Source organism: Amycolatopsis sp. NPDC058278 (assembly GCF_042881395.1).
Classification (GTDB): Bacteria; Actinomycetota; Actinomycetes; order Mycobacteriales; family Pseudonocardiaceae; genus Amycolatopsis.
Genome location: NZ_JBHVXZ010000083.1, coordinates 1 through 44,988, shown reverse-complemented (window position 1 = coordinate 44,988; position 44,988 = coordinate 1). Strand labels below are relative to the sequence as shown.

The following is a 44,988-nucleotide window of genomic DNA, read 5'->3' as shown; positions in this document are numbered from 1 at the left end:
ACGGCGACTTCGGCGAACACGGCGCCGTAGCCGTACATCGAGAACCGGTCGTGCTCCGGCGGGGCCCAGGACCCGATGGCTTCGAGGTGGTCGCGGTTGTTGCGGGCCAGCAGCTGCCGGTAGGTCTCCCCGCGCGTGGGGTCGTTCTTGAGGTGTAGCCGTCCTTTGCGGACGATGACGTCGTCGGGATCGACGCCGTGCAGAGGAGAACGCGGGTCGTTGACGGTGAGGGTGATCGCTTGGCGGCGAGTAGAGGACGCCGTCGGCCGGGTGGTCGGCGGCGTAGCGCGCGTGCCCGGTCACCTTGAGGCGTCCGTCCACCCGGGACTGCGGGGTGCCGACGGCGATGCGGGGCTGTGTCATCGGGTGCCTCCCACGACGCGCAGCTGGCGTTCGACCGTGCGCTTGAGCAGTTCGACCTTGAACCCGTTGTGCAGCGGCCGGGTGCCGTCCGCCGCTCGCTGCGCGGCCTCGGCCCACAGCGAGTCCGACGGCCGCTTGCCGAGCAGGTGCTGTTCGACGGCGGGAAGTTTCCACGGGACGGTGCCGCTGGTCGATGAACGCCTGCTGCAGCGGGTGCAACGGCCCGTCTTCGTGAGGCGCCAGCCCTTCGATGGTGGTCACCCGGTCCTTGATGGCGGTGACGCCGTCGTCGCCGCGTTCGGTGACGATGTCGGTCGCGCCGAACCGGGTGGCGAGCTTTTGCCGGGATTCGTGGCGGCTCATGGCGATGATGCGCTCGGCGCCGAGTCCTTGGCCGCGATGACGCCGCAGAGCCCGAACTGGCCGGGCTTGACCGACGTGACTTCGCTGCCGACCTCTTCGACGACGCCGACGTACTCGTGGCCCATCGGGTGCGGGTCGCCGATCGGTTCGACGCCGCGGTAGGGCCACAGGTCCGAGCCGCACACGCAGGTGACGACGGTGCGGATGATCGCGTCGGTCGGCTGCTGGATCTTCGGGTCGTCGAGCTGCTCGAAGCGTACGTCGCCGGGAGCGTGGATGACGGCTCCGCGCATGGTGGCTCCTTTGCGGTGGCGGTCGCGGGCCGGTCGGCTCGCGAATACCAGACAAGCGCCTTTTCGGGCGCGCAGCGAGTCACTGGCGAGGGGTGTACCGGCGGTACACCCCACCGTGGGGTGGTGGCGCTACTGACTGTCCACAGGGGAGTGCTCGGCTTCTCGCGTCGCCGCCCAGGAGGACAGCAACCGCAGCGCCTCATCCGACGGCGAGCCGGGTTCGGCGGTGTAGATGGTGAGGGTCAGCCCCGGCTCGGCGGCCAGCTCGAGGCCTTCGTAGGCGAGGGTGAGCGTGCCGACGACCGGGTGGTGGAAGGTCTTCGATCCGCTGCCGTGGTGGCGGACGTTGTGGGCGCCCCATCGCGTGCGGAATTCCTCGCTGCGGGTCGACAGTTCCCCGACCAGGTCGTGCAGCCCCTTGTCGTGCGGATTGCGGCCGGCTTCGATGTGCAGGATTTCGACGCAGACGTCGGCGAAGAAGCCCCAGTCCGGGTAGAACCGGCGGGAAGCGGGGTCGAGGAACTGGAACCGGGCGATGTTCGGCGGCTGCTGCGGGCTCGCGTAGACCTCGGAGTAGAACGCTCGTGCGAGCCGGTTCGCGGCCAGCAGGTCCATCCGTCCGTTGCGGACGAACGCGGGTCCGTCGGTCACCGCGTCGAGGACCCACTGCAGGCTGCGGCGTGGGGTCCACTGCTTGCTGTTCGGCCGGCGTCGCAGGATCGCGCTCGTGCCATCGGCGGTGCGGGCCAGCGCGAGCAGGTGGGCCCGCTCGGCATCATCGAGGTGCAGCGCCCGCGCGACCGCGTCGAGCACGGACGGCGAGACACCGGCGAGGTTCCCGCGTTCGAGCTTGGCGTAGTACTCGACGCTGACATCGGCCAGCATGGCGACCTCGCTGCGCCGCAGGCCCGGCACCCGCCGCTTGCTCCCCGCGGGAAGCCCGGCTTGCTCGGGGGTGATCTTGGCCCGCCGCGAGGAGAGGAACTCGCGGATTTCCTGGCGATTGTCCACTCCGTCACCCTAAGTCGGCTCAGCCGGGCGAAGGGTGCTCTGCCAGTACACCTTTCGGGAGAACCTCGCCGTCACGTCGGCTGCGGCCGCAACGCTGAGCCGATGCCTTCACGAAGCAGTTTCCACGGTCAGTGCTTCCGTTGCCGTGCCGGCCAAGCCGGCCAGTTCCAGGATCCGCAGCGGAGCGGAACCGGCGACCGCCCGAACCGTGAGCACCGCACCGCGCCGCCGGGTCAGCGCCGCGGTGTCCAGGAGCAGGGCGACGCCGCAACTGCTCAAGTACCGCAGCCCGGTGAGGTCCACGACCACCTCCCGGGATGCCGCGGCTCCGACGTGGTGCAGCACCGCCGGGCACACTTCGTCGATCGTCGCCAGGTCCAGGTCGCCGGTCACCTTCAGGATCAGCACGTCCGGGACCGTGTCGTGGACGGTCACGTTCGCCGAGGCCATGACCTCGGACACCGGCACGACGGCCTCGGGCGGGGTGCCCGGTTCGGCGCCCATCCGGAACCGGACCGTGGTGCCGAGGTCATCGTGGTCGATCGCGATCTCTTCGGACAACGCCGTGATGATGGCGATGCCGCGGCCGCGGTGGCTGTTTTCGGCCGGTTCGGGCCGCCACGTCCCGTCGTCGCGCACCTCGACGTCGAGACGGCCGTCCGCGGTCCGCGTCACCGAGTACGTGACCGCATTCGCCGAAGCGTGCTCGACGGAGTTCGCCACGGCTTCGCCGAGGGCGAGGCTCAGGTCCTGGTGCAGTTCGGCGGGCAGCCCGGTCTCCGCCGACCACCGCGCGGCGTCGGTGCGCAGCCGCTGCAGTGCCGTCGGTTCGGCGGTCGCGCGCCGGTGCAGCGGCGGTGGCAGCAGCCGGATGGCGAGCAGGGCGACGTCGTCTTCCTGCCCGTCGTCGAGCAGGGTCCCGGTGATCGCTGCGACCATCTGCTCCGGCGCCGCGGCGGCGAGCCCCGCCGCTGTCGCGCACAGGCGCTGCAGCCCCTCGTCGATCCGCTCGTCGCGCCGCTCGACCAGGCCGTCGGTGTAGAGCAGCACCGAAGTGCCCGGGCTGAGCGTCGTCGTCTGCTCCGCGTATCGCGACCGGTCCGGGCCGCCGAGCACGCTGCCGCCGCCGGGGAGCAACCGGGCGCCGGCGGCCTCGACGACGGTGGGTGGCGGGTGCCCGGCCACGGCCCAGCGCAGCTCGCCGGTCTCCCAGTCGAGCGTGAGACACGCGCAGGTCGTGCCGGGGGCTCCGTCGGTGCGCGCGGCGAACGCGTCCAGGCGTTCCAGGGCCGCCGCCGGGCCGTGCCCGTCGAGCAGGCTGCCGGCCAGCGCGCTGCGCAGCTGGCCCATCACCGCCGCTGCCTGCGGGCCCTTGCCCACGACGTCACCGACCGACAGGGCGACGGTGGTCTCCCCGACCGCGACCAGCTCGTACCAGTCTCCGCCCGTCTGCGCGTGGACCGCGGCGGGGAGGTAGCGCGCCGCGGCGGCCACCCGTGGCAGCGCCGGCAGCTCGCGGGGCAGCAGACTCCGCTGCAGGGTCTCGGCGATCTCGTGTTCCCGCCGCAGCAGCAGCTCCCGCTCCGCCTCGCGGCGGCGCCGCTCGGTGACGTCCCGGCCGATCGCCTGCATCCCGGACGGGGTGACCTGGATGCTCAGCTCCAAGGCCACCTGGGCACCGTCGGCCCGGCGGACGTGGTGCACTTCGCCGCTTTCCAGCGCCGTACCGGGCTCGGCGAGCAGCTGCCGCCACCGGCGGCTCCCGTCGTCATCGAGCAGGTCGGCGATCGGCGTGCCGATCAGCTGGTCGCGGTGGTAGCCGAGCAGGGCGCAGGCCGCGGGGTTGACCTCGGCGAACCGCAGGGCGCGGTCGAGGACCCAGATGGCGTCGGTGGCGCGTTCCACCAGCGACCGGTGGCGCTGCTCGCTGTCGCGCAGCGCCCGGCCGGTGTGCGTCCGCTGAATGGACTCCCAGCAGCGGGCGACGATGAGTTCGACGAGGTCGACTTCGGCGTCCGTCCAGGGCCGGACCGTGGCCTGGTGCACCGCCATGGCGGCGACGAACCGGCCGCCGCGCAGCAGCGGGACGCAGATGACGGCCCGGATCCCGGTCACCCGGTAGGCGTGCAGATCCGCCGGTTCGAGGCGCTCGTCGTGGAAGCAGTCACCGACGACCCACGACTCGCCGGCCCGCATGGCCCGCACGCAGCCGTCCCCGAACTCCGACATCGCGAAGCGCCCGGGCAGCGGCGGCAGGCCGGTGTGGTGATCGCCGCTCATCAGGAAGTGGTCCTGGTCCTCTTCCGCCTCGGCGTAGGCACAACGATCGGCGCCGAGGTGTTCCCCCAGACGGCGGGCGGCGTATTCCATGACCTGCTCGGCGTCGTCCAGTTCCTGCAGCCCGCGCTCGAACCCGGCGAGGAACCGCTGCCGTTCCGCCTCCGAGCGCCGCCCCGCGGCGTCCAGCCACACGCCGCGGACGACGCCGTCGGAGCCCACGCGCGCGTGCTCTTCGAGCCACACCACGCGCCCGTCGTCGGCCAGCGCGCGGTAGGCGATCTCGTAGTCGCCCTCCTGCCGCCAGGCTTTGCCGCGCGCCTGCCGGAAGTGGGCGAGGTCTTCGGGGTGCACGACCGACGGCGCGAACGCCGGATCACCCAGCCAGGTGGCAGGCGACCGTCCCAGCAGCGTCCGGGCACCGGCGGAGACGAACGAATAGGCACCGCTGCGGGCGTCGGCTTCCCAGACGGTGACCGGCAGACCGTCGAGGACATCGCGCTGACCCGGCTGCGCGGACGGCTGGTGGTGTTGCGTTTCCCTGCCCACGACGACTCCACGACCGTACAGCGATGAAGCGACCCCGACAGTGGCCGCGGGCACAGACGGTAACACCCACGGACCGGTATTGCAGGCTTCTCGAGCCGGAACCGTGTCGACAGGCACCGGCAGCCGCTCACCGGCCTCGGCGAGTGCTCTGCCGGCGTGGCGTCAGCGGCGGGTCCGCAGGTCCGGCGCGCAGGCCGTAACAACACGGACAGCGCTCGCGACTGAGCCGGTAACGCGGTGGAGTCGGATGCCGTGTTCGTTCGAAGGTGGTTGCCGATGGGCTCGTCCCCGTTCGTTCCGGCATTGACCAATCCCTTCGCTGCGCCTTTGGTCGTGGCCGCGCTCGGGATCCTGCTGGTGGCCTGGTCGCAGTCGTCTGCCGCCGGGATCGCCGGCACAGCGGTGATCTCGCTGGCCGGACTCGTGGCAGCGATGCTCCGACGTGCCGGGCAGCAGATCGACGCGATCCTGGGGGAAGAGCTGACCACGCCTCGTACCCGCCGACGCCGTTCCCGCGGCTGACTGCCTTCGATTTGCCGCGTCAGCTGCGCGTAGCCCGGCGGCCGGCCCCGGCTACAGGTAGGTGCGCAGGTGGCCCAACTGCCGCTCGAGGTGCGACCTGGCCACGTCGTGCCCGCCGAAGGGTGAGACGAGCAGTTCCTTCGGTGCGTTGATCTCGTGGAAGGCCGCGTACACGGTCGAGGGCGGGCAGATCTCGTCCATCAGGCCGACGCTCAGCAGGCATCGCGCCGTGATCCTGCGCGCCAGCAACGCGCAGTCGACGTACCTCAACGTGTCGAGCGCGGCCGGCACCAGGTCCACGTGCTGGGCCAGGAACCCGGCGATCTCGGTGTACGGCGGCTGGCCGGACAGCGTGATCGCGCGCTGGAAGTCGCAGAGGAACGGCACGTCGGCCTGGCAGATCTTGACGGCGTTGCCGCTCAGCGCGGCCGCCGCGAGGGCCAGCCCGCCACCTTGGCTGCCGCCCCGCACCGCGATCCGGCCGGCGGCCACGCCATCGAGCTCTCCGGCTACCTCGACCGCACGCACGGCGTCCGTGATCAGCCTGGTGACGTAGTACGTCCGCGGATCGGCGATGCCGCGGGTCATGACTCCCGGAGCTTCCGGGCCGCCCGAGTCCCCGCCGGGGTCTCCGGTGGCGCCGATCGTCCAGCGTCCGCCCTGGCCACGGACGTCCATCACGAGGACCGCGAACCCCGCCGCGGGCAATGCGGTGTGATCGATCGGCAGACCGCGGCCGCCGCCGTAGCCGACGAAGGTGACGACCGTGGGCAGTTCGAGGCCGGCCGAGGCGGGCGGGCGGAGGTACCACCCGCGGATCCGATCACCGCCGGCTCCGGAGAACTCGAGGTCGAAGGCGAGCAGCGGACCGTAGATCCCGGGTTCGTGCCGGGTGAGCCGGATCGGTTTCGCCAGTGCACGCGACTCGGCCAGCCGGGTCGCCCACCAGGTGTCCAATTCGGGCGGTTCGGGGGTGGTGATCCGATAATCCGCCAACTCGGCCGGAGACAGGTCGAACTGGGGCACTACGCCTCCCGGTTACCGAGGTACCGGCCGCAGATTAGCAATGCGGAAGCTTGACGCGCGGCTACGCGGCCGTCAGTGGCGGTGTCCGCCGACCGGGTGCCCCAACGTGATCACGGGCCGCTGGTGGGGTGGCCGGCGTCGGCTCGGCGGACGGGCGGGAGGGTGACCGTTGCCACCGGCTCGGTGGTCGTGGACACCTCCGGCGCCGGCCGGAAACGTGATCGCCCCGGGCACGAGGGCCTTGCGGAGCCGGGAACCGGTCCGCCGAGGCGTGGCCGGAACGTCCACGGTGGATGGGCGCGAGCCGAGGGTCCGCGCTCGGGCGCCCGTTTCCTTCAGCAGCTGCTCGACCGTGACTCTGTGACGGAGCAACGAGATCGAACGCGTTCGAGGGATTGCCGTCGAGCCGGGTGACGTCAGGCAATGTCGGCTGAGGACTGACGGGGGCGACGGTCCGCGGAGATCGCCACCGAATGTGTCATTGGGGGCGGAATTGCTGTTTGTCGGGTATGTCCGATAGTGGTGGACAAGCTCCGAATGAGAGCTCCTTCTGCGGGGCGCGATGCCGCAGTGGCAACATTCGGGTGTTTGTTGCGCCGAATGGGCTACCAATCGGGAACTTTGTGGCGACAGTGCGCAGTCAATCCGGTTAGGATGTAACCGTCCGCTGGATCCGCCGGGTAGGCAGGCGCAACGATGCGTCGCCTGTCCTCAGGGCGTCTGGGGAGCGGGCGGCTTGATGCCACAGTGCGGTGGTGGTCTGGGGTTCTTTTCTAACCGTGGGGGTTATGTGAAGTTCGAAATCATGGGGTCTTTGCGGATAGGCGATGAACAAGGTTCCTACTCCGTATTGACCGCCAGAAAAATGGAAATACTCCTGGCCACGCTGCTGATCAAGGCTGAAGAAGTCGTCTCGATCGACCAGCTGATCGAAGAGATCTGGGGCAGCAATCCACCGCGCTGTGCGGGAGCGGCACTGCATGTGTACGTCTCTCAGCTTCGCAAGTTCTTGAAACGTCCCGGCCGTGATGACAGCCCGATCGTTACACGCGCGCCAGGCTACACGTTCCGGCTTGGTTCGGACGAGCTCGACCTGCACGAATTCCAGCGACTGCTGGGCCACGGCCGGGCACTCGCCAGGGCCGGGAAGTTCGAAGAAGCCGTCACCAGTCTCGAGGGCGCGCTGGCCCTCTGGCGTGGTCCGGTACTGGGGGACCTCCGGGACGGCCCGATGATCAACGGGTTCGCCTGCTGGCTGGGGGAGATCCGGCTCGAGTGCGTCGAACTGCTCGTGTCCTCCAACCTGATGCTCGACCGGCACGAGGAGCTGATCGGCTGGCTCTATTCGCTGATCGCGGAACACCCCCTGCACGAAAAGTTCTACCAGCAGCTCATGCTGGCGCTGTACCGCTCGAGCCGCCGGGCGGACGCATTGAAGGTGTACCAGACCGCGCGGGAACAGTTGATGACCGAGCTCGGGCTCGAGCCGTGCGGTCCATTGCGGGAACTGCAAAAGTGCATCCTCGCCGCCGATGACGCGGAGATCGATCACCACGCCGCCCGCCGCGGCTGGCGGGTCCCGGTCGTCCGCGATTGAGTCGCGTCCGATGTCTGCCGGGACCCGGCAGGTAGGCATCGGCGCTCCGCACAAGGCTCGCTTTAGCCGTGCTTTGGCCGGCCTGCCCAGGCTGGTCACAGCACAGGATGAGGTGAGCAGCCATGGTGGGGCAGGAAGTCCACATTCGATCCGTCGGCACCGCGCTTCCCGGTTCCCCGGTGGACAATGCGGCGCTGACCAAGGCGTTCCGGCTGACGCCGGTGTTCGAGCAGTGGATCGACGCGTTCGTCGGCACCAGAACCCGTTATCTGGCACTGGATCTCGTCACCGGCGAGCAGCGGTACTCGCTCGCCGACCTCGGTGAGACGGCCGCCCGGCACGCGCTCGAGACGGCCGGGGTGGCCGCCGGTGAGGTCGATCTGGTCGTCATGGGGACTTCGATGCCGGATGCCCTGCTGCCCACCACGGTCAACGTCATCGCCGAGCGCGCCGGCATCACCGGCGTGCCCGGTTACCAGCTGCAGTCCGGATGTTCCGGTGCGATGCAGGCACTCGACCTGGCCCACCAGTTCCTCCTGGCCGGCCGGCATCGGACCGCGCTCGTACTCGGTGGCGACGTGTGCGCCAAGCACATCGACCTTTCCCTCGACTACAGCGGCCTCCCGCCCGAGGAAATGGTCAACATGGTGCTCTTCGGCGATGGCGCGGGTGCCGCCGTGCTCACCCGGGAGCCCGGGCCCGGTTCCGTCCTGCTGCACCGGGCCTTCGTCGAGCTCAGCGGTCTCGGTCAGCCGCCGGGACAGCGTCTCGAGTGGTACGGCCTTGGTGACCGCGACAGCGGAACGCCCGCCGTGCGCGAGGACTTCAAGGCGATCGCGGACCTCGTACCGGAGCTCTCCGTGGACATTCTCGCGCGGCTGCTGAAGGAACAGGACTGGCAGCCGGCGGACCTCGACTTCCTGCTGCCGCCCCAGCTTTCCGTCCGGATGACGGAGAAGATCATGGCCCGGCTGGACGTGCCCGGTGTCCGGGAGGTCAGCTGCGTGGCCGAGACCGGCAACACCGGCAACGCCCTGCCGTTCTTCCAGCTGGAGCGCGCCCTGCCGGAGATGGCGCCCGGCGATCGCGCGGTTGCTGTCGCCGTCGAGTCCAGCCGCTGGATCAAAGCCGGTCTCGTGCTGGAGAAGGCATGACAGCGGGGCCGGCGATCGGCGGCGCGACACTCTGGGACCTGTACCGGGACGGCCTGCTCGAACGCGACTACCCGGCGGTGCGCGGACTGCTGACCGACCTGACCGACGCGGACTTCGCCCGGGCGGGCCAGCTGCTGTCCCGGCTCGACGCCGAGGAGATCCTGCGGGCCCATCCCGGCCAGCTGCAGCTGAAGGTGGGCATCACCGGGCATGGCACGCTCGCCGGGCTCGTCCCGCCGCTGACCGGTGAACTCGCCCGGCACGGCATCCTGGCGCGTCCGTTCGTCGGCGATTTCGACGGCTACCGGACCGACCTGTCGGAAAAGGACAGTGAGCTGCACCGGGCCGGGCCGGACCTGTGCGCGTTCGTGCTCGACCCGATGATGGTCCTCGACGAGCTGCCGGTGCCCTGGACCGCGGCGGACGCCGAGCGCGTGCTCACGGCCAAGGTCGCACTGGCCGGGCAGCTGGCCGCGCGGTTCGGCGAGCACAGCCGCGCCACCCTGGTGCTCAACACGATTCCGCTGCCCGCCGGTGTCGCCGCGCAACTGGTCGACCACCGCTCCCGGGCGCGCCTCGGCGCCGTATGGCGGGAGGCCAACGCGCGGTTGCTGCGGCTGGGTGAAAACCTGCCCGGCGTGCTGACCGTCGACCTCGATCCGCTGATCGCGGAAGGCATCGCCGTCGAGGACGCACGGATGAGCCGGTACGCCAAGGCATACCTCTCCGCCGAACTGCTGGCGCGGTACGCGCGGGAACTCGGCCACATCGGCGCCCAGCAGGCAGGCCAGGGCAAGAAATGCCTCGTGCTCGATCTCGACGAGACGTTGTGGGGCGGCGTGCTGGGCGAGACCGGGGCGTCCGGTGTGGAGATCGGCGAGGGCTACCGCGGTGAAGCGTTCGCCGCCTTCCAGAAGGTGGTCAAGCAGATCGGCGCCCAGGGTGTGCTGCTGGCCGTGGTCAGCAAGAACGACGCCGAACCGGTCCGGAAGGTGCTGCGCGAGCACCCGCGGATGGTCCTGCGTGAGGACGACTTCGTGCGGATAATCGCGAACTGGCAGCCCAAGCACGACAACCTGCGCGGGCTCGCCGAGGCGCTCAACCTCGGGGTGGACTCTTTCGTGTTCGTCGACGACAGTCCGTTCGAGTGCGGCCTGGTGCGCCACGAACTCCCCGGCGTGGCGGTGGTCCGCCTCGACGAGGAGCCCGCCCGTCATCCCGGGAAGCTGCTGCGGGATGGCTGGTTCGGCGTCCCCGAGCTGACCGGTGCGGACCTCACCCGGCCTGTCCAGTACCGCGAAGAGCTGGCACGCAAGGACTTCCTGCACGAGTTCTCCTCGCTCGAGGACTACCTCGCCGAACTCGGCATCGAAGTCCGGCTGACCCGGGCACGGGCGGACCAGGTGCCGCGGCTCTCGCAGATCACGTTGCGCACCAACCAGTTCAACCTGACCACCCGGCGGCTCCAGCCGCCGGAGCTGCGTGCGTTGCTCGACGATCCGGCGTCGCTGGTCCTGGCCATCGAAGCCCGCGACCGGTTCGGGGACAACGGCGTCGTCGGCGCGGTCTTCTACCGCCGCGAAGGCGACGAAGCCCACATCGACAACTTCCTGCTCAGCTGCCGGGTTTTCGGCAGGGGCATCGAGCAGTCCTGCCTGTCCGCCTTGGTCCGGTACGCGAAGGGCACCGGCGTGCGGGCCGTTTACGGCACCTATCGCGCCACCGCGAAGAACGGCAAGGTCAAGGACTTCTACCCGCGGTACGGCTTCGCGGCGGTCTCCGAGGACGACGCCGGTGCGGTGTTCCGCCACGACTTGGCGGAGATCGTCGCCGTGCCCGGGCACGTGAGTCTCTACGCGACGTTCGGAGGAGAAGACCGCTCATGAACAGCCTCGACGAGTTCGTCACCCTGGTCCGCGACGAGATCGGCCTGGCGCTGACCGCCGGCGACGTCACCGTGGAGTTCGACCGCCTGCCCGGCTGGGACTCGGTGCTGCTGCTGCGGCTGGTCACCCTGCTGGAGCGGGAAACCGGCCGCGGGATCTCGTTCCCGGACGTGCTCGAAGCGCCCAACCTCGCGCGCATCTACGACCTGGCGGTGGCCGCGTGACGCACACCACGCCGATCGCCCGGCAGCGGCGGCACACGCTCTACTTCCTCGACTACGCGAAGTCGTTCGCACCGGTCTTCCTCGACACCGAGGTGGACATGACCGCGGTCCGCGACCACCGCCACTCCGGCGTGCGCCATTCCTGGGTGAGCTACGTCCTTTATGCCGCGGGGCGGGTGCTGCGCGAGCATCCCGAGGCCAACGCCGCCGTCAGCGGCCGCCGGTGGCCGAAGCTCACCCGGCACGACAGCGTGCACGCGAAGCTGACCCTCGATCGGCGGCTGGACGAGCAGCGGGTCGTGCTGTCGGCGGTGCTGCCCGACGTGCACACCGCGTCGCTGGCCGACATCCAGCAACGGCTGGAGCACTATCGTGACGCCGATCCCGGACAGGGCCCGGAATTCGCCCGCGTCCGGGCCCTGCACCGGCTGCCGGCGCCGATCGGCGCGCTGGCCTTCCGGCTCGCGACGCGCTCGCCGCGTGGCCGGGCGAAGACGATGGGCACGGTCGCGGTCACCTCGCTCGGGCACCGGGCGGTCGACGGGTTCCACTCGGTGGGCGGGACGACGGTCACGCTCGGCGTCGGCCGGGTGCTGGACCGGCCGGTGGTGCGGGAGGGCAAGGTGACCGTCGCGCCGGTGATGCGGCTGAGCCTCGCCTTCGACCACCGCGTGATCGACGGCGCCGAGGCGGCGGACGTGCTCACCGAGCTCAAGGCCGCCTTGGAGGAGTTCAAGTCCGGTGAAGCGGTGGCCGGATGAACGACCTCGGCGAGCTCAAGCAGTTCGCGGTCGCGCACGCGCGGGCCCAGCGGCTCGGCGACCACGCGCGGCTGCTGTCCCGGATGCACACCGATGACGGTGACGCGGCGGGCTCGTGGGTGGCCGAGTGGTCGCGCGCCGGCGCCGAACTGGAGAAGGCGGGCCGTCTGCTCGACGCGGCAGGCCACTACAACATGGCGCGGTTCCCGTTCGTGGACGGCCCGGCGCGGCAGGCCGCGCTCGAACGGTGCGTGTCCTGCTTCGGTCGCTGGGCCGGGGAGCACGGCATCGAGCAGCTCGAGCTGGAGCTCGGCGGCGGCCGGGTGCGCTGCTGGACGTCGGGACTTTCCCCCACCGCCCGGCAGCCGTTGCTCCTGGTCTGCGGCGGCATCGTCAGCATCAAGGAGCAGTGGGCGCCCGCGCTGCCCATGCTGCGCCGGCTGGGCGTGGCAGGGGTGGCCGTCGAGATGCCCGGGGTCGGTGAGAACACCCTGGGCTACCACGAAGACAGCTGGCGAATGCTGCCGGACCTGCTGGACGCGCTCGCCGGGCAAGCGGACGTCGAGCAGGCGTACGCGCTGGCGCTGAGCTTCAGCGGCCACCTCGCACTGAGGGCGGCGGTGTCGGACCGGCGGATCCGCGGGGTGGTCACCGTCGGCGCGCCCGTGACGGAGTTCTTCTCCGACTCGTCGTGGCAGGCGCGGCTGCCCCGCCTCACCGTCGACACGCTGGCGCACTTGGCAGGCGCCAAGACGGCCGAGCTGTCGCGGGTACTGGCACCCATGGCGCTGACCCGCGCACAGCTGGCGTCGCTGGACATCCCGGTCGCCTACACGGCCAGCGAGCGTGACGAGATCATCCCGGCCGGTGAGGTCCGGCTGCTCCGGGAAACGGTGCGAAACCTGGACGTGGTGACGCACGACGACGTGCACGGCTCGCCTCGGCACGTCGCGGAAACCCGGCTTTGGGGCGCGCTTTCCGTGCTGCGGATGCGGGGGAGCGGTGGACCGCGGTACCTGCTGCTCGCCGCGGCGCTGCGGCTGATGCGGGCGCGAGCCCGGTTCGCGTCTTCGACGAGAAGGAGTCCTTCGTGAGCCGTGTGATCGTTGTCGGCGCCGGGCCGACCGGCCTGATGCTCGCCTGTGAGCTGCGGGTGGCCGGGGTGGAGACCGTGCTGCTGGAACGCCTGCCCGAGCCGACCGGCCAGTCGCGGGCGCTGGCCCTGCACGCGCGCTCGGCCGAGGTGCTCGACCAGCGCGGGCTGCTCGGCCCGTTCCTCGCCGACGGCGTCACCTGGCCGCGGGTGCACTACGCCGGGTTGCTGCTCGACATGGACGTGGTCGACGGCCGCCACCGGTATTCGCTGCACATCCACCAGTCGCGGGTCGAGCGGCTGCTGGAGGAGGCCGCGCTCAAGCTGGGTGCGGACATTCGCCGCGGCCACGCGGTGACCGGGCTGACGCAGGACGACGACGGCGTGACGGCCCTGGTCAGCGGACCGGACGGGGACTACCGCCTGCCCGGTGCGTTTCTCGCCGGCTGCGACGGCGGCGGCAGCGCGATCCGCAAGCTCGCCGGGATCGGCTTCCCCGGCACGGACTCGGCGCTGTGGGGGATCGTCGGTGACGTCGAGGAGTTCGACGACGAGATCAACCTCCGCGAGCCGATCGTGTCCGAGCGCGGCATGCTCGGTGTCTCACCCCTGGGCGACGGGTTGTTCCGCGTGATGTGCGTCGAGCACGGGGTCACGCCGGGGGAGCAGCCGGTCACCGTGGCCGAGCTGCGGGCCGCCGTCGAACGGGTCACCGGCCGGGCGCCGGCGTTCGGCGAGCCGCGCTGGCTGTCGCGGTTCGGCGACGCCACCCGGCAGGCCGAGCGCTACCGCGCGGGCCGGGTGTTCCTGGCGGGGGACGCGGCGCACATCCACTTCCCCCTCGGCGCCCAGGGCATGAACCTCGGCCTGCAGGACGCGGTCAACCTCGGCTGGAAGCTCGCCGCGGCCGTGGCGGGCTGGGCCCCGCCCGGCCTGCTCGACAGCTACCACGACGAGCGTCACCCGGTCGGGCACCAGGTGTGCGAGAGCGCCCGCGCACAGATCGCGCTGACGTTCCCGGCGGACCGGGTCTCCCCGTTGCGTGCGCTGATGGGCGACCTGCTCGGGTTCGCCGACGTCCGGCGGTTCCTGGCCGGGCTCGTGTCCGGGGTGGACATCCGCTACTCGCCGGGCACGACCGGTTCCCTCACCGGTGCCCGGATCCCGGATGTGCCGCTGTCCACCGCGGAGGGTGAGTCGAGCACGCTGCGGACGCTGCACCAGGCCCGTGGCGTGCTGCTGGACCTTTCGGGCGGTGCCGGGCCGGCGTCCGCGGCGCCGTGGGCCGGCCGGGTGGACGTCGTCACGGCCGCGCCGGCGGCGGAACTTCCGTACGCCGCGTTGCTGATCCGGCCGGACGGGCACGTGGCCTGGACCGACCGCGACGGCACCGAGCTCGTCCCGGCGCTGCGGCGCTGGTTCGGCGAACCGGCGGGAGTGGCGGTATGACGGAGGTGGCCGCGCGCGAGTCGACCGGGCTGCGGCGCTGGACGGTCGTCGGCGTGCTTTCGATGTGCGTCCTCGTCCCGTTCATGGACGTGACCATGGTCAGCATCGACCTGCCGAAGATCGCCGCCGCGCTGCACGCGAGCCCCGGGCAGCTGCAGTGGATCGTGATCTCCTACATCGTCGCCTGCGCGTCCGGCATGCTCCTGGTGCCCGCCCTCGGCGGCCGCTGGGGACAGCGCCGGACCCTCGTGACCGGGCTCGTCGTGTTCGGCGCGGCTTCGCTGGCCGCGGCGTACGCCACCGATGTGGGGTGGCTGCTGCTCTGGCGGGTGGTGATGGGCGCCGGCGCCTCGGTGGTGCTCCCCATGCGGGTTTCGATCACCACCGGGCTGTTCCCGCCCGAACAGCGGAGACGTGCCTTCGGCATCGGCACCGCCGTGGTCGCTTCGGCGACCCCGCTCGGGCCGATCCTCGGCGGCGCGCTGCTCGAGCACTCCTGGTGGGGTTCGGTGTTCCTGATCAACACCGGCCTGGTCGTGCTGGCCTGCCCGCTTCTCCTCGTCCTGGTGCCGGAGGCTCGCGCCGAACAGCCGCACCGGGCCGACGTCGCGGGCGTCGCGCTGGCCGGTGCCGCCGTGCTGGCCATCTCCGCCGGGCTGATCGACGCCGCCGGCGGTGGCCGGGCGTGGGCGGCGGCGTGGCTCGCGCTGGCGGCCGTGCTGGTGATCGCCTTCGGCGTGCGCCAGCGCCGGGCCGAGCACCCGCTCATCGAGCTCTCGGTACTGCGGGTGCCCCGGTTCGTGTGGTCGCAGCTGGTGATCGTGCTGGCGAACCTGGCGTGGACGGGCGCGATGTTCGTGGTGCCGATGTACCTGGAAACCAGGCTCGGCGTCGACCCGCTGGGAGTGGGGCTGCGGCTGCTGCCCTTCGCCGGGTTCGTCGCGGTCAGCTCGCTGCTGTCCGACCGGGTCGCTCGGCGCGTCGGTGTCCGCTGGGTGGTGATCGCCGGGTTGCTCGTTTTCGCCGCCGGACTCGCCCTGCTCGCCTTCGCGGTCTCGGCCGGCGATGACGCGCTGATCACCGTCGCGCTCGGCGTGGCCGGGTTCGGTGGCGGCATCCCGCAGGCACCCGCGCTGTCCGCGGCGATGGGCTCGCTGCCGCCGAAATCCGCTCGCAACGGCGCGGGGTTCATCAACGCCCTGCGCCACTTCGGCGGTGCGTTCGGCGTGCTGGCCGTCGGTTTGGTGACCGTACCGGCCGGTGCGCTCGCCGAACGGACCGGCCCGGCCGTGCTCGTGCTGGCAGTCCTGCTCGTCTTCGCCGCGGTCCTCGTCGTCGCCCTGCCGGAGCGGGCGGAATGAGCTCAGTGGCCGAGCGCGCGCAGTGCGGCGTCGAGGAGTTCGGCGCGGGCCCCCTCGGGAAGCTTGCCGCCGTTGGCCGCGAGCACCGCGAACGTACCCTGCTTGGCGACCGCGTACGCGGCGTGCGCACGGACGAGCTGCACGCCGGTGGCGCCGGGATCGGCGAGCCCGGCGATGATCATGTCGTTCTTCTCGCGCAGCTTGTGCATGTCCTTCAGCTCGGCGCTGATCGACGGATCGTTGCCCGGCAGGCTGAGCACGGACTCGGCGTCCGCGGTCATGTCGATCAGCTCGCCGAGCAGCTCCGCGGCGGTCAGCGGCTCGGTCACGGCCCGCTCGGCGAGCCTGGTGTACTCGGCCAGCGGTTTGGCCAGCAGCTCGGACAGGATCGCGTCCTTGGCCGCGAAGTGGTAGTAGACCGCGGCCTTCGTGGTGCCGAGGGCGCCGCTGATGTCCGCGATGGACGTCCCCGCGTAGCCCTTTTCCAGAAACAGCTGCTTCGCGATCGCAAGGATCCGATCCTTGGTCCCGCTCGCCGCGCGCTCACCCATGTCGCCTCCTGTTCGCTGCCCAGTGTACTTGACGATCGGTCGGTAAGTGGCGTAGAACCACTACTTACCGACCGATCGTCAAGTAGCGGGAGTGTCCCATGACCGAGAACACCGCGGCGCCGCCCGCGGCGGCCGCCGCCCCGGCTTTCGTCTGGACCAACCGGATCCGGATCGCGCTGGCGATCCTCTGTGTGGGCCACATCCTCGAGACGGTCGACATCACGATCGTCAACGTGGCCCTGCCCCGGATCAAGGTGGACCTGGGCTTCGCCGACGCGGACCTGTCCTGGGTGGTCAACGCCTACACCGTCGCCTTCGGCGGGTTCCTGCTGCTGGCCGGGCGGGCGGGCGACCTGCTGGGGCGCCGCCGGGTGTTCCTCGGCGGGCTGGCCGTGTTCACCCTCGCCTCCCTGGTGGCGGGGCTGTCGCAGAACGCCATCGAACTGGTGGTCATGCGGGCCGTCCAGGGGCTGGCGGCCGCGTTCATCGGGCCGATGACGCTGGCGATGCTGGCGGCGACCTTCCCGGAGGGCGCGCCCCGCAACAAGGCGATCGGGCTCTGGGGCATGCTCAGCGGGGTCAGCGCGTCGGCCGGCCTGCTGATCGGCGGCCTGTTCGTCAACGGGCCGGGCTGGCAGTGGATCTTCCTGCTCAACATCCCGCTGGGGCTGGCGCTGATCGTGGCCTCGTTCAAGTACCTCGACGTCGACAAGGCGACCCGGCGGTTCCACCGGTTCGACGGAGTCGGTGCGATCACCGCGACCGGCGGGCTGACCCTGCTCGCCTACGGCATCGTCGAGACCACGAAGGACGGTTGGGATTCCCCGCGCACCTTCGTCGCGCTGGGCGGCGCGGTGGTCCTGATCGGCTACTTCCTGATCCACGAGGCATTCGTGGCGAAGGAGCCACTGCTGTCGATCTCGCTGCTCCGCGTCCGGTCGGTGTTCAGCGCCAACGTGGTGCAGGCGCTGGTCAACAGCGGCATGTTCGTGATGTTCTACCTCGCGACGCTGTACCAGCAGGAGGTCCTGCACTTCACGCCGTTGCAGACCGGCCTCGCCTACGTGCCGCTGACGCTGCTGCTGGTGGTGTTCGCCCGGCTGGCACCGGTGCTGATCCCGAAGCTGGGCGTGCGCTACATCGTGTTCGGCGCCGCGCTGATCGCCGCCGGTGGCCTCGCGCTGTTCGCCCGGGTTTCGCCGGACGGCACGTTCCTCGGCGACATCCTGGCACCGTCGCTGCTGCTGAGCATCGGCGTCGCGTTGACGTTCATCCCGGCCACGATCGCCGCGGTGTCGGGCGTGCCCGCCGGGCAGACCGGCGTGGCCTCGGGTCTGGTCAACGTGTCCAGGACGATCGGCGGCGCGCTCGGGCTCGCCGTGGTGTCGACGCTGGCGACCGCGCGGACCACGGACCTGCTGTCCTCCGGCACACCCAAGGCGGAAGCGCTGACCAGCGGGTTCCGGCTCGGGTTCGCCATCAGCGCCGCGCTGCTCGTCGTCGCCGCGTTCACCGCGCTCGCCCTGTTCCCCAACGTCAAGAAAGGCGGGGCCAAGCGGCACTGAAGCGGTCGTCGAAGCGACGCCCGGCTCGGCGCGGCCCCGGAATCCAGAAAGGAACCCGGAGATGACCGATGCCGTGCTGAGCCGGCAGGCGTTCCCGATGCCCCGCTCGGGCTGCCCGTTCGACCCACCGCCGGAATACGCGCGGCTGCGGGAAGAGGATCCGGTCGCGGGCGCGGTGCTGGCGGACGGGATGCCGGTCTGGCTGGTGACCCGGCATGCCGACGCCAGGGCGGCGCTGACGGATCCGAAGATCAGCGGGGACCTGCGCAGTGCGGGCTGCCCCGTGCCGGGCGGCGGCCCCGCGATCCCCCCAGGCGTGCGGCCGCCGTTCGCCCGGACCGACCCGCCCGAGCACACCCTCTACCGGAAACTGCTGCTGCCGAGCTTCACGGTGAAGCACGTCAAGGCGATGCGCCCGCGGATCCGGGAGATCACCGGGGAACTCCTCGACGCGATGGCCGCCAGGCCCGGCTCGGCCGACCTGGTCGAGGCGCTGGCGCTGCCCCTGCCGTCACTGGTGATCTGCGACCTGCTCGGGATTCCCTACGCGGACCACGAGTTCTTCCAGTCCCGGGCCAAGGTCGTGCTCAGCCGCGCCAGTTCGCCCGCCCGGTTCCACGAGGCGTTGCGGGAACTGCGCGAATACATGATCGGGCTGCTGGCCGCCAAGCGGGCCGAACCGGCCGACGACATCCTGACCAAGCTCGTCCGGGCCCAGGCCGAGCACGACATCCCCGACGAGGACCTGGCCACCACCGCGCAAGCTTTGCTCAACGCCGGGCACGAGACCACGGCGAACATGATCTCGCTGGGCACGGTCCTGCTCCTCCGGCACCCGGAGGCGCTGGCGGAGCTGAAGGCGGATGCCGCGCTGTGGCCGGGTGCGGTGGAGGAACTGCTGCGCTACCTCAGCATCGGCGACCTGGTCTCACCCCGCGCGGCCAAGGAGGACGTCCGCATCGGCGATCGCGTCATCCGCGGCGGTGAAGGCATGTTCGTGCTCACCGGGTCCGCCAATCGCGACCCGGCGGCGTTCCCCGACCCGGACCGGTTCGACGTCCGCCGCTCCGCCCGGCACCACCTCGCCTTCGGGTACGGCGTCCACCAGTGCATCGGGCAGAACCTCGCCCGGGCCGAGCTGGAGATCGTCTTCGAGGCCCTTTTCGACCGGTTCCCGGCCTTGCGCGTGGACACCCCGGTGGCCGACCTGGCGTACAAGCGGGACGCGGCCCTGTTCGGCCTCCACGACCTGCGGGTTTCCTGGTGAGCTTCCCGCGGTGAACCGAAGGGGGACCTTCCTCCGGACGATCGGAGGAAGGTCCCCTTCAGCCGTCAGCGGGCGTCGGCCGGTGACGTGGTAGCCAGCCGGGTCCGGAGATAGCCGGCCAGTGCCGCCGGAGTCGGGTTGTCGAAGACGGCCACCGGAGGGATTTCGCACCCGGTGGCTTCCGCGAGGCCGTTGCACAGTTCCAGCGCCGTGAAAGACGAGAAGCCCAGCTCGAGGAAGTTGCTCGCGGTGTCGACGGCTTCGGGCGCGCTGCCGAGCACCGCGCCGGCGTAGGTGCGGACGAGGTCGAGGAGGATGCGTTCCTGCTCGGGCGCCTGCGCCTCGGCGAGGCGGTTGCGCAGGTCCGGGGCGGCGGGAACGGACGGTGTGCGCGGTGCCCCGTCGCCGTTCCGGCGGCGCCAGCCGGCCAGCGCGGGGAGCAGCGCGGTGAGCGTGGGAAGCTGGTTTTCGTCCAGGGACAGTGCGGTGGCGAGCGCTTCGGTGTCGGCGTTCTCGACGGCTTCCCAGAACCCCGTCTCCGCGAAGGACCGGCCGCCCTCGAGCCAGAACCGCTCGTGCTGGAAGGCGTAGGTGGGCAACGGGATTCGCCGGGGGTCGGCGCCGAAGGCCGGGTGCCAGTCGACCGCCGTGCCGCGGGTGTGGGCTTGGGCCAGCCCGAGGGTGAAGGTCTCCGGTTCCGGGCGGCCACGGCGCAGGGTGGGCGTGACGAGCGGGTCGCGGGTGTCCCCGGTGAGGCAGTCACCGGCGGCCGGAGCGAGAACGGCGTCCGGGCCGATCTCGAGGTAGACCGTGGTGCCCTCGGCGGCGAGCGTCCGGACGGCGTCGCGGAAGCGGACGGGTTCCCTGGCCTGCCGCACCCAGTAGCCGGGGTCGGCAAGCAACCCGGCGGGGGCGAGCTCGCCGGTGAGGGTCGAGACGAGCGGGATTTCCGGCGCCGAGAAGCGGACCTTCGCCGCGACTTCACCGAACTCGCCGAGCATCGCGTCCATGTGCGGTGAGTGGAACGCGTGGCTCACCCGCAGCCGCCGGATCCGGCGGCCCTGTGCCCGCCAGTGCGCCGCGACGTCCGACGTGGGTTCCGCGTCGCCCGCGATGACCAACGAGTCCGGTCCGTTGACCGCGGCCAGGCAGACCCGGTGGTTCCCGGCCAGGTGCGGCCGCAGTTCCGCTTCGGTCGCCTGCACCGCGATCATCGCGCCACCGAGGGGCATGGCCTGCATCAGCCTGCCCCGGGCAGCGACCAGCATGGCGGCGTCGGCGAGGTCGAACACCCCGGCCACGTGCGCCGCGGCCAGCTCCCCGATCGAATGCCCGGCGACCAGTGCCGGTCGGACACCGCGGGAGGCGAGCAGCCGCGCGAGCGCGGTCTCCAGCGCGAACAGCGCGGGCTGGGCGAATTCGGTGCGATCGAGCGCCGCCGCTTCGGGCGTGCCCTCGGCGGCGAACAGCACGTCAAGCAGCGGGCGGTCGAGGTGGCGGTCCAGCTCGGCGCAGATCTCGGCCAGCGCTTCGGCGAACGCGGGGAAGGTCCCGGCGAGTTCGCGTCCCATCCCGGGCCGCTGGCTCCCTTGGCCGGTGAAGAGGAACGCCGTTCGTGCCGGGCCGTTCGCCCGGCCGGTGACCACGTTGGCGGCGGGGATTCCCTGTGCCAGCGCGCGAAGGCCGTCCCGCGGGGTACCCCCGACGATCGCGGCCCGGTGGTCGAACGCCGTTCGCGTGGTGTGCAGGGAGAAGCCGACGTCCCGCGGGTCCGGCCGGCCACCGTCCACAGCGGACAGCAGGCGGGCGGCCTGCGCCCGCAGCGCGTCCCGGCTCCGGGCCGAGAGCAGCCAGGGAAGCACGGACGGCGGCTCGTCCCGCGGCGCCCGGGCGGGTTCGGCGGGTGGTTGTTCGAGGATGAGGTGGGCGTTGGTGCCGCTGATCCCGAACGACGAGACCGCGGCGCGGCGAGGCCGGCCGGCTTCGGGCCACGGCCGGGCCGAGTCGAGCAGGGACACCGCGCCCGCTGCCCAGTCGACGTGGGGTGAGGGTTCCTCGGCGTGGAGGGTCCGGGGCAGGATGCCGTGGTGGAGCGCGAGGATCATTTTGAGGATGCCGGCGATTCCGGCGGCGGCTTGGGTGTGGCCGATGTTGGATTTGATCGATCCGAGCCAGAGGGGTTCGGTTCGGTCCTGGCCGTAGGTGGCGAGGAGCGCTTGGGCTTCGATGGGGTCGCCGAGGGTTGTTCCGGTGCCGTGGGCTTCGACGGTGTCGATGTCTGATGTGGTTAGTCCGGCGTCGGCGAGTGCTTGTCGGATGACGCGTTCTTGGGAGGGGCCGTTGGGTGCGGTGAGTCCGTTGGATGCGCCGTCGGAGTTGATGGCGGAGCCGCGGATGACGGCGAGGACGGGGTGGCCGTTGCGCTGCGCGTCGGACAGCCGTTCGAGGACGAGGACGCCGGCACCTTCGGAGAAGCCCGCGCCGTCCGCCGTCGCCGAGAACGACTTGCACCGGCCGTCGGGGGCCAGCCCGCGTTGACGGCTGAACTCCAGGAACACCGCCGGCGTGGCCATCACGCTCACCCCGCCTGCCAGCGCGAGCGAGCATTCACCGGCGCGCAGGGACCGGGCCGCCAGGTGGGCGGCGACCAGTGACGACGAGCACGCGGTGTCGACGGTGATCGCCGGGCCCTCCAGGCCGAACGTGTAGGCCAGCCGCCCCGAGGCGACGCTGGTGGTGTTCCCGGTCAGGTGGAAGCCTTCGGTGTCCCGGTAGGACCGCGAGCTGTAGTCGTTGTGCACCACGCCCGCGAACACGCCGGTCGGGGTGCCGCGCAGGGAAACCGGGTCGATGCCCGCGTGCTCGATGGCCTCCCAGCCGGTCTCCAGCAGCAGCCGCTGCTGCGGGTCGGTGGTGAGCGCTTCGCGCGGGCTCATGGCGAAGAACGCGGCGTCGAAATCGCCCGCGTCGCCGAGGAACCCGCCTTGGCGGGCACAGCAGGTGCCGGGGTGGTCGGGGTCGGGGTGGTAGAGCCCGCCGAGATCCCAGCCGCGATCGGCCGGGAAGTCGCCGACGGCGTCTACGCCGTCGTGCACGAGCCGCCAGAGCTCCTCCGGCGTGCCGGCACCGGGGTAGCGGCAGGCCATGCCGATGATCGCGATCGGTTCCGCGGTCGTGGCGCTCGGTGCGGTGACCCGCGAGGTCTCGCCGGTGCCCGCCAGCCGGGTGTGCAGGTGCTCGACGAGCGCGGCCGGTGTCGGGTGGTCGAACACCAGCGTCGCCGGGAGCTTCAGTTCCGTGGCGGCGGTGAGGCGGTTGCGGAGCTCGACGGCGGTGAGCGAGTCGAAGCCGAGCTGCTTGAACGCGTGGTCCGCGTCGAGTGCGCCCGGATCGCCGTGGCCGAGCACGGCCGCGGTGTGGCCGAGGACGAGGGTGCGCAGCTGCCTGAGCCGCTCGTCGGGGGAGAGCCCGGCAAGCCGCCCGGAGAGGCCACGGGGGACAACGGCGGCGGCGGGCTTGGCCACGTGGACCAGCGAGCGCAGGATCGGCGGCACCGAACCGGCTTCCCGTAGTGCCTTGGTGTCCAGCGGGCAGGGCACCAGCGCCGCCTGGGGAGCGTTCAGCGCGGCGTCGAACAGGGCCAGCCCGTCGGCCGCGGAGATCGGCCGGAGCCCGGCGCGGGCGAGCCGGGTGGCGTCCGCTCCCGCGGTCATGCCGCTGGCCGGCTCCCAGAATCCCCAGGCCAGCGAGTGTGCGGGCAGCCCGTCGGCCTGCCGTCGCTGCGCCAGCCCGTCCAGGTAGGTGTTGGCGGCCGCGTAGTTGGCCTGGCCCGGCGTGCCGAAGACACCCGCGGCGGAGGAGAACAGCACGAAAGCGGACAGGTCGTGCCGCCGGCTGAGTTCGTCGAGATTGCGTGCGGCGACGGCTTTCGGTGCCAGCACGGCGTCGAGCCGGGCCGGGGTGAGGGCTTCGAGCGTGGCGTCGTCGAGGACACCCGCCGCATGGATCACCGCGGTCAGGTCGGTGTGTTCGAGCAGCCGGGCGAGGGCGTCGCGGTCGGCGGCGTCGCAGGCGGCGATGGTGACGTCCGCGCCCAGCGCGACCAGTTCGTCGCGCAGTTCCGCGGCACCTTCGGCGTCGAGGCCACGGCGGCTGGTCAGCAGCAGGCGCCGGACGCCGTGCCCGGTGACGAGATGGGCCGCCAGCAGCGCGCCGAGGGTACCGGTCCCGCCGGTGATCAGCACCGTCCGCGCCGGATCGAGCGGGGCGGGGACGGTGAGCACGACCTTGCCGGTGTGCCGGGCCTGCTGCAGGAACCGGAACGCCTGCGGCGCCTGGCGCACGTCCCACGCGGTGACCGGCAGCGGCTCGAGCACGCCCTCGGCGAACAGCGCGCTCAGCTCGGTGAGCAGCTCCTGGATCCGGTCCGGCCCGGCCTCCCACAGATCGAACGCCCGGTAACGCACCGCGGGATGGTCCTCGGCGTTCCGGATGTCGGTCTTTCCCATCTCGAGGAAGTGACCGTCCGGTTTGAGCAGGCGCAGCGACGCGTCGACGGCGGGACCGGCCAGCGAGTTCAGGACTACGTCGATGCCCTGGGGCACCTCCTGCTCGAAGCCGAGCGTGCGGGAGCTCGCTACGGTCTCGTGCCCGCGCAGGAGGTCCCATTTGGCGGGGTGCGCGGTCGCGTGGGTGCGCGCGCCCAGATGGTGGGCGATCCGGGTGGCGGCCATGCCGACACCGCCGGCCGCCGCGTGGATCAGGACGTGCTGCCCGGGTTCGACGGAGGCGAGGTCCTTCAGCGCGTAGTACGCGGTGAGGTACGCGATCGGCGTGGCGGCGGCTTCGGCGAAGGTCCAGCCGTCCGGGATCGGGGCGAGCAGCCGGTGGTCGGTCACCCCGGCCGGCCCCATCGCGCCGGGGACCAGGCCCATCACCCGGTCGCCGGGCGAAACCGTCGTGACATCGCCGGCGACCTCCAGCACCACGCCGGCGGCCTCGCTCCCGATGCGCACCGAATCGTCGGGGTACATCCCGAGCGCGATGAGCACGTCGCGGAAGTTCAGCCCCGCCGCGCGGACACCCAGCCGGACTTGCCCGGGACCGAGCGGCTCCGCGTCGACGGCGGCCAGCGCGAGGTTGTCGAGGGTGCCCTTCCCGGTCGTGTCGAGCCGCCATTCCGGACCGTCCGGAACGGGCAGCTCGGCAGGTGACGTGCGGGCCAGGCGTGGCACCAGGACCCGTCCCTGCCGCAGAGCGAGCTGCGGCTCGCCGGTGGCGAGCGCGGCGGGCAGCGCCGTCGCGGGGGAATCGCCGATGTCGGCGAGGACGAGACGGCCGGGGTGTTCGGTCTGCGCGGACCGCAGCAACCCCCAGACCGCGGTGGCGGCGAGGTCGGTGACCCGGTCGCCGGGGCCGGTGGTGACCGCGCCGCGGGTCGTGACGACCAGCCGGGCGCCGCCGAACCGGTCGTCGGCGATCCAGTCCTGGGCCAGAGCCAGGGCGTGGTGGACCGCGCCGGCCCCGGAGACGGGGACCAGCACGGCTTCGGGCAGCCGGGTGCCGCTCTCGACCGCGGCGCCGAGTGCGGCGAGGTCCGCGTGGTCCTCGCCGAGGGTCACGCACGCGATGGCGCTTTCGGCCGCGGGCGCCGGGACCCAATCCACGGTGAACAGCGCACGGCCGCCGCCCCGCAGCAGGTCGCGTGTCACCGGGCGGGTGCTCAAGCGGCCGATCGTCGCGATGGGTGTCCCCGCCTGGTCGTGCAGCTCGGCCCGCAGGGTGTCCGGGCCGGTGACGGTCAACGTCGCCCGCAGCGCCGAGGTGGTACCCAGTGCGTGCACGGTGACCTGGCCGAAGGTGAAGGGCAGCCGCGGTTCGGCCGACCTTCCGGCGAGAACGTGCAGGGCCGCGTCGAGCAGCGCCGGGTGCACGGTGTGGCCGCGCGTCTCGCGGGGGAGCTCGACGTCGGCGTAGTAGCGGTCGCCGTCGCGCCAGGCCGCTCGCAAGCCGCGGAACGCCGGGCCGTAGTCGAGCCCGAGCGCGGAAAGCTCGTCGTAGAGGGAATCCAGGGGCAGCTGACGCACTCCGGGCGGTGGCCACGCCTGAGCGGGCGCGGGTGCGGCAGCGGGTTCGCGGCTCACCGTCGCGGTGGCGTGCCGGGTCCACGGTTCGTCCTCGTTCTGCCGCGAATGGACGGTCACGGTGCGCGTGCCGCCTGCCTCGGCGGTGATGGCGACCTGGAGCTGGACGGCCGCGCCTGCCAGGGCGAGCGGGGCTTCGAGGAGGAGCTCGTCGATCGTGGCGCAGCCGGCCCGGTGGGCCGCGTGCAGGGCGAGGTCGAGGAACGCGGTCCCCGGCAGCAGGACGGACCCGAGGACGCGGTGGTCGGCGATCCACGGCAGGCTGTGGCGGGAGATCCGGCCGGTGAACAGCAGTGAGTCGTCCTCGGCCACGGTGATCATCGCGCCCAGCACCGGGTGCTCGCCGTCGTCCTGCCCGAGGGCCGTGACGTCGCCGGACGCCGCCGCCGATTCGAGCCAGAACCGCTGGTGCCGGAAGGCGTACGTGGGCAGCTCGACCCGGCGTGCGGCGGGACCGCACACCTGCGACCAGTCGGCGACGGCGCCGAAGGTCCCGGCGTGCGCGACCGAGGTGAGGAACCGGCGCCAGCCGCCGTCGTCGCGGCGCAGCGAACCGACCGCGCCGCCCGGAACACCGGCGGCGGCGAGGGTTTCCTGGACGCCCATGGTGAGCACCGGGTGCGGGCTGGCTTCGATGAACAGGTGGTGCCCGTCCGCCGCGAGCGCGCGGACGGCGTCTTCGAACCGCACGGTGTGGCGCAGGTTCCGGTACCAGTACCCGGCGTCGAGGGTGGTGGTGTCGGTGAGCAGCCCGCCGTGCAGTGTCGAGTAGAACGCGATTTCCGCGGACCGTGGCTCGATCCCGGCCAGCGTGCCGAGCAGCTGGTCCCGGATGGCTTCGACCTGCGGTGAGTGGGACGCGTAGTCGACCGCGATCCGGCGGGCGCGGACGCCGTCGGCCTCGCAGGCGCTCAGCAGTTCGCGCAGGGCCACGGGTTCGCCGGTGACCACGGTCGCCTCCGGCCCGTTCACCGCGGCGACGCTGATCTTCCGGCCCCAGCGCGCGATCCGGGAGCGCACGCCGGTTTCGGGCAGCGACACGGACACCATCCCGCCGCCCCCGGAGAGCGCACGCAGCGCCCGGGACCGCAGGGCGACGATCTTGGCCCCGTCGGCGAGCGACAGCGCACCCGCGACACAGGCCGCGGCGATCTCGCCCTGGGAATGCCCGACCACCGCGGCCGGTTCGACGCCGAGTGACCGCCAGAGCGCGGCGAGGGAGACCATGACCGCCCACAGGGCCGGCTGGACCACGTCGACCTCGTCCATGCCGGGTGCGCCCGGCGCGGCACGGAGGACGTCCGCCAGCGACCATTCGGTGTGGACGGACAGCGCCGCACCGCACTCGTGGATCCGGTCCCGGAACACCTCGGAGGAGTCCATCAGCTCCAGTGCCATGCCCGCCCACTGCGAGCCCTGCCCGGGGAAGACGAACACGGCCTTCGCGGGGCCGGAAGCCGTGCCCTGGACCACCGACGGTGACGGCTCGCCCTGTGCCAGTGCGCGCAACCCGTCGAGGAACTCCACGCGCTTCTCGGCGACGACGGCGGCGCGGTGCTCGAACGGGGTGCGCGTGGTGGCCAGCGAGTGGCCGATGTCGGCCGGGCTGAATTCGGGATGGGCTTCGACGTGGGCCAGCAGCCGGGCGGCCTGGTCGCCGACGGCGTCCGCGGTGCGGGCGGTGATCAGCCAGGGCAGCTGCCCGACCTCGAGCAGATCCGGGTCCGCGGCCGCGGGTTCGGCGGGTGGTTGTTCGAGGATGAGGTGGGCGTTGGTGCCGCTGATCCCGAACGACGAGACCCCGGCGCGGCGCGGGTGCCCGGTTTCCGGCCACGGCCGTCGATCGGCGAGCACGGACACCGCACCCGCAGCCCAGTCGACGTGGGGTGAGGGTTCGCCTGCGTGGAGGGTCCGGGGCAGGACGCCGTGCCGGATGGCCTCGATCATCTTGAGGATGCCGGCGATTCCGGCGGCGGCCTGGGTGTGGCCGATGTTGGATTTGATCGATCCGAGCCAGAGCGGTTCGGACCGGTCCTGACCGTAGGTGGCTAGGAGCGCATGCGCTTCGATCGGATCGCCGAGGGTCGTGCCGGTGCCGTGGGCTTCGACGGCGTCGATGTCCGATGTGGATAGTCCGGCGTCGGCGAGTGCTTGTCGGATGACGCGTTCTTGGGAGGGGCCGTTGGGTGCGGTGAGTCCGTTGGATGCGCCGTCGGAGTTGACGGCGGAGCCGCGGATGACGGCGAGGACGGGGTGACCGTTGCGTTGCGCGTCGGACAGCCGTTCGAGCAGGATCATCCCGGCGCCTTCGCCCCAGCCGGTGCCGTCGGCGCCGGCGGAGAAGGACTTGCACCGGCCGTCCGGGGCCAGCCCGCGCTGGCGGCTGAACTCCACGAACACCTGCGGGACGGCGATCACGGTGACGCCGCCGGCGAGCGCGAGGTCGCATTCGCCGGTGCGCAGGGACTGGACGGCGAGGTGGGTGGCGACCAGCGACGACGAGCACGCGGTGTCGACGGTGACGGCCGGGCCCTCCAGGCCGAGGTGGTAGGCGAGCCTGCCGGAGGCGACACTGGTCGTGTTCCCGGTCAGGTAGTAGCCCTCGCTCGCCGAATAGGCGCGGGCGCTGTACTCGTTGTAGATCACTCCGGCGAACACGCCGGTCTTGCTGCCGCGGAGCGAGAGCGGGTCGAGGCCGGCCCGCTCGACCGCTTCCCAGCCGGTCTCCAGCAGCAGCCGCTGCTGCGGGTCGATCGCCAGCGCTTCGCGGGGGTTGATGCCGAAGAAGGCGGCGTCGAAGCCGCCCGGGTCGCGCAGGAAGCCGCCCTCGACGACGTAGGTCTTGCCCGCCCGGTCGGGGTCCGGGTCGTACAGCGACGCGACGTCCCAGCCGCGGTCGGTGGGAAAGCCCTCGATGGCGTCGACGCCATCGTCGACCAGCCGCCAGAGCCCGGCGGGGGAGTCGACGCCGCCGGGGAAGCGGCACGCCGTCCCGACCACCGCGATCGGCTCGTGGCGGCCCGATTCGACCTCGGCCAGCCGCTGGCGAGTCTTGGCCAGGTCGGCGGTGACCCACTTGAGGTAGTCAACGAGCTTCTCGTCGTTCGTCATCTGCGTTCTGCTTTCCTGGTCAGTCCCGCGCCCGGCCCAGCTCGGAGTCGATGAAGGCGAAGATCTCGTCGGTGCTGGCGGTTTCGATGCGGTCGGTCATCGCTTCGTCCTCGCCGGGCTCGCCGGCGGAAAGCCACTTCGACAGCAGGGCCTGCAGCCGGGTGGTGATCCGGGCGCGCTCCGCCGCACCGGCGGGCAGCGCGTCGAGGGTCTGCTCGAGGCGGTCGAGTTCGGCGAGCGCCGGCGGCACGTCCGGTTCTCCGGGCGCCAGCGCGGCGTGCAGGTACCCGGCCAGCGCCGACGGTGTCGGATGGTCGAAAACGAGGGTCGTCGGGAGTTTGAGCGCGGTGGCGGCGGCGAGCCGGTTGCGCAGCTCGACCGCCGTCAGCGAATCGAACCCGAGCTCGGCGAACGGCCGCCGCGGATCGACCGCGGTGGCGGAGCCGTGGCCGAGCACGGCCGCGGTGTGCCCGCGGACGAAGGCGACCAGCTGTTCGCGCTGCTCGGCCGGTGCGACGCCGTCGAGCCGCACCTTCGCGGGGGTGTCCACTGTGTACCCGACGGCCGGCCGGACCAGAGCGCGGAGCAACGGTGGCACGGACTCCGCGGCGGCCTTGCCGTCCACCGGCGTCGCGACCAGACCGGCATCCGGCGTGGCGAGTGCGGCGTCGAACAAGGCGAGACCCTGCTCCGCGGACAGCGGGGCGAGGCCGGACCGGCGGAGCCGCGCGATCCCGGCGTCGTCGAGGGCACCGCCCATCCCGCCGCCGGTCCACAGCCCCCAGGCGAGCGACTGCGCCGGGAGGCCCTGGGCGCGGCGGTCGTGGGCGAGCGCGTCGAGATAGGTGTTGGCGGCGGCGTAGTTCGCCTGGCCCGGATTGCCGAAGACGCCCGCGATCGAGGAGAACAGCACGAACGCGGCGAGGTCGTGCTTCCGGGTCAGGTCGTGGAGATTCCGCGCGGCATCGGCCTTCGGCGCGAGCACGGCCATCGTGCCTTCGGGCGTTTGCGCGGCCAGCGCACCGTCGCGCAGAACTCCGGCGGCGTGGATCACCGCTGTCAGGTCGATGCCCTGCAGCAGCTTCGAGAGGGCGTCGCGGTCGGCGGCGTCGCAGGCCGCGACGGTGACTTCGGCGCCGAGCCCGGCGAGTTCCGCTTCGAGTTCGGCGGCGCCCTCGGCGCCGGGTCCGCGGCGGCTGGTCAGCAGCAGCCGCCGGGCGCCGTGCGCTGCGACCAGGTGCCGGGCCACCTGCGCGCCGAGCGTGCCGGTTCCGCCGGTGATCAGGACCGTGCGGTCCGGGTCGAGCCGCGCGGGGATGGTGAGCACGATCTTGCCGGTGTGCCGGGCCTGCTGCAGGTACCGGAACGCCTGGGGCGCCTCACGGATGTCCCACACCGTGATCGGCAGCGGCGGCAGCTGGGACTTCTCGAACAGCGCGACCAGTTCGCGAAGCATCTCCTGGGTCCGCCGGGGGCCGGCCTCGATCAGATCGAAGGGCTCGTAGGTGACCTCGGGATGCCGCCGCGCGATGTCGGCCGGATCGCGCAGGTCGGTCTTGCCCATCTCCAGCAGGTGGCCGCCCGGCTTGAGCACGCGCAGCGACGCGTCGAGGGCGGCGCCGGTGAGGGAGTTGAGCACGGTGTCGACCGGGTGCGGCAGCTGGTGCTCGAAGTCGAGGGTGCGGCTGCTCGCGACGGTGTCGTGCCGGTGCCCGGCGATGACCGGCCACTTGCCGGGGTGGGCGGTGGCGTGCGTGTGCGCGCCGAGGTGGTGCGCGACGTGCGTGGCGGCCATGCCGACCCCGCCCGCGGCCGCGTGGATCAGGATGTGCTGGCCGGGTTTCGTGCGCGCGAGGTCCTTCAGCGCGTAGTACGCGGTCAGGTAGACGATCGGGACCGCGGCGGCTTCGGCGAAGGACCAGCCGTCCGGCATGGTCGTCACCGTTTGCCGGTCGGCGATGGCGACCGGGGCGAACGCGCCTTCGACCAGGCCGAACACCCGGTCTCCCGGCGCGAGGTCGGTGACGCCGGGGCCGGTCTCCACCACCACCCCGGCGCCTTCGCCGCCGATCACGATGTCGCCCGGATACATGCCCAGTGCGGCGAGGACGTCGCGGAAGTTCAGGCCCGCGGCCCGCATCGCGATCCGCACCTCGCCCGGGGCGAGTGGACGGTTCGCCGCGGCGTCCGGGGTGAGCGTGAGGTTCTCCAAGGTGCCCTTCGCGGTGACGTCGAGCCGCCAGGAGCCGGTGTCCGGCGGGACGAGGGCGCCTTCGCCGGCGCGCGCCAGCCGGGGCGCGAGGATCTCGCCGCCGCGCAGGGCGAGCTGCGGTTCGCCGGTGGCCAGCGCGGCGGGAAGTGCTTCGTACGACGCGGGTTCGCCGTCGACGTCGATCAGCGCGAACCGGTCCGGCGCCTCCGACTGCGCGGACCGGAAGAGCCCCCACAACGGGGCGCTCACGAGGTCGATCCGGCCGGTGCCGGTGCCGGTGGCGACCGCTTCCCTGGTGACCAGCGCCAGCCGGGACGCGGCGAACCTCGGATCGGCGAGCCAGCGCTGCGCCAGGTCCAGCCCCAGCAGGGTCGTTTCGTGGCCGCCGGTGTCCGCCGGAAGCGTGGCGAGCACGGTGCCGGGCACGGCCGCGCCGGCGTCGAGCGCGGCACCGAGCGCGTCCAGGTCCGGATGGGCCGGGACCGTGCCGAGCGCGGTTTCGACCGCGGCGATCACCGCCGCGTCCTCCCCGAGCACCGCGCACCTTCCCGCTGCCGTGGCCGGTTCGACGGTGGTCCACGCCACGGTGAACAGCGACTGCCGGGCGGCGGTCGCGAGCTGGGCCGCGGAGACCGGCCGGGTCGTCAGGTTCTCCACGGTGGCCAACGGCGCGCCGGCCGCGGTGTACAGGCGGATCCGCGCGGAGCCCGGCCCGGTCGCGGTGAGGTGGACGCGGGCCGCGGCGGCGCCGGTGGCGTGCACCGCGAGGCCGCCGAAGCTGAAGGGCAGCCGCGGTTCGGTGGCGAGGAGGTGGAGGCTCGCGTCGAGCAGGGCCGGGTGGACGCCGTAGCCGCCGGTGGCGAGCTCCGCGGGCAGTTCGATCTCGGCGTAGTGGTCGTCGCCGTTCCGCCAGGCCGCTCGCAGGCCACGGAACGCCGGACCGTAGTCCAGGCCCAGCGCGGCGAGCTTCTCGTAGACCCCGTCGACCGGTACGGGGGCCGAGCCCGCGGGCGGCCACGCCGTCAGCGCGGCCGGAACGGCGACGTCGTCGGTCAGGGTGGCGGTGGCGTGCCGGGTCCAGGGCCGGTCCGGCCCCGGCCGGGAGTGGACGGCGACCTCTGTGCCCTCGGCGGTGACCTGGAGCTGCACACCCTCGGCCGGAAGGACCAGCGGGGCTTCGAGGAGGAGTTCTTCGACCCCGGGGTGTCCCGTGCGCCGGGCCGCGTGCAGGCAGAGGTCCGCGAAGGCCGTGCCGGGCAGCAGCACCGAGCCCAGCACGGTGTGGTCGGCGAGCCACCCGGCGGTGCCGGGGGTGACGTGGCCGGTGAGGACGACGGAGTCGCTGTCCGCGAGCGAGATCATCGCGCCGAGCAGCGGGTGTTCGGGCTGGTCCTGGCCGAGCGCGGTGACGTCCCCGGCGCCCGCCGGCGCGTCGAGCCAGAACCGCTCGCGCTGGAACGGATACGTGGGCAGGCCGACCAGGCGGGCCGGGCCGAAGAACGCGGGCCAGTCGACGGCGCCGCCGTGCACGTGGACTGCGGCGAGCGCGGTCAGCACCGCCTGCGGCTCGGGAACGTCCTTGCGGAGCGTGGGAACGGCGTTCGCGGTGGCCAGCGTTTCCGGTGCCATGGCGGTGAGGACGCCACCCGGCCCGAGCTCCAGGAAGGTGGTGACGTTCTCGCTGCCCAGCCGGCGGACGGCGTCGGCGAACCGGACCGCTTCCCGGGCGTGCCGTACCCAATGGCCGGCCGTGCCGAGGTCGGCCGGTTCCCCGGTCAGCGTCGACACGACCGGGATCAGGGGCGGGGCGAAGGCGAGGCCGTCGACGACCGCGCGGAACTCGTCGAGCATCGGGTCGATCAGCGGTGAGTGGAAGGCGTGGCTGACGGCCAGCCGCCGCGTCCGGCGGCCGAGCGCGGCGAAGTGCGCCGCCACGGCGAGCACCGGTTGGTCGGCACCGGAGACGACGGTCGAGGCCGGGCCGTTGACCGCCGCGATCCCGGTGGTTCCGGTCAGGAGCGGAAGCACTTCCTCCTCGGTGGCCTCGACGGCGACCATCGCGCCTTCCGCCGGAAGGGCCTCCATCAGCCGCCCACGGGCGCAGACCAGGGTGGCCGCGTCGGCGAGGGAGAGCACGCCCGCGACGTGGGCGGCGCTGATCTCGCCGACGGAGTGCCCGGCGAGGAAGCCGGGCCGCACGCCCCACGACTCGAACAGCCGGAACAGCGCCACTTCGAGGGCGAAGAGGGCGGGCTGTGTGTACGACGTCCGGTCGAGCAGCGCGGCGTCGGTCCACATCACCTCGGCGAGCGGGCGGTCGAGGTGCGGGCCGATGGCCGTGCACACCTCGTCGAACGCGGCCCGGAACACCGGGAAAGCGGCATGCAGTTCGCGACCCATGCCGACGTGCTGCGCGCCTTGCCCGGTGAACAGCACGGCGAGCTCGCCGCTCGCCGCCGTGCCGGTGACGACGTCCGGTGCCGGCCTGCCGGCGGCGAGCGCTTCGAGACCCTCGCGAAGGTTCCCGCTGATGACGGCCCGGTGTTCGAAGGCGGTGCGCGTGGTGGCGAGCGAGTAACCGATATCGGTGGCGGACAGTTCGCCGCCGGCCCATGGCAGGAGCCGCCGGGCCTGCTCGCGCAGCGCCGGCTCGGTCTTCGCCGAAAGCGGCCACAGCACCGGCCCTTCGCCGGTGGCGGGCCCGGGTTCCGCCTCGGGAGCCTGTTCCAGCACGACGTGGGCGTTGGTGCCGCTGATCCCGAACGACGACACGGCCGCGCGGCGCGGCCGGTCGACCGGCGGCCACGGCCGGGTCTCGGTGAGCAGCGAAACCGCGCCCGCGCTCCAGTCGACGTGGGGCGACGGTGCGTCGACGTGCAGGGTCCGCGGCAGGACGCCGTGCCGCAAGGCGAGTACCGTCTTGATCACCCCGGCGACCCCGGCCGCGGCCTGGGTGTGCCCGAGGTTGGATTTGACCGAGCCGAGCCACAGCGGCGTCTCCCGATTGCGGCCGTAGGTGGCCAGCAGTGCCTGAGCCTCGATCGGGTCACCCAGTGTCGTCCCGGTACCGTGCGCCTCGACCGCGTCGATGTCCGATGTGGACAGGCCGGCACTGGTGAGGGCTTGGTGGATGACGCGCTCCTGCGACGGCCCGTTCGGTGCGGTGAGGCCGTTGGACGCACCGTCGGAGTTGACCGCGGAGCCGCGGACGACCGCGAGGATCGGGTGGCCGTTGCGCTGGGCGTCGGTGAGCTTTTCCAGGAGCAGCAGGCCGACGCCCTCGGCCCAGGCGACGCCGTCGGCCGCGGCGGCGAAGGACTTGCAACGGCCGTCCGGCGCGAGGCCTCGCTGCCTGCTGAACTCGACGAACCCGTCGGGCGTGGCCATCACCGTGACCCCGCCGGCGATGGCGAGCGTGCACTCGCCCGCGCGCAGCGACTGAGCGGCGAGATGCAGGGCCACCAGTGACGACGAGCAAGCGGTGTCGACCGTGACGGCCGGGCCCTCCAGGCCCAGCGCGTAGGCGACGCGGCCGGACGCGACACTGCCCGCGCTGCCCGCGCCGAGGTAGCCCTCCAGCTCCTCCGGAACCGGCTTGACGCGGGAGCCGTAATCGCCGTACATGATCCCGGCGAACACACCGGTCCTGGTGCCGCGCAGGGAAACCGGGTCGATCCCGGCGCGCTCCACCGCCTCCCACGACGTCTCGAGGAGCAGCCGTTGCTGCGGGTCGGTGGCCAGTGCCTCGCGGGGGCTCATGCCGAAGAACCCGGGATCGAACCCGGCGGCGTCGTCCAGGAATCCGCCGTGCCGCGTGGACGACGTCCCGGCGTGGTCCGGGTCGGGATCGTAGGCGACGCGCCAGCCGCGGTCGGCCGGGAACTCGCCGATGGCGTCCACTTCGGACTCCACCAGCCGCCACAGGTCTTCGGGACTGGCGACGCCGCCCGGATAGCGGCAGGCCATGCCCACGATCGCGACCGGCTCCCGCAGCCCCGCTTCGACGCCTGCCAGGCGCTGCCGGGCCGCGTGCAGGTCGGCGGTGACCCGCTTGAGGTACTCGCGGAGCTTGTCCTCGTTGGCCATCGTGAACCCTTCTCGGCGGTGGGTGGTCGTCAGAGCTCGTTGTCGATGAAGGCGAAGATCTCGTCGTCCGATGCGGATTCGAGGTGTTCGGTCACGGCCTGGCCGGAGGAGTCCTCGCCGCTCAGCCTGCCGAGCAGGTCGTGAAGCCGGCGGCCGAGCACCTCGCGGGCCTCGGCGTCGTCGGCGAGCTTCGCCCACGTGGCCTCCAGCCGCTCCAGTTCGGCCTCGACGAGCCCGGCACCGGACGGCTCACGGGCGGTGAGCTCACCGCGGATGCGCCGGGCGAGCACGGCCGGGGTCGGGTGGTCGAAGACCAGCGTGGCAGGCAGCCTGACCCGCGTTTCGGTGCTGAGCCGGTTGCGCAGTTCGATGGCGGTCAGCGAGTCGAACCCGAGTTCGGCGAACGCGTGGTCCGGGCGGATCGTGCCGGGATCGGGGTGGCCGAGCACGGCCGCGGCGTGCGTGCGGACCAGGTCCAGGAGGATCTTCTCCTGCTCGGATTCCGGCCTGTCGCCGAGCCGCTCGATCAACGTCGGCCCGGCTTTCGCGGCCGCGGGGCGGGCGCGGACGAGCCCGCGCAGCACCGGTGGGAGGGTGCCTGCCTCGGCCTGGGCCCGCAGCGCCGCGCTGTCGAAGCGGGCCGCGACGGCGTGGGTGTGCTCCAGCGCGGCGTCGAACAGGGCGAGGCCCTGGTCGGTCGTCAGCGCGGTCAGGCCGGATCGGTGGATCCGGGCGAGATCGGCACCACCGAGGGCGTCCGCCATGCCCGCTTCCCAGACACCCCAGGCGATCGACCGGATGCCGGGCCGGTGCCCGGCGAGTGCGTCGAGGAACGTGTTGGCGGCGGCGTACCCGGCCTGTCCCGCGGTCCCGAGCACACCCGCCGCCGAGGAGAACAGGATGAGTGGCACGGCGGTGAGCTCGCTCAGGTGCCAGGCGGCGTCGACCTTCGGACGGAAGACGGCGTCGAGCCGTTCCGGGGTGAGGGACGCCACGACGCCGTCCTCGACGACCCCGGCGGCGTGGACGACGGCGGTGAGCGGGTGCTCGGCCGGGATGGCGTCGAGCAGCCGGGCCAGCGCGTCGCGATCGGAGACGTCACAGGCCGCGACGGTCACGTCCGCGTCGAGGTCGACCGTGCCGCCGGTGCGGCTGACCAGCAGCAGGTGGCGGACGCCGTGTGCCCGGACGAGATGGCGCGCGATCAGCCTGCCGAGCGCACCGGTCCCGCCGGTGACGAGCACGGTCCCCTCGGGATCGAGCCGCGGCTTGTCCGTTGCGGGCTCGGCAGGCAGCAGCGCCGGCGCGTAGCTGACGCCTTCGCGCACCGCCAGCTGTGGTTCGCCGACGGGCAGTTCGGCCGGGACGTCCGCATCGACGTCGACGAGTGTGACGCGGCCCGGGTTTTCGGTCTGGGCGCTGCGGACCAAGCCCCACACCGGTGCCATGGCGAGGTCGACGTCGTTGCCCACCTCGACGGCATGGTGCGTGACGACGACGAGGCGGGTGTCGGCGAACTGTTCTCCGGCGAGCCAGTCCCGCAGCTGCCGCAGGGTGTTCCGGGCGACGGCGTGGGCCTGGGCGGGCACGTCGCCGTCCGCCCGGCCCGGCGTGATCACGACGGTCGGCTCACCGTCGAACTCGTCGAGGAACGCCCAGTCCGTGGTGGTGTCCGCGGTGATCGGCGACCAGCCGACCCGGTGCAGAACCTGCTTGGCGGCGAACCCGCCCGCGGGGACCGGGCGCACGGCCAGCTCGTCGACCGTCATGACCGGCAGGCCGTCGGCGCCGGTGATCCGCAGGGCGTAGCCGTCCGGGGTCCGGGTGATCCGGGCGCGCAGTTCGCGCTCGCCCGTGCGGTGCACGGTGACCCCGCGCCAGGCGAACGGCAGCAGCACTTCACCGCCGAGCGTCCGGAGGACCAGCGGGTGCAGGGCCGCGTCCAGAAGTGCGGGATGCAGGCCGAACCGATCCGCGCCCCGGTCCTCGGGGAGCGCGACTTCGGCGTAGACGTCGTCGCCGTCCTGCCAAGCGGCCCTCAGGCACTGGAACGCGGGCCCGTATTCGTAGCCGCCGTCGGCCAGCCGGTCGTAGGCCTCGACGACGTCGATCGCGTCGCCGGCCGGCGACCAGGGTCCGGCCGCCTCGGCAGGCGCGGCTCCGGTCAGGACGCCGGTGGCGTGCACGGTCCACGGCGCGTCGTCGTGTTCGGGCTGGGCGTGGACGGAAACCGTGCGGTGCCGGGTCTCGTCACCCGCGCCGACGGTGACCTGCACGCGCACGCCGCCCCGGCCGGGCAGGACGAGGGGCTCGCGCAAGGTGAACTCTTCCAGGCGATCGCAGCCGGACCGCCGGCCGGCGTGCAGCGCCAGCTCGACCAGCGCGCTGCCGGGGACGACGGTCGTGCCCAGCACGGCGTGGTCGGCCAGCCACGGCTGGGCCGAACGGGAAAGCCTGCCGGTGAACACCGTGCTTCCGCCGTCGGCCAGCTCGACCGCGGCACCGAGCAGCGGGTGCTCCGCGCGGTGCTGCCCCGCGGCGGCTTCCCCCGTGCCGGTGGGCGCGTCGAGCCAGAACCGCCGGTGCTGGAACGGATACGTGGGCAGGTCGGCTCGCCGGCCGCTGCCGGGGAACACCCCGGCCCAGTCGATGCGCGTGCCCCGCACGTACGCGGTGGCCAGCGCGGTGAACAGGGTTTCGGGTTCCGGCCGGTCGCGCCGCAGCACGGAGGCGAGCCCAGGAGACTCGGTGAAGCAGTCCTCGGCCGCCGCGGTCAGCACGCCGTCGGGACCCGCTTCGAGGCACACCGCCACGCCGTGCGCTTCCAAGGTCTGTACGGCGTCGAGGAACCGGACCGGGCGCCGGATCTGCCGCACCCAGTATTCCGGCGTGCGCACGTCTTCGCTGATTCCGCCGGTGACGGTGGAGACGATCGGGATCCGCGGCTCGTGATAGGTCAGGCTCCCGGCGATCCGCCGGAAGTCGTCGAGCACCGCGTCCATGTGCGGCGAGTGGAAGGCGTGGCTGACGCGCAGCCTGCTCGTCTTCCGGCCCCGCTCCCGCCAGTGCGCGGCGAGGGCGGTGACGGTTTCGTCGTCGCCGGAGACGACCACGGACGCGGGCCCGTTGACGCTCGCGATTCCGGCGAGACGCTCTTTCCCGGCCAGGAGGGGGATGACCTCCGCCTCACTCGCCTGGACGGCGATCATCGTGCCGCCGGGTGTCGCCGCCCGCATCAGCCGTCCGCGGGCGGTGACCAGCGTCGCGGCGTCCACAAGGGACAGGACGCCGGCGACGTGCGCCGCGGAGATCTCGCCGACGGAGTGGCCCACCAGGTACCCGGCTCGCACGCCGAAGTGCTCGAGCAGCCGGTACAGCGCGACCTCGAGGGCGAACAGGGCGGGCTGGGCGAAGTCGGTCCGGTCGAGCAGGGCCGCGTCTTCGCCGAAGACGACGTCGCGGAGCGGCCGGTCGAGGTGGTGGTCGAGCTCGGCGCACACCTCGTCGAAGGCCGTCGCGAACACCGGCTGCGCCGCGTGCAGTTCGCGGCCCATGCCGAGCCGCTGACTGCCTTGGCCGGTGAACAGCACCGCGGTCGCCCCGGCAGCCGCCGTCCCGCGTACGACGTGTGCCGCGGGCGTCCCCGCGGCCAGGGCGGCAAGGCCGTCCGCCAGTGCCGGCCCGCTCCGGGCGATCACGACGGCGCGGTGTTCGAACACCGCCCGCGTCGTGGCGAGGGAGTAGGCGATGTCGACGGACGGCTCGACCTCCGCCAGCCGGCTCGCCGCGTCGGCCAGTGCTCGCTCGGTCCGGGCCGAAAGCGGCCACGGCAGCACACCGCCGGTGACCGGCGGTGCCGCCGGCTCGGCAGGCGCTTCGGCCACGGGTTCTTCCAGGATCAGGTGGGCGTTGGTGCCGCTGATGCCGAAGGAGGACACACCGGCGCGGCGCGGCCGGTCCACCCGGGGCCAGTCCTCGGGTTCGGTGAGCAGGGACACCGCACCCGCGCTCCAGTCCACCCGGGACGTCGGTGCGTCGACGTGCAGGGTGCGTGGCAGGAACCCGTGCCGGATCGCCTGCACCATCTTGATCACCCCGGCGACCCCGGCCGCGGCCTGGGTGTGCCCGATGTTCGCCTTGACCGAACCGAGCCGCAGCGGCTCGGCCCGGTCCTGGCCGTAGGTGGCCAGCAAGGCCTGAGCTTCGATCGGGTCGCCGAGGGTGGTGCCGGTACCGTGCGCTTCGACCGCGTCGACGTCCGAAGCGGCCAGGCCGGCGGCGGCCAGTGCCTGCCGGATCACGCGCTGCTGTGCGGGGCCGTTCGGGGCGGTGAGCCCGTTGGACGCGCCGTCGGAGTTGACCGCGGAGCCGCGGAGGACGGCGAGGACCGGGTGGCCGTTGCGCCGCGCGTCGGACAGCCGTTCGAGCAGGACGAGCCCGGCCCCTTCGGACCACGCGGCACCGTCGGCCGCGTCGGCGAAGGACTTGCACCGCCCGTCCGGAGCGAGCCCGCGTTGCCTGCTGAACTCGACGAACGTGGCCGGCGTGGCCATCACGGTGACCCCGCCGGCCAGCGCGAGGTCGCATTCCCCGGCACGCAGCGCCTGTGCGGCCAGGTGCATCGCGACGAGCGAGGACGAGCACGCGGTGTCGACCGTGACCGCCGGGCCTTCGAGGCCGAACGTGTAGGCGACGCGGCCGGAGGCGATGCTGCCCGCGCTGCCGCTGACGAGGTAGCCCTCCAGCTCGGCCGGGATCTCGCGGATGCGAGAGGCGTAGTCGTCGTACATCACGCCGGTGAACACCCCGGTGCCGCTGCCGCGCAGTGCGGCCGGGTCGATGCCGGCCCGCTCGAAGGCCTCCCAGCCGGTTTCCAGGAGCAGCCGCTGCTGCGGGTCGGTGGCCAGGGCTTCCCGCGGGCTCATGCCGAAGAACGCCGGGTCGAAATCGCCCGCGCCGTCGAGGAAACCGCCGTGGCGGGTGTAGCAGGTGCCGGCGTGGTCGGGGTCCGGGTGGTACAGCGCGTCGAGGTCCCAGCCGCGGTCGGCGGGGAAGCCGCCGATGACATCCGCTTCCGACGTGACCAGCTGCCACAGGTCCTCGGGCGAGCGGACCCCGCCGGGGAAGCGGCAGGCCATCGAGACGATCACCACCGGATCGCCGTCGGCCACGGCGGTGGTCGCGACCGGTTGCGCGGCGGAGGTACCGGCCAGCTCACCGCGCAGGTACGCGGTCAGTGCGGCCGTGGTGGGGTGGTCGAAGACCAGGGTGGCGGGCAGCCGGAGCCCGGTGGCCGCGCTGAGCCGGTTGCGCAGCTCGATCGCGGTGAGCGAGTCGAAGCCGAGGTCCTTGAACGGCCGGACGTCGTCGACCGCACCCGGATCGCCGTGGCCGAGGACGGCCGCCACCGCGCCGCGCACGATCTCGGGCAGCCGCTCCTGGATGTCCTTCGCCGAGCCTGCCCGCCTTGCCGCGGGAACCAGCCCGCGCAGCAACGGAGGGGGCACGGCCTGGGCACGCAGGGCGGCGGTGTCGAACCGGATCGGGGCGACGAGCGCGCGGTCCGCGGCGAGCGCGGCGTCGAACAGCGCGAGCCCTTCCTCGGTGGGCATCGGCGCGATGCCGGCCCGGTGCAGCCGCGCGCGGTCCGCGGCGGCTGTCATGCCGCTGTCGGCGTCCCAGAGTCCCCAGGCGAGGGAAACGGCGGGAAGGCCGAGGTCACGGCGGTGCGCGGCCAGCGCGTCCAGGAAGGCGTTGGCGGCCGCGTAGTTGGCCTGGCCCGCGCTGCCCAGCACACCGGCGGCCGAGGAGAACAGGACGAACCGGGTGAGCGGGCGTTCCCGGGTCAGTTCGTGCAGGTGCCATGCGGCGTCGACCTTGGACCGGAAGACCGCGTCGACCGAGGCCGGCAGGAGGGTGTCCAGCGCGCCGTCGTCGAGAGCGCCGGCCGCGTGCACGACCGCGGTGACCGGATGTGCCTCGAGCACCCGCGCCAGCGCGGCGCGGTCACCGGCGTCGGCCGCGGCGACGATGACCCGCGCCCCGAGGCCTTCCAGTTCCTCGGCCAGGCCGCCGGCGCCGCCCCGGCGGCTGAGCAGGACGAGGTCCCGCACCCCGTGGTGGGTGACCAGGTGCCGGGCCAGCAGGCGGCCGAGGCCGCCGGTCGCGCCGGTGACGAGGACCGGGCCGTCGCCGAAGGGCTCGGCGGGACCCGGCGCGAGCCGGGCGAGGCGGGGGGCCAAGAGCCGTCCGTCCCGGACCGCGAGCTGCGGTTCCGCGGTGGCGGCCCGGATCGCCGCCGCCGTCGCCGGACCGTCCACGAGGGACAACCGGCCGGGGTGCTCGATCTGCGCGGTCCGCAGCAGGCCCCAGACCGGGGCGGTGGCGAGGTCGACCGGGGTGTCGCCGGTGTCGACGGCGTCCCTGGTGACGACCACGAGCCGCGACCCGGCGAACCGCTCGTCGGCCAGCCAGCGCTGGACGAGGTCGAGCATCCGGTGCGTGGACTCGTGTGCGGCCTCGATCACCGGCCCGCCGGCGGCGGTGCACTCGGTGATCACCACCGCGGGCGCCGAGGGGAACGCGGCGAGCTCGGGGTGGGCGGGGACACCGAGGCCGAGGTCGCCGGGGCCGAGTACCGCCCAGTCGCCGCCGTTCCCGGCGGGGGCGTCGACCGCGGTCCACTCGACGGCGTACAGCGGCTGCCGGCTCGTGGTGAGCCGCCCGGCGGGCACCGGCCGTGAATGCAGTGCCTCGACGGTGAGGACCGGAGTGCCCGCCGTGTCGGCGAGAGCCACCTCGGTCGCACCGGAAGCCGTCGGCGAGAGCCGGACCCGGACCTCGGTGGCGCCACGAGCGTGCGCGGTGAGGCCGGTCCACGAGTACGGCAGGTGCAGCGGCCCGCCGAGCAGTTCCAGGACCGCCGGGTGCAGAGCGGCGTCGAGCAGGGCGGGGTGGACGCCGAACCCCCCGGCGCCGACGTCGTCCGGGAGGGCGACCTCGGCGAACCGCTCGGCATCACGCGACCAGAGCGACCGCAGGCCCTGGAACGCGGGGCCGTACTCGTAGCCGTGGTCGGCCAGCCGGTCGTAGGCGTCGCCGAGGTCGACCGGAGCCGCACCCGGTGGTGGCCAAGCCGTCGCCCAGTCCGCGCGCGGCCGGGTGCCGCCACTGGCGAGCAGGCCGGTGGCGTGGCGGGTCCACGGCTCCTCCTCGCCGGTGCGGGAGAACACGGTGAACGGGCGGCGGCCGGTGCCGTCGGCCGGGTGGACCACCAGCTGGAGCGTGGCTTCTTCGTCCCCGTCGAGCACCAGCGGCGCTTCGAGGGTGAGCTCGTCCACGCGGTCCTCGCCCACGGTCGCGGCAGTGTGCAGGGCGAGGTCGGCGAACGCGGCGCCGGGCAGCAGCACGGCACCGGCGACGGCGTGGTCGGCCAGCCACGGCTGGGTGCGCGGGGAAAGCCGGCCGGTGGCGACGTGCCCCCGGCCATCGGCGAGCCCGATGGCCGCGCCGAGCAGCGGGTGCCCGCCGGCGGTCAGGCCGAACGCGGTGGCGTCGCCTGCCACCTCGGGCGCCGCCAGCCAGTAGCGACGGTGCTGGAACGGGTAGCGCGGCAGTTCGACCTTGCGCGCGCCGGGGAACACGGCGGCCCAGTCGATCTCGGCCCCGTGGACGTGGGCCTCGGCGAGCGAACGGAAGAACCGGTCGAGCCCGCCGTCGTCGCGGCGCAGGGAGGAGAGCGCGGCGGCATCAGCGCCGGTCGCGTCGATGGTCTCCTGGACGCCCATGACGAGCACCGGATGCGCGCTGGCCTCGATGAACAGGTCGTGGCCCGCGTCGAGGGCGGCTCGCGTGGCGTCCTCGAACCGCACGGTCGTGCGCAGGTTCCGGTACCAGTAGCCGGCGTCGAGGGTCGCCGTGTCGAGCGCGGCCCCGGTGACCGTCGAGAGGAAGGGCACGTCCGTCGCTTGTGGACGGACCGGGGCCAGCCGCCGCAGCAGGTCCTCGCGGATCCGTTCCACGTGTGCGGAGTGGGAAGCGTAGTCGACGGCGACCATCCGGGCGCGGTACCCGGCCGCGGTGAGCTCGTCCCGCAATCGCCGGAGGGCGTCCGGGTCGCCGGACACGACGACCGACCGCGGCCCGTTGACGGCCGCGATCGACACGGATTCGCCCAGGTACCCGCCGAGTTCGGCGGCGGGAAGGGAAACCGACATCATGCCGCCCTGTCCGGCCAGCGCGCCGAGCGCCTGGCTCCGCAGCGCGACCACCCGCGCGCCGTCGGACACCGACAGCGCACCGGTGACGGTCGCGGCGGCGATCTCGCCCTGCGAATGCCCGATCACCGCCGCGGGCCGGACGCCGTAGGAGCGCCACAGCTCGGCGATGGAGACCATGACCGCCCACAGCACGGGTTGCACGACGTCGACGCGGTCCAGCGAACCGCCGCGCAGCACGTCCAGGAGCGACCAGTCGCAGAATTCGGCCAGCGCGTCGGCGCATTCGGTGATCCGGCGGTGGAACACCTCGGACGTGTCCAGCAGCCGCTCGGCCATGCCGATCCACTGCGAACCCTGGCCGGGGAAGACGAAGACCGGGTTCGCCGGGCGATCGGCGATCCCGGTGACGACGCCGGGGTCCGGGTCACCGGCGGCGAGGGCTTCGAGGCCGCGGCGGAGGTCTCCGGTGACCACCGCACGGTGGCCGAAGGTGGTACGGGTGGTGGCCAGCGAGAAGCCGACGTCCGCGCCTTCCCCGCCGGCGAGCGGGAGGAGCTGCCGTGCGCGGTCTCGGAGTGCCGCGGGCGACTTCGCGGAAAGTGGCCACAGGACCGGGTTCGCCGGCGGCGGGGAAGCGGGAGCCGGCGCCGGTTCGGTGGCGGGAGGCTGTTCGAGGATGAGGTGGGCGTTGGTGCCGCTGATGCCGAACGAAGACACGGCGGCGCGGCGCGGCCGTCCCACCGGTGGCCAGTCGCGGGTTTCGGTGAGCACCGAAACCGCCCCCGTGGCCCAGTCCACGTGCGGGGTCGGTTCGTCGGCGTGCAGGGTCCGCGGCAAGGTGGCGTGCTCGATCGCCTGCACCATCTTGATCACGCCGGCGATCCCGGCGGCGGCCTGGGTGTGCCCGATGTTCGACTTGACCGACCCGAGCCACAGCGGCTCGTCGCGGTCCTGCCCGTAGGTCGCCAGCAGCGCCTGCGCTTCGATCGGGTCGCCCAGCGACGTGCCGGTGCCGTGTGCCTCCACCGCGTCGATGTCCGATGTGGACAGCCCGGCGTTCGCGAGGGCCTGGTGGATGACGCGTTCCTGGGAGGGGCCGTTGGGTGCGGTGAGGCCGTTGGACGCGCCGTCCTGGTTGACCGCCGAACCGCGGAGCAGGGCCAGCACGCGGTGGCCGTTGCGCTGTGCGTCGGAGAGCCGTTCCAGCACGACCATCCCGGCCCCCTCGGCCCAGGCCGCGCCGTCCGCGCCGGCGCCGAAGGACTTGCAGCGGCCGTCGGGTGCGAGCCCGCGCTGGCGGCTGAACTCGATGAACACCGCCGGCGTCGCCATCACCGTGACCCCGCCCGCCAGAGCCAGCGTGCATTCGCCGGTCCGCAGCGCCTGGGCGGCGAGGTGCATCGCGACGAGCGAGGACGAGCACGCGGTGTCCACCGTGACGGCGGGCCCCTCCAAACCCAGGGTGTAGGACAGCCGCCCGGACGCGACACTGCCCGCGCTGCCGCTGACCAGGTAGCCCTCGAACCCGGGCGGAGCCTGGACGTGCCGCGAGCCGTAGTCGTCGTACATGACGCCGGTGAACACCCCGGTCCGGCTGCCGGTCAGGGTGGCCGGGTCGATGCCCGCGTGTTCGATCGCTTCCCAGCCGGTCTCCAGCAGCAGCCGCTGCTGCGGGTCGGTGGCGAGCGCCTCGCGCGGGCTGATGCCGAAGAACTCGGCGTCGAATTCGCCGGCGTCGTAGAGGAAACCGCCCTGACGGACGTAGGACGTGCCCGGGTGGTCGGGGTCCGGGTGGTAGAGCGCGCCGAGGTTCCAGCCGCGGTCGTCCGGGAAGCCGCCGATGGCGTCTGCTTCGGATTCGACCAGCCGCCAGAGGTCCTCGGGCGTGGTGACCCCGCCGGGGTC

General features: G+C 72.7%; 18 protein-coding genes and 1 pseudogene. 11 read left to right on the top strand and 8 right to left on the bottom strand.

Going from position 1 to position 44,988, the window contains the following annotated elements; translation table 11 throughout:
• Positions 1-594: 594 nt before the first annotated feature.
• The 3 genes and pseudogenes from ACFVYA_RS33720 to ACFVYA_RS33710 form a co-directional block, all read right to left on the bottom strand.
• Positions 595-1,019: pseudogene (locus ACFVYA_RS33720) on the bottom strand (alcohol dehydrogenase catalytic domain-containing protein); the annotation flags it as partial.
• Positions 1,020-1,148: 129 nt separating this feature from the next.
• The gene (locus ACFVYA_RS33715) at positions 1,149-2,030 is read right to left on the bottom strand and encodes a helix-turn-helix transcriptional regulator (protein ID WP_387050785.1); all 882 of its coding nucleotides are present in this window, start codon (positions 2,028-2,030) and stop codon (positions 1,149-1,151) included.
• A gap of 108 nt (positions 2,031-2,138) precedes the next feature.
• Positions 2,139-4,856 (bottom strand): SpoIIE family protein phosphatase, encoded by a 2,718-nt coding sequence (locus tag ACFVYA_RS33710; RefSeq protein WP_387050783.1) that lies wholly within the window; start codon positions 4,854-4,856, stop codon positions 2,139-2,141.
• Positions 4,857-5,132: 276 nt separating this feature from the next.
• Between ACFVYA_RS33710 and ACFVYA_RS33705 the strand changes: the two genes are divergently transcribed.
• Positions 5,133-5,378 (top strand): hypothetical protein, encoded by a 246-nt coding sequence (locus ACFVYA_RS33705; protein ID WP_387050781.1) that lies wholly within the window; start codon positions 5,133-5,135, stop codon positions 5,376-5,378.
• 51 nt (positions 5,379-5,429) lie between these two features.
• On the opposite strand, the gene ACFVYA_RS33700 is transcribed toward ACFVYA_RS33705, so the two are convergent.
• The gene (locus ACFVYA_RS33700; protein ID WP_387050779.1) at positions 5,430-6,404 is read right to left on the bottom strand and encodes an acetylxylan esterase; all 975 of its coding nucleotides are present in this window, start codon (positions 6,402-6,404) and stop codon (positions 5,430-5,432) included.
• A gap of 790 nt (positions 6,405-7,194) precedes the next feature.
• Here ACFVYA_RS33700 and ACFVYA_RS33695 point away from each other — a divergent pair.
• From ACFVYA_RS33695 to ACFVYA_RS33660, 8 genes are all read left to right on the top strand, one after another.
• A complete protein-coding gene (locus ACFVYA_RS33695) occupies positions 7,195-8,001 on the top strand; it encodes a BTAD domain-containing putative transcriptional regulator (protein WP_387050778.1) in 807 nt (268 codons plus the stop codon).
• Positions 8,002-8,123: 122 nt separating this feature from the next.
• Positions 8,124-9,155, top strand: a complete 1,032-nt coding sequence (locus ACFVYA_RS33690; RefSeq protein WP_387050777.1) for a 3-oxoacyl-ACP synthase III family protein — start codon at positions 8,124-8,126, stop codon at positions 9,153-9,155.
• A complete protein-coding gene (locus tag ACFVYA_RS33685; RefSeq protein WP_387050775.1) occupies positions 9,152-11,041 on the top strand; it encodes an HAD-IIIC family phosphatase in 1,890 nt (629 codons plus the stop codon). Before ACFVYA_RS33690 ends, ACFVYA_RS33685 begins: the two co-directional genes overlap by 4 nt.
• The gene (locus ACFVYA_RS33680; protein ID WP_285992218.1) at positions 11,038-11,265 is read left to right on the top strand and encodes a phosphopantetheine-binding protein; all 228 of its coding nucleotides are present in this window, start codon (positions 11,038-11,040) and stop codon (positions 11,263-11,265) included. Before ACFVYA_RS33685 ends, ACFVYA_RS33680 begins: the two co-directional genes overlap by 4 nt.
• Entirely contained in the window at positions 11,262-12,026 is a 765-nt protein-coding gene (locus ACFVYA_RS33675) for a 2-oxo acid dehydrogenase subunit E2 (RefSeq protein WP_387050774.1), read from the top strand. Before ACFVYA_RS33680 ends, ACFVYA_RS33675 begins: the two co-directional genes overlap by 4 nt.
• A complete protein-coding gene (locus ACFVYA_RS33670) occupies positions 12,023-13,120 on the top strand; it encodes an alpha/beta hydrolase (RefSeq protein ID WP_387050772.1) in 1,098 nt (365 codons plus the stop codon). The genes ACFVYA_RS33675 and ACFVYA_RS33670 overlap by 4 nt, the downstream gene beginning before the upstream one ends.
• On the top strand, positions 13,117-14,568 hold the full coding sequence (locus ACFVYA_RS33665; protein WP_387050770.1) for an FAD-dependent monooxygenase: 1,452 nt from the start codon (positions 13,117-13,119) through the stop codon (positions 14,566-14,568). Before ACFVYA_RS33670 ends, ACFVYA_RS33665 begins: the two co-directional genes overlap by 4 nt.
• Positions 14,565-15,929, top strand: a complete 1,365-nt coding sequence (locus ACFVYA_RS33660) for an MFS transporter (protein ID WP_387050768.1) — start codon at positions 14,565-14,567, stop codon at positions 15,927-15,929. The genes ACFVYA_RS33665 and ACFVYA_RS33660 overlap by 4 nt, the downstream gene beginning before the upstream one ends.
• Before the next feature lie 2 nt (positions 15,930-15,931).
• Here the strand turns inward: ACFVYA_RS33660 and ACFVYA_RS33655 are convergent, their stop codons facing one another.
• Entirely contained in the window at positions 15,932-16,480 is a 549-nt protein-coding gene (locus ACFVYA_RS33655) for a TetR/AcrR family transcriptional regulator (RefSeq protein ID WP_387050766.1), read from the bottom strand.
• Between the two features lie 98 nt (positions 16,481-16,578).
• Between ACFVYA_RS33655 and ACFVYA_RS33650 the strand changes: the two genes are divergently transcribed.
• Both ACFVYA_RS33650 and ACFVYA_RS33645 read left to right on the top strand, forming a co-directional pair.
• Positions 16,579-18,045: an MFS transporter gene (locus tag ACFVYA_RS33650; protein ID WP_387050765.1), complete on the top strand. Its 1,467-nt coding sequence runs from the start codon at positions 16,579-16,581 to the stop codon at positions 18,043-18,045.
• Positions 18,046-18,106: 61 nt separating this feature from the next.
• Positions 18,107-19,312 (top strand): cytochrome P450, encoded by a 1,206-nt coding sequence (locus tag ACFVYA_RS33645; RefSeq protein ID WP_387050763.1) that lies wholly within the window; start codon positions 18,107-18,109, stop codon positions 19,310-19,312.
• Between the two features lie 65 nt (positions 19,313-19,377).
• On the opposite strand, the gene ACFVYA_RS33640 is transcribed toward ACFVYA_RS33645, so the two are convergent.
• The 3 genes from ACFVYA_RS33640 to ACFVYA_RS33630 form a co-directional block, all read right to left on the bottom strand.
• Positions 19,378-28,566 carry an SDR family NAD(P)-dependent oxidoreductase gene (locus tag ACFVYA_RS33640; protein ID WP_387050761.1) on the bottom strand — a complete coding sequence of 3,063 codons (9,189 nt, stop codon included), beginning with the start codon at positions 28,564-28,566 and terminating at the stop codon, positions 19,378-19,380.
• Between the two features lie 19 nt (positions 28,567-28,585).
• Positions 28,586-34,897 carry an SDR family NAD(P)-dependent oxidoreductase gene (locus tag ACFVYA_RS33635; protein ID WP_387050786.1) on the bottom strand — a complete coding sequence of 2,104 codons (6,312 nt, stop codon included), beginning with the start codon at positions 34,895-34,897 and terminating at the stop codon, positions 28,586-28,588.
• Positions 34,894-44,988 (bottom strand): SDR family NAD(P)-dependent oxidoreductase (locus ACFVYA_RS33630; RefSeq protein WP_387050760.1); only part of this gene is annotated, 10,095 nt, incomplete at its 5' end. The genes ACFVYA_RS33635 and ACFVYA_RS33630, both read right to left, overlap by 4 nt.

Excerpts from the sequence above, each read along its gene's own strand:
- ACFVYA_RS33705 (WP_387050781.1), top strand. The coding sequence starts at position 5,133 with ATGGGCTCGTCCCCGTTCGTTCCGGCATTGACCAATCCCTTCGCTGCG.
- ACFVYA_RS33690 (WP_387050777.1), top strand. The coding sequence starts at position 8,124 with ATGGTGGGGCAGGAAGTCCACATTCGATCCGTCGGCACCGCGCTTCCC.
- ACFVYA_RS33685 (WP_387050775.1), top strand. The coding sequence starts at position 9,152 with ATGACAGCGGGGCCGGCGATCGGCGGCGCGACACTCTGGGACCTGTAC.
- ACFVYA_RS33680 (WP_285992218.1), top strand. The coding sequence starts at position 11,038 with ATGAACAGCCTCGACGAGTTCGTCACCCTGGTCCGCGACGAGATCGGC.
- ACFVYA_RS33670 (WP_387050772.1), top strand. The coding sequence starts at position 12,023 with ATGAACGACCTCGGCGAGCTCAAGCAGTTCGCGGTCGCGCACGCGCGG.
- ACFVYA_RS33660 (WP_387050768.1), top strand. The coding sequence starts at position 14,565 with ATGACGGAGGTGGCCGCGCGCGAGTCGACCGGGCTGCGGCGCTGGACG.
- ACFVYA_RS33655 (WP_387050766.1), bottom strand. The coding sequence starts at position 16,480 with ATGGGTGAGCGCGCGGCGAGCGGGACCAAGGATCGGATCCTTGCGATC.
- ACFVYA_RS33650 (WP_387050765.1), top strand. The coding sequence starts at position 16,579 with ATGACCGAGAACACCGCGGCGCCGCCCGCGGCGGCCGCCGCCCCGGCT.
- ACFVYA_RS33645 (WP_387050763.1), top strand. The coding sequence starts at position 18,107 with ATGACCGATGCCGTGCTGAGCCGGCAGGCGTTCCCGATGCCCCGCTCG.
- ACFVYA_RS33640 (WP_387050761.1), bottom strand. The coding sequence starts at position 28,566 with ATGACGAACGACGAGAAGCTCGTTGACTACCTCAAGTGGGTCACCGCC.